Source organism: Streptomyces sp. NPDC017940 (genome assembly GCF_044328435.1).
Taxonomy (GTDB): Bacteria; Actinomycetota; Actinomycetes; order Streptomycetales; family Streptomycetaceae; genus Streptomyces.
The window spans coordinates 1-57,671 of sequence record NZ_JBIRHJ010000002.1; the positions used below are offsets into that span (position 1 = coordinate 1).

General features: G+C 74.3%; 45 protein-coding genes and 3 pseudogenes (1 of these 48 running past the window's edge). 23 read left to right on the top strand and 25 right to left on the bottom strand.

What is annotated here, in order from left to right; genetic code table 11:
- The 12 genes and pseudogenes from ACH4DX_RS06135 to ACH4DX_RS06190 form a co-directional block, all read left to right on the top strand.
- Positions 1 to 85, top strand: an 85-nt coding sequence (locus ACH4DX_RS06135) for a TerD family protein (RefSeq protein ID WP_398154735.1), incomplete at its 5' end; no start/stop codon positions are given.
- 162 nt (positions 86 to 247) lie between these two features.
- Complete coding sequence (locus ACH4DX_RS06140) at positions 248 to 697, top strand: phosphotransferase (RefSeq protein ID WP_398154195.1); 450 nt, start codon at positions 248 to 250, stop codon at positions 695 to 697.
- A complete protein-coding gene (locus ACH4DX_RS06145; RefSeq protein WP_398154196.1) occupies positions 694 to 843 on the top strand; it encodes a hypothetical protein in 150 nt (49 codons plus the stop codon). The genes ACH4DX_RS06140 and ACH4DX_RS06145 overlap by 4 nt, the downstream gene beginning before the upstream one ends.
- 416 nt (positions 844 to 1,259) lie before the next feature.
- Positions 1,260 to 2,681: a hemolysin family protein gene (locus ACH4DX_RS06150; protein WP_398154197.1), complete on the top strand. Its 1,422-nt coding sequence runs from the start codon at positions 1,260 to 1,262 to the stop codon at positions 2,679 to 2,681.
- Positions 2,678 to 3,694, top strand: a complete 1,017-nt coding sequence (locus ACH4DX_RS06155) for a hemolysin family protein (protein ID WP_398154198.1) — start codon at positions 2,678 to 2,680, stop codon at positions 3,692 to 3,694. The genes ACH4DX_RS06150 and ACH4DX_RS06155 overlap by 4 nt, the downstream gene beginning before the upstream one ends.
- A 120-nt stretch (positions 3,695 to 3,814) precedes the next feature.
- Positions 3,815 to 4,009 (top strand): annotated as a pseudogene (locus tag ACH4DX_RS06160) (ATP-binding cassette domain-containing protein); the annotation flags it as partial.
- Positions 4,010 to 4,145: 136 nt separating this feature from the next.
- Positions 4,146 to 4,493, top strand: a complete 348-nt coding sequence (locus tag ACH4DX_RS06165) for an ATP-binding cassette domain-containing protein (protein WP_398154736.1) — start codon at positions 4,146 to 4,148, stop codon at positions 4,491 to 4,493.
- The gene (gene mmuM / locus ACH4DX_RS06170) at positions 4,490 to 5,422 is read left to right on the top strand and encodes a homocysteine S-methyltransferase (RefSeq protein WP_398154199.1); all 933 of its coding nucleotides are present in this window, start codon (positions 4,490 to 4,492) and stop codon (positions 5,420 to 5,422) included. Before ACH4DX_RS06165 ends, mmuM begins: the two co-directional genes overlap by 4 nt.
- Positions 5,423 to 5,525: 103 nt before the next feature.
- The gene (locus tag ACH4DX_RS06175; protein ID WP_398123269.1) at positions 5,526 to 6,611 is read left to right on the top strand and encodes a WD40/YVTN/BNR-like repeat-containing protein; all 1,086 of its coding nucleotides are present in this window, start codon (positions 5,526 to 5,528) and stop codon (positions 6,609 to 6,611) included.
- 71 nt (positions 6,612 to 6,682) lie between these two features.
- Positions 6,683 to 7,360, top strand: coding sequence for a uracil-DNA glycosylase (locus ACH4DX_RS06180; protein ID WP_398154200.1), 678 nt, complete (start codon positions 6,683 to 6,685; stop codon positions 7,358 to 7,360).
- Positions 7,357 to 8,334: an N-acetylglucosamine kinase gene (locus ACH4DX_RS06185; protein ID WP_398154201.1), complete on the top strand. Its 978-nt coding sequence runs from the start codon at positions 7,357 to 7,359 to the stop codon at positions 8,332 to 8,334. Before ACH4DX_RS06180 ends, ACH4DX_RS06185 begins: the two co-directional genes overlap by 4 nt.
- Positions 8,335 to 8,764: 430 nt before the next feature.
- Complete coding sequence (locus tag ACH4DX_RS06190) at positions 8,765 to 9,709, top strand: sirohydrochlorin chelatase (RefSeq protein WP_398154202.1); 945 nt, start codon at positions 8,765 to 8,767, stop codon at positions 9,707 to 9,709.
- 120 nt (positions 9,710 to 9,829) lie between these two features.
- Here the strand turns inward: ACH4DX_RS06190 and ACH4DX_RS06195 are convergent, their stop codons facing one another.
- The 3 genes from ACH4DX_RS06195 to ACH4DX_RS06205 all read right to left on the bottom strand — a co-directional run bounded on the left by ACH4DX_RS06195 (position 9,830) and on the right by ACH4DX_RS06205 (position 13,496).
- Entirely contained in the window at positions 9,830 to 10,867 is a 1,038-nt protein-coding gene (locus tag ACH4DX_RS06195) for a lactonase family protein (RefSeq protein WP_398154203.1), read from the bottom strand.
- Positions 10,868 to 10,994: 127 nt separating this feature from the next.
- Positions 10,995 to 12,503, bottom strand: coding sequence for an FUSC family protein (locus ACH4DX_RS06200; RefSeq protein WP_398154204.1), 1,509 nt, complete (start codon positions 12,501 to 12,503; stop codon positions 10,995 to 10,997).
- Positions 12,504 to 12,800: 297 nt separating this feature from the next.
- The gene (locus tag ACH4DX_RS06205; RefSeq protein ID WP_398123263.1) at positions 12,801 to 13,496 is read right to left on the bottom strand and encodes a L,D-transpeptidase; all 696 of its coding nucleotides are present in this window, start codon (positions 13,494 to 13,496) and stop codon (positions 12,801 to 12,803) included.
- A gap of 245 nt (positions 13,497 to 13,741) precedes the next feature.
- On the opposite strand from ACH4DX_RS06205, the gene ACH4DX_RS06210 reads away from it, so the two are divergent.
- Entirely contained in the window at positions 13,742 to 14,221 is a 480-nt protein-coding gene (locus ACH4DX_RS06210; protein WP_398154737.1) for an Lrp/AsnC family transcriptional regulator, read from the top strand.
- Positions 14,222 to 14,309: 88 nt separating this feature from the next.
- Here the strand turns inward: ACH4DX_RS06210 and ACH4DX_RS06215 are convergent, their stop codons facing one another.
- Entirely contained in the window at positions 14,310 to 14,753 is a 444-nt protein-coding gene (locus tag ACH4DX_RS06215; RefSeq protein WP_398154205.1) for a spore germination protein GerW family protein, read from the bottom strand.
- Between the two features lie 37 nt (positions 14,754 to 14,790).
- Here ACH4DX_RS06215 and ACH4DX_RS06220 point away from each other — a divergent pair, with 37 nt between their 5' ends.
- From ACH4DX_RS06220 to ACH4DX_RS06240, 5 genes and pseudogenes are all read left to right on the top strand, one after another.
- Positions 14,791 to 15,477: an HAD family hydrolase gene (locus ACH4DX_RS06220; protein ID WP_398154206.1), complete on the top strand. Its 687-nt coding sequence runs from the start codon at positions 14,791 to 14,793 to the stop codon at positions 15,475 to 15,477.
- 192 nt (positions 15,478 to 15,669) lie between these two features.
- Complete coding sequence (locus ACH4DX_RS06225) at positions 15,670 to 15,918, top strand: hypothetical protein (protein WP_398123260.1); 249 nt, start codon at positions 15,670 to 15,672, stop codon at positions 15,916 to 15,918.
- A gap of 95 nt (positions 15,919 to 16,013) precedes the next feature.
- A pseudogene (locus ACH4DX_RS06230) lies at positions 16,014 to 16,569 on the top strand (formate dehydrogenase); the annotation flags it as partial.
- Positions 16,570 to 16,583: 14 nt separating this feature from the next.
- A pseudogene (locus ACH4DX_RS06235) lies at positions 16,584 to 16,997 on the top strand (hypothetical protein); the annotation flags it as partial.
- Positions 16,994 to 17,407, top strand: coding sequence for a hypothetical protein (locus tag ACH4DX_RS06240; protein WP_398123258.1), 414 nt, complete (start codon positions 16,994 to 16,996; stop codon positions 17,405 to 17,407). The pseudogene ACH4DX_RS06235 and the gene ACH4DX_RS06240, both read left to right, overlap by 4 nt.
- Before the next feature lie 21 nt (positions 17,408 to 17,428).
- Here the strand turns inward: ACH4DX_RS06240 and ACH4DX_RS06245 are convergent, their stop codons facing one another.
- Together ACH4DX_RS06245 and ACH4DX_RS06250 are read right to left on the bottom strand one after the other, a co-directional pair.
- Positions 17,429 to 17,647, bottom strand: coding sequence for a hypothetical protein (locus ACH4DX_RS06245; protein ID WP_398123257.1), 219 nt, complete (start codon positions 17,645 to 17,647; stop codon positions 17,429 to 17,431).
- A gap of 140 nt (positions 17,648 to 17,787) precedes the next feature.
- On the bottom strand, positions 17,788 to 20,571 hold the full coding sequence (locus tag ACH4DX_RS06250) for a discoidin domain-containing protein (RefSeq protein WP_398154207.1): 2,784 nt from the start codon (positions 20,569 to 20,571) through the stop codon (positions 17,788 to 17,790).
- Between the two features lie 262 nt (positions 20,572 to 20,833).
- Between ACH4DX_RS06250 and ACH4DX_RS06255 the strand changes: the two genes are divergently transcribed.
- Positions 20,834 to 23,812 (top strand): ABC transporter substrate-binding protein, encoded by a 2,979-nt coding sequence (locus ACH4DX_RS06255; protein ID WP_398154208.1) that lies wholly within the window; start codon positions 20,834 to 20,836, stop codon positions 23,810 to 23,812.
- A gap of 40 nt (positions 23,813 to 23,852) precedes the next feature.
- Here the strand turns inward: ACH4DX_RS06255 and ACH4DX_RS06260 are convergent, their stop codons facing one another.
- The 8 genes from ACH4DX_RS06260 to ACH4DX_RS06295 form a co-directional block, all read right to left on the bottom strand.
- The gene (locus tag ACH4DX_RS06260) at positions 23,853 to 24,473 is read right to left on the bottom strand and encodes a hypothetical protein (protein WP_398123254.1); all 621 of its coding nucleotides are present in this window, start codon (positions 24,471 to 24,473) and stop codon (positions 23,853 to 23,855) included.
- Between the two features lie 4 nt (positions 24,474 to 24,477).
- On the bottom strand, positions 24,478 to 25,113 hold the full coding sequence (locus ACH4DX_RS06265) for a sigma-70 family RNA polymerase sigma factor (protein WP_398123253.1): 636 nt from the start codon (positions 25,111 to 25,113) through the stop codon (positions 24,478 to 24,480).
- Complete coding sequence (locus tag ACH4DX_RS06270) at positions 25,113 to 25,301, bottom strand: hypothetical protein (RefSeq protein WP_398123252.1); 189 nt, start codon at positions 25,299 to 25,301, stop codon at positions 25,113 to 25,115. The genes ACH4DX_RS06265 and ACH4DX_RS06270 overlap by 1 nt, the downstream gene beginning before the upstream one ends.
- A gap of 333 nt (positions 25,302 to 25,634) precedes the next feature.
- Entirely contained in the window at positions 25,635 to 26,207 is a 573-nt protein-coding gene (locus ACH4DX_RS06275; protein ID WP_398154209.1) for a GNAT family N-acetyltransferase, read from the bottom strand.
- Positions 26,207 to 27,271 (bottom strand): tRNA (adenosine(37)-N6)-threonylcarbamoyltransferase complex transferase subunit TsaD, encoded by a 1,065-nt coding sequence (gene tsaD / locus ACH4DX_RS06280; RefSeq protein ID WP_398154210.1) that lies wholly within the window; start codon positions 27,269 to 27,271, stop codon positions 26,207 to 26,209. Before tsaD ends, ACH4DX_RS06275 begins: the two co-directional genes overlap by 1 nt.
- Positions 27,272 to 27,486: 215 nt before the next feature.
- A complete protein-coding gene (locus ACH4DX_RS06285) occupies positions 27,487 to 28,059 on the bottom strand; it encodes a TetR/AcrR family transcriptional regulator (protein ID WP_398123249.1) in 573 nt (190 codons plus the stop codon).
- 53 nt (positions 28,060 to 28,112) lie between these two features.
- Positions 28,113 to 29,549: an amidase gene (locus ACH4DX_RS06290; protein WP_398123248.1), complete on the bottom strand. Its 1,437-nt coding sequence runs from the start codon at positions 29,547 to 29,549 to the stop codon at positions 28,113 to 28,115.
- Positions 29,536 to 29,763, bottom strand: coding sequence for a hypothetical protein (locus tag ACH4DX_RS06295; RefSeq protein WP_398123247.1), 228 nt, complete (start codon positions 29,761 to 29,763; stop codon positions 29,536 to 29,538). The genes ACH4DX_RS06290 and ACH4DX_RS06295 overlap by 14 nt, the downstream gene beginning before the upstream one ends.
- Before the next feature lie 315 nt (positions 29,764 to 30,078).
- Between ACH4DX_RS06295 and ACH4DX_RS06300 the strand changes: the two genes are divergently transcribed.
- A complete protein-coding gene (locus ACH4DX_RS06300) occupies positions 30,079 to 30,966 on the top strand; it encodes an MBL fold metallo-hydrolase (RefSeq protein WP_398123246.1) in 888 nt (295 codons plus the stop codon).
- Between the two features lie 73 nt (positions 30,967 to 31,039).
- Entirely contained in the window at positions 31,040 to 32,140 is a 1,101-nt protein-coding gene (locus ACH4DX_RS06305; protein ID WP_398123245.1) for a chitinase, read from the top strand.
- Positions 32,141 to 32,149: 9 nt separating this feature from the next.
- Here ACH4DX_RS06305 and ACH4DX_RS06310 read toward each other — a convergent pair whose 3' ends face one another.
- Positions 32,150 to 35,368 carry a tetratricopeptide repeat protein gene (locus tag ACH4DX_RS06310; RefSeq protein WP_398154211.1) on the bottom strand — a complete coding sequence of 1,073 codons (3,219 nt, stop codon included), beginning with the start codon at positions 35,366 to 35,368 and terminating at the stop codon, positions 32,150 to 32,152.
- A 194-nt stretch (positions 35,369 to 35,562) separates the two neighbouring features.
- Entirely contained in the window at positions 35,563 to 38,643 is a 3,081-nt protein-coding gene (locus ACH4DX_RS06315) for an NACHT domain-containing protein (protein WP_398154212.1), read from the bottom strand.
- 195 nt (positions 38,644 to 38,838) lie between these two features.
- On the opposite strand from ACH4DX_RS06315, the gene ACH4DX_RS06320 reads away from it, so the two are divergent.
- Complete coding sequence (locus ACH4DX_RS06320) at positions 38,839 to 41,376, top strand: polysaccharide lyase family 8 super-sandwich domain-containing protein (protein WP_398154213.1); 2,538 nt, start codon at positions 38,839 to 38,841, stop codon at positions 41,374 to 41,376.
- A 72-nt stretch (positions 41,377 to 41,448) separates the two neighbouring features.
- Here the strand turns inward: ACH4DX_RS06320 and ACH4DX_RS06325 are convergent, their stop codons facing one another.
- Genes ACH4DX_RS06325 through ACH4DX_RS06340 form a run of 4 tightly spaced genes read right to left on the bottom strand, consistent with a single transcriptional unit; the run spans position 41,449 to position 46,322 of the window.
- The gene (locus ACH4DX_RS06325; protein WP_398154214.1) at positions 41,449 to 42,573 is read right to left on the bottom strand and encodes an XdhC family protein; all 1,125 of its coding nucleotides are present in this window, start codon (positions 42,571 to 42,573) and stop codon (positions 41,449 to 41,451) included.
- On the bottom strand, positions 42,566 to 44,716 hold the full coding sequence (locus ACH4DX_RS06330) for a xanthine dehydrogenase family protein molybdopterin-binding subunit (RefSeq protein ID WP_398154215.1): 2,151 nt from the start codon (positions 44,714 to 44,716) through the stop codon (positions 42,566 to 42,568). The genes ACH4DX_RS06325 and ACH4DX_RS06330 overlap by 8 nt, the downstream gene beginning before the upstream one ends.
- Complete coding sequence (locus ACH4DX_RS06335) at positions 44,713 to 45,741, bottom strand: FAD binding domain-containing protein (protein WP_398154216.1); 1,029 nt, start codon at positions 45,739 to 45,741, stop codon at positions 44,713 to 44,715. Before ACH4DX_RS06335 ends, ACH4DX_RS06330 begins: the two co-directional genes overlap by 4 nt.
- On the bottom strand, positions 45,738 to 46,322 hold the full coding sequence (locus ACH4DX_RS06340) for a (2Fe-2S)-binding protein (RefSeq protein ID WP_398154217.1): 585 nt from the start codon (positions 46,320 to 46,322) through the stop codon (positions 45,738 to 45,740). The genes ACH4DX_RS06335 and ACH4DX_RS06340 overlap by 4 nt, the downstream gene beginning before the upstream one ends.
- A gap of 337 nt (positions 46,323 to 46,659) precedes the next feature.
- Here ACH4DX_RS06340 and ACH4DX_RS06345 point away from each other — a divergent pair, with 337 nt between their 5' ends.
- A complete protein-coding gene (locus tag ACH4DX_RS06345) occupies positions 46,660 to 47,253 on the top strand; it encodes a TetR/AcrR family transcriptional regulator (protein ID WP_398123238.1) in 594 nt (197 codons plus the stop codon).
- A gap of 138 nt (positions 47,254 to 47,391) precedes the next feature.
- Here ACH4DX_RS06345 and ACH4DX_RS06350 read toward each other — a convergent pair whose 3' ends face one another.
- From ACH4DX_RS06350 to ACH4DX_RS06370, 5 genes are all read right to left on the bottom strand, one after another.
- Positions 47,392 to 53,946, bottom strand: a complete 6,555-nt coding sequence (locus tag ACH4DX_RS06350; RefSeq protein WP_398154218.1) for an amino acid adenylation domain-containing protein — start codon at positions 53,944 to 53,946, stop codon at positions 47,392 to 47,394.
- Between the two features lie 121 nt (positions 53,947 to 54,067).
- Positions 54,068 to 55,006 carry an amidohydrolase family protein gene (locus tag ACH4DX_RS06355; RefSeq protein ID WP_398154219.1) on the bottom strand — a complete coding sequence of 313 codons (939 nt, stop codon included), beginning with the start codon at positions 55,004 to 55,006 and terminating at the stop codon, positions 54,068 to 54,070.
- Positions 55,003 to 55,251 carry a hypothetical protein gene (locus tag ACH4DX_RS06360; protein WP_398123235.1) on the bottom strand — a complete coding sequence of 83 codons (249 nt, stop codon included), beginning with the start codon at positions 55,249 to 55,251 and terminating at the stop codon, positions 55,003 to 55,005. The genes ACH4DX_RS06355 and ACH4DX_RS06360 overlap by 4 nt, the downstream gene beginning before the upstream one ends.
- Positions 55,248 to 56,252 (bottom strand): amidohydrolase family protein, encoded by a 1,005-nt coding sequence (locus ACH4DX_RS06365; protein WP_398154220.1) that lies wholly within the window; start codon positions 56,250 to 56,252, stop codon positions 55,248 to 55,250. Before ACH4DX_RS06365 ends, ACH4DX_RS06360 begins: the two co-directional genes overlap by 4 nt.
- Positions 56,249 to 57,671 carry the 3' portion of an AMP-binding protein gene (locus tag ACH4DX_RS06370; protein ID WP_398154738.1) on the bottom strand. Its footprint extends 149 nt past the window's final position, so 1,423 of the gene's 1,572 nt are visible here — the last part of the coding sequence; its start codon lies off the right edge, out of view; its stop codon occupies positions 56,249 to 56,251. Before ACH4DX_RS06370 ends, ACH4DX_RS06365 begins: the two co-directional genes overlap by 4 nt.

Here is a 57,671-nt window from a genome sequence, read left to right on the forward strand (position 1 = left end):
CACCGAATGGAAGTTCCGCGCCGTCGGCCAGGGCTACGCCAGCGGCCTGCGCGGCATCGCCTCCGACTTCGGCGTCAACGTCTGACACCCGCCGCACACCGCCCCACCGGGGCACCAGGACCGGCTCAGCCACCATCGGCTGGGCCGGTCCTCGCCCGTCCGCGCCACCCCGCGCCACTCCTCCCCCGGAAGGGCGTCCCGTGTTCTCCCGCCCCACCTTCGTCGACGACGCGGCGGTCGCGCGGGCGTGGCCGCGCACTGGCTGCCCGGGGCCACCGGGGCCGTCCATCTGCCCTGGGGCTTCGGTGCGTACCACTGGCGGGTCTCCGACGGCGGCACGACCCTGTTCGTGACCCTTGACCGGCCGGGGCGCCGGCACACCGGGGACTCGCTCGAAGCCGCGTACGCGGGAGCCGCCGACTTGGCAGCCGCCGGAGTGGACGCGGTGTGCGCGCCGCTGCCCGCCCGGTCCGGGCGCTTCACCGTGCACCTGGGGGACGCGGGGGCCGTGGGAAGCGAGGAGACCGCGGGCGGCGCCGGGGCCGGGGCGCTCTCCGTGACGCCCTGGCTGGAGGGCCGGACACCGACCGGGGCGCAGGCGGGCGAGCGCGCTCACGTATGCGAAGTCGTGGGTGCCCTTGCCGCGCTGCACCGCGCCGAACCGCCCGCCGGGCCGCGCGCCTGGGCCCCGCGATGATCGAACTCTTCGCGCTCGACTGGCGGCTCTCCGAGATCGCCGAGTACGCGGACTGGTTCGCGGGACCGCACACCGGCACCGCCGACGACCACACCGCGCTCGCGGACCTGTACGAGGAACTGGGGGACGCTGCGGGCGGGGGGTGAGTGGCGCGGGCCCGGGCCAGCGGCGGTGGCGGGGGTGGGAGATCGGCGGCAACGGGGCGGAACGGGAAGCGGGGGCAGTGGCGAGGCGGAACGGAAAGCGGCGGCCGGGGGGCGGGAGCGGGAGAACCGGAAGCGGCGGCGGGCCGGCGGCAACCGCAAGCGGGGGCAGGGGCAGAGGCGGGAGAAGCGGGGGCGGGGGCGGGGGCAGGGAGAACCGGAAGCGGTGGCGGGGGAACTCGGGGCGGATCAGAATCGTTGCATCGGCACAGACGATGCAAGAGGAGCCACCCTTTGTCCGCCACCCCGACGGACCCGGACCCCCCGGGGCACTGTCCCCGACCACCCCGCCCTCGCACTGCCGGAGCCACGCGCCCGGCTGAGGCAGGCGGCCCCGGCACCCGGCGGGGTGGTGTTCGATGAGTGCCGTGCTCGGCCTGCTCGCCGTTCTCGTCCTGACCGCGGGCACCGGCTACTTCGTCGCCCAGGAATTCGCCTACGTCTCCGCGGACCGGCTCGCGCTCGCCCGTGCGGCGCAGGCGGGCGACCGGCGCGCCGCCCGTGCCCTTGAGGTCCTCGAACGGCTCTCCTTCATGCTGTCGGGGGCCCAGCTCGGCATCACGGTCACCGGTCTCGTCGTCGGCTTCCTCGCCGAGCCGTCCGTGTCCGCGCTGCTCGAACCGGTCCTGACCGGCATGGGTCTGCCCGGGGGCGCCGTCATCGGCGTCTCCGTGGCATTGGCCTTCGTGTTCGCCACCGTGCTCCAGATGGTCCTCGGCGAGCTGGCGCCGAAGAACCTCGCCATCGCCGTGCCCGAACGGCTCGCCAAGTCCCTCGCCGCCTCCACGCTCACCTATCTGAAGGTGGTGGGACCGGTGGTGCGGGTCTTCGACGGGGCCGCGAACCGCCTCCTTCGCCGAGTGGGCATCGAGCCCGTGGAGGAGCTGCACCACGGCGCGTCCCTGGAGGAGCTCGGCCACCTCATCGGCGAGTCCCACGAACGCGGTGAGCTGCCGAAGGACACCGCCGACCTCCTCGACCACGCCCTGGCGTTCTCCGACCGCACCCTGGACGAGGTGATGGTGCCGCGCGTCGACGCCGTCTTCGTACGCAAGGACGCGAGCGCCGGCGAGGCCGTCGAGCTCATCGCCCGGCACGGCCACTCCAACTACCCGGTCCTCGGCGACCACCCCGACGACGTCACCGGCGTCCTCGGCGTGCGCGAGCTGATGCGGACCGCGGGGCACCACCTCCCGGGCGCCACCGCCGCCGCCCTGGCCCGGCGGCCCCTGCTGCTCCCCGACACCCTCGAACTGCCACAGGCCGTACGGCAGATGCGGGCGCGCGACGACGAGTTCGCCGTCGTCCTCGACGAGCACGGCGGCGTCGCGGGCATCGTCACGTACGAGGACATCGCCGAGGAACTCGTCGGCGACATCGCCGACGAGAGCGACGAAGTGGTGCGGGTCGCCGTGCCCGACGGCGGCGGCTGGCTGGTGGACGCGGGCCGGCGCCTCGACGAGGTGGCCGGAGCCACCGGTGTCCAGCTGCCCGAGGACGACGACTACGACACCGTGGCGGGGCTGATCGTGGACCGGCTCGGCCGTTTCCCCGCCGTCGGCGACCGCCTCACACTGCGCCTGGCCGACGGCTCCGACGCGGTCGTCGACGTACGCGCCCTGGACCGGCACGTCCCCGCACGCGTACGCCTGGAGCGGCTGCCCGACGCGGGACGGCACCCGGACGCGCGGACCGACGGGCCGCACGCACGGGCCGACGGGCCGCACGCACGGGCCGACGGGCCGGACGCGCGGGGCGACGGCGGGGAGGCCCGCTCATGAGCTTCCCCCTGGCGGTGTTCGTCACCGTCCTGCTCCTGATCGGCAGCGGCTTCTTCGTCGCCGCCGAGTTCGCGCTCGTCGCCGCCCGCCGCCACCGCGTGGAGAAGGCGGTGGCCGAGGGCCGGCGCGGCGCCAAGGCGGTGCTCGCGGGCATGCGCGAGCTCTCCCTGATGCTGGCGGGCGCCCAACTCGGCATCACCGTGTGCACCCTCGGCCTCGGCTCCCTGTCCAAGCCCGCCATCTCCCACGAACTCGACCCGCTGCTGCACCGCCTGGGCCTGCCGAGCGGCCTGAGTTACGGCGTCTCCTTCGCCGTCGCGATGATCGTCGTGGTGTTCCTGCACATGGTGCTCGGCGAGATGGCCCCCAAGTCGTGGGCCATCGCCCGTCCCGAGCGGTCCGCGATGCTCCTGACCCCGGCGTTCCGTGCGACGGTGACCGCCGTGCGGCCGCTCATCCGGCTGCTCGACCGGGTGAGCAACAGCCTGGTGCGCCTGTGCCGGGTCGAGCCGCGCGCCGAGCTGACCTCGGTGCACAACCGCGAGCAGCTCACGCATCTCGTCGCCGAGTCCCGGCGGCTCGGCCTGATCAGCCAGGACGACTCCGAGCTGATCACCCGCTCCCTCACGGAACCGCTCACCCCGGTGGGCGATCTCCAGACCCCGGCCGCGGACGTCGTCGCCGTCGAGGCCGACGCCCGCCCCGAGGACGTCCTGCGCACGGCGGCCGAGCACGACCGCACCCGGCTGCTCGTCCGGGACGGAAGCACCGTGCTCGGGTCGGTGCACGCCCGGGACGCCCTGGTGGCGCGGGCCCGTGGCCGGGGCACCAGCGCCCGCGACCTGGCCCGCCCGCTGCCCGAACTCCCGGCGGACACCCCGCTCGCCCACGCGGTGGAGCGACTGCGCCACCACCGTGCCTCGCTCGCCCTGGTCTGCGACGACTCGGGCCGCCTCACGGGCATGGTCGCCCTGGACGACCTGCTCGCCCGCTACCTCAAGCCCACGGCCTGACGCACTCCTCCTCGACGCGGTACGGGCCGAGCGGCGGCAGGTGGACCGCCGTCAGCCCGGGGTCCGTGCCGTCTTCGTACGCGCGGCACGGTGAGCGCCGTCGGCGGGGTCCCGCTCACCGTGCGCAGGGGTGAGACGTACGGCTTGGTCGGCGAGTCCGGCTGCGGCAAGACGACGCTCGGCCGGATCGTGGCGGGCCAGGAGGTGCCGACGGCGGGCACGGCCCGCTTCGACGGGCGCGACCTGGCCGGTCTCACCCGCGCGGAGCGCCGCGCCCACCGGCGCCGCGTCCAGATGGTGTTCCAGGACTCGACAGCCGCGATGGACCCGCGCATGCGGGTCGGTGAGATCCTGCGCGAGCCGCTGGTCATCCAGCGCGTGGGCAGCCGCGCCGAACCGGGAGCGGCGCACCGCCGAACTCCTGGACGCCGTGGGCCTGCCGCGCGGCGCCGTGCGCCGCTACCCGCACGAGTTCTCCGGCGGCCGGCGCCAGCGCCTCGGCCTCACGCGGGCGTGGACGCTCTCGCCGGACCTGGTGGTCGCGGACGAGCCGGTGTCGGCGCTCGACGTGTCGGTGCAGTGGAGTCGGGTCCCGCCGGGCAGGTGTACGCGAGCCCGCTGCACCCCTGCACCCGTGGCCTGCTCACCGATGGCTCCGTCGTCGCGCACACCTCCCGCGCGAGCGGACAGCGGGTGCGGAAGCGGTAGCCCGAAGGGGCCCTCGCCGCCGGGCGCCGAGGACCACCGGGTCGCATGTCACTTCCCGCTCACCGCGTCTCGGCTACCGTCGGTCGTATGAACGACGTGGCGACCCCGCTCGGGGGTGACGGCGACGACCTCGCCGCCGCCCTCACCCGCGGGACCCTGGTCCTGGACGGCGGCCTGTCCAACCAACTGGAGGCCGCGGGCCACGACCTGTCCGACGCCCTCTGGTCGGCACGGCTGCTCGCCGAACGGCCCGACGCGGTACGGGCGGCGCACCGGGTGTACTACGAGGCGGGCGCCGACATCGTGACCACGGCGAGCTACCAGGCCACGTTCGAGGGCTTCGCGCGGAACGGCGTCGACGTGGTCAGCACGGCCGAACTGCTGCGGCTCGGCGTCACGTTGGCGCGCGAGGCCGCGGCGGCGACGCGCACGGACCGTCCCCTGTGGGTCGCGGCGTCGGCAGGTCCGTACGGCGCGATGCTCGCCGACGGCTCCGAGTACCGCGGCCGCTACGGCCTGTCCGTGGCCGAGCTGGAGCGCTTCCACCGCCCCCGCCTCGAGGTCCTGTCCGACGCGGCGCCCGACGTGCTCGCCCTGGAAACCGTGCCCGACATCGACGAGGCCCGTGCCCTGCTGCGCGCGGTGCGCGGCCTCGGCGTGCCCGTCTGGCTGTCGTACACCGTGGCGGGCACCCGCACCCGGGCTGGGCAGCCGCTCACCGAGGCGTTCGCGCTCGCAGCCGAGTCCGACGAGGTCGTCGCGGTGGGCGTCAACTGCTGCGACCCGCGCGACGCGGACACCGCCGTGCCCCTCGCCGCCCACATCACGGGCAGGCCCGTCGTGGTCTACCCCAACTCCGGTGAGACCTGGGACGCCACCACCCGCTCCTGGCGGGGCCCCGACCGCTTCGCCCCGCGGCGGGCGGACGGCTGGCGCGAGGCCGGCGCGCGGATCGTCGGCGGCTGCTGCCGCGTGGGCCCGGCGGCGATCGCCGCGGTGGCGCGCGAAATCCACGGCTGACCCGCACCCTGAGCTGGGCAGACGCGGTGTCGGGGCGTCGTTGTCAGTGGCTCGGTGCACACTGAGCCGTACTCGAGACAACGTCGTCCGGAAGGTGCCAGCCATGGTTGACGTCCTGCTCACCGTAGGCACGCGAAAGGGCCTGTTCGTCGCCCGCCGCACGCACGGCACGTGGCGGTTCGACGACGGGCCGTACTTCAACGCGCAGGCGGTCTACTCGGTCGCGATCGACACCCGCGGCCCGGCGCCGCGCCTCCTCGTCGGCGGCGACAGCGCGCACTGGGGCCCGTCGGTGTTCCACTCCGACGACCTGGGGCGCTCCTGGACGGAGCCGCAGAAGCCCGCGGTGAAGTTCCCGAAGGACACCGGCGCCTCCCTGGAGCGGGTGTGGCAGCTGCACCCGGCCGCCGCGGAGCCCGACGTGGTGTACGCCGGCACGGAGCCCGCCGCGCTGTTCCGCTCCGAGGACCGCGGCGAGAGCTTCACGCTCGTCCGGCCGCTGTGGGAGCACCCGTCGCGCTCGCAGTGGGAGCCGGGGGGCGGCGGCGAGGGGCTGCACACCGTCCTCACGGACACCCGCGACCCGGGCTCCGTGACGGTCGCCGTGTCCGCGGCGGGCGTGTTCCGCACCGAGGACGGCGGGGCGAGCTGGCGGCCGTCCAACTCCGGGGTCTCCGCGGTGTTCCTGCCGGATCCGGACCCGGAGTTCGGCCAGTGCGTGCACAAGGTGGCCCGAGATGCCGCGGACCCGGACCGCCTGTATTTGCAGAACCACTGGGGTGTGTATCGCAGCGACGACGCCGGCGCCCACTGGACGGACATCGGCGAGGGCCTCCCGTCGGACTTCGGCTTCGCGGTGGTCGCCCACCCGCACCGGGGCGACACGGCGTATGTGTTCCCCGTGAACGCCGACGCGGACCGTGTCCCCGCCGACCGGCGGTGTCGTGTCTACCGCACGGCCGACGCCGGAAAGAGCTGGGAGCCGCTGAGCGAAGGCCTGCCGCGGGGCGACCACTTCGGCGTGGTGCTCCGGGACGCCCTGTGCACGGACGGCGCGGACCCGGCGGGCCTCTACTTCGGCAACCGCAACGGCGAGGTGTACGCGTCGGCGGACGACGGCGACACCTGGCAGCAGCTGACCTCGCACCTGCCGGACGTCCTGTGCGTGCGCGCCGCGGTCCTGGAGTGAGCGGTGCGGGCGGTGGCGAGCTTCGGCACGGGGTGATCGGCGCGATGTGTACGGCAGTAGAGTGACGCTCCGTGGCACCACGACCCTTGCATGAAATCGTCGAAGCCGGCTGGGCCAAGGCCCTGGAGCCGGTGGCCGAACAGATCGCCTCCATGGGTGACTTCCTGCGCGCGGAGATCGCCGCGGGGCGCACCTATCTGCCGTCCGGAGCGAATGTGCTGCGCGCTTTCCAGCAGCCGTTCGACGAGGTGCGCGTACTGATCGTCGGCCAGGATCCCTACCCCACCCCCGGGCACGCGGTCGGTCTGTCCTTCTCGGTGGCGCCCGAGGTCAGACCGCTGCCCGGCAGCCTGATCAACATCTATCGCGAGCTGAGCGACGACCTCGGTCTGCCGCAACCCTCCAACGGCGACCTGACGCCATGGACCCGGCAGGGCGTGCTGCTGCTCAACAGGGCGCTCACGACGGCCCCGCGCAAGCCCGCGGCGCACCGCGGCAAGGGCTGGGAGCAGGTCACCGAGCAGGCGATCCGGGCGCTCGCCGCGCGCGGCAAACCGATGGTGTCCATCCTGTGGGGCCGTGACGCCCGCAATCTGCGGCCGCTGCTCGGCGAGCTGCCGTCGGTGGAGTCCTCGCACCCCTCGCCGATGTCGGCGGACCGCGGCTTCTTCGGGTCGCGGCCGTTCAGCCGCGTCAACGACCTCCTGGCGCGGCAGGGCGCGCAGCCGGTGGACTGGCGGCTGCCGTGACGGAGCGGACGGTCGTCCTCGGCGTGGACTCCGGCGGCTCGGGGCTGCGTGCCGTGCTCGGCGGCCTGACCGACGTCCCGCCGGCGGGCGGTCCCGTGCGGTCGCGGGAGCCGGTGCGGACCGGCCCCCGCGGCATCGACGCCGCCCATATGCTGGAGCAACTGACGCCCATGGTGCGGCAGTTGCTGGCGGCTGCGGGCGGAGGGCGGATCGCCGCGGTGGCCGTCGGTGCCGCCGGGGCGGCGACGCTCGGCGACGACCTGCGCGCCCGGCTGCCCGGTGCGCTCGCCGAGCTGTTCGGGGTGCGGCGGACGGCGCTCTCCGCCGATGCCGTGACGGGTTACGCGGGCGCGCTCGGCGGGCGGCCCGGCGTCGTCGTCGCCGCGGGCACCGGTCTGATCGCCCTCGGCACCGATCTGACCAGGTGGCGGCGGGTCGACGGCTGGGGCCATCTGCTCGGCGACTGCGGCAGCGGCGCCTGGATCGGGCGGGCCGGTCTGGAGGCGGCGATGCGGGACTTCGACGGGCGTCCCGGCGGTTCGGCCGCGTTGCGCGCCCGCGCCGAGGAGGTGTTCGGCGGACCGCTGTCGGGCCTGCCCGGTCAGCTGTATCCGCGGGCGGACAGGACCGCCGTGCTCGCCGCGTTCGCGCCCGAGGTGGGTCGGTGCGCGGCGGACGGCGACCCCGTGGCCGTCCGCGTCCTGCGGGAGGCCGCCGGGCACATCGCGGACGCGGCGGTCGCGGCCTGCCCGCCCGCCGGTTCCTGCGACGTCTCCCTGACCGGCGGTCTCCTTCAGCTCGGCGACCCGCTCATGGCGCCCCTGGAGGCGCGCCTGACGGAGCGTCTTCCCCACGCGCACCGCGTTCCGGCCGCGGGCGACCCGCTCGACGGCGCCGTCCACATCGCCACCGCCCTCGCGACGGACACCCTCGAACTCCCCCGTGACCCACATCTGCTGTACGTGACGGAGTGACGGGTCGCTGTGCGCTGTGCCGCTGTGCGTGACGGAGTGACGGGCCGTCGTGCCGCCGTGCGTGACGGAAGGGCGAGAGACGCGCCGCCGACGTGCCGTCCGTGCGTACCCGCGCACGATCCACGCGGCACCCGAGGCGTCGGCCAAGCACCGCCCTAGGACACCCACGTACACCGAAGTACGCCCACGTACGCCGAAGTACGCCGACGTACGCCCAAGTACGCGCGGACGCCACGCAGGCACCGCGCAAGCACCCCGCACGGAAGTGCCGTTTCCGCTCGCTCCACGCGTCCCGTACAACCCCAGGGGACGCATGGAACATCATGCGTCTCCTCCCCCTCTCCCCACCCATCCGACAAAGCGGACTTATACCGCTGACCTGCACCCTCCCCGAACGGCGGAGGCCCGCAAACCAGTAGCATGCGGCGCCATGAGCTCCCCCACTGGGCCCGCATCGGGCCTGCCCGTACGAATGCCGCGACCCCGACAGCCGGGCCGGCACCGCCGCCCGGAGCCCGTCGCGGCTCCCGAGGGCGCGCCCGCGCTGGTCCTCGCCGTGCCGGGCGTCCCCAGCACCAGCACGCGCGGCCTCGCCGAGGAAGCGGCCTCCATCGCGCGCTCCGAGCTGCCCGGCCTCGACGCCAGGATCGGCTACGTCGACGGGACGGACGCCGACGCCGGCCCGTCGGCCGAGTTCCCCACGCTCCAGGCCGTGCTCGCGCGCACCGCCGCCGAGCGCACCGCACGCTACGAGCAGGCGCTGGCCGCCGGCGTCGAGGACGCCCGCCGCCCCGAGGGTCCCGTCGCCGTGGTGGTGCCCCTGCTCGCGGGCCCCGACAACGCGCTGATGCGCCGCATCCGGCAGGCCGTGATGGACAGCCGTGCCGCGGCCGAGCTGGCCGACGTCCTCGGCCCGCACCCGCTGCTCGCCGAGGCGCTGCACGTGCGCCTGTCCGAGGCGGGCCTGGCCCGCGCCGACCGCGCGCGTCTCTTCACGGTCGCGACCGCGGCGGACGGCATCGTCCTCGCCACGGTCGGCGGCGACGAGGCCGTGCAGGCGGCGGGGATCACCGGCATGCTGCTCGCCGCCCGGCTCGCCGTACCGGTGATGGCCGCCGCGCTCGACGAGGACGGCTCCGTCGCGGCGATCGCCGAGCAGCTGCGCGGCTCGGGATCGGCCCAGCTGGCCCTCGCCCCTTACCTGATCGGCCCCGAGATCGACGCGAGCCTGCTGGAGGCGGCCGCGAAGGAGGCGGGCTGCGCCGTCGCCGAGCCGCTCGGCGCCTACCCCGCGATCGGCAAGCTGGCCCTGTCCAAGTACACGACGGCGCTCGGCATCACGCCGCCGCAGCCGTCCGGGGTACCGGCGCGCTGACGCACGGCAGCCGGAACGCGGGACATGTGGAGGGCCGCCCCGATCGCGGGGCGGCCCTCCACATGTCCCGGGGCGGTCGCCCCCGCCCCTCCCCCGCCACACGGAAGCGGGCGCGGCCGCTCAGGCGAAGACCACGCAGCTCGCCGCGGGAACGCCGATCGCCCCCGCGCTCCGGGGCAGTCCGCTGTCCGCGTCGAGGGCGAACCAGGTGACGTCCCCCGACCGCTCGTTGGCGGCGTACAGAAAGCGCCCTGAGGGGTCTATGGCCAGGTCACGGGGCCAGGCTCCGCCGCAGTCCACGGAAGCCGTCAGACGGGCAGCGGCGCCCCCGTCGTCGAGGGCGAACACGGAGACGACGTCGACGCCCCGGGTCGCCGTCCACAGGAAGCGGCCGTCGGGCGCGACGACGACCTCCGAGGGGTAGGCGTCGCCCTCGATCTCACCGGAGAGCACGGGTGTCTCGGCGAGCGGCCGGAGAGTGCCGTCGGCGGGGTCCCAGGAGCACACCGTGAGGGTGGGCGCGAGTTCGTTCAGGACGTACGCGAAACGGCCGCCGGGGTGGAAGGCGAGGTGCCGCGGCCCCGTACCCGGCCGCAGCGCGACCTCGTGCCGCACGGTGAGTCCGCCCGCACCGGGTGAGCAGACCCGTACGGAGTCGGTGCCGAGGTCGACGCCGAGCACCCAGCGGCCGCTGGGGTCGGACAGCACCTGGTGGGCGTGCGGGCCTTCCTGGCGCGACGCGTCGGGCCCCGAACCCGTGTGTTGCAGCACGCCCGCGGGGGCGGGGGCCAGGCCTCCGTCGCTGCCGATGGGCACGCTGGTGACGCTGCCGGAACCGTAGTTCGCTGTGTGGACCTGCCCGGCGTGCACGGCGAGGTGGGTGGGGCCCGAAGCCCGCACGGACACCGGCGCGCCGAGCGGCTGCACGGCGTCCCCGGCCGTGCGGAACGCGGCGACCGTCCCCTCGGGGCTCTCGCTCACCGCGTAGAGGGTGCCGCCGTCCGCCGACAGCGCCAGGTACGAGGGGTCGGCGATGGCGTCCGACGACCCCAGGGCGGTCAGCGCGCCGGACGCCGCGTCGAACGCCGCGGTGACGATGCCCGGCCCTCCCGCCTGCGTGAAGGACCCGATGTACGCCCGCCGCTCCTGCCCGACCACTGCGTTCCCCTCTCGGTTCGCCTCGGGCGCCGCGCCCCGGCGGCACCACGGAGGTGACGCTAGCAGCTGGTCTGGACCACTGGGAGCGGAAGGGGCACCCCGTACCCGAGCCGGTACGCCCGGTGCGTCAGGCGCCGACGAGCCGCCGCCTGCGCGGCGAACTGCGCACGGGCGCCGCGAGTTCGAGCAGCGCGTGCTCCAGGCGGTGCAGATGCGCGAGGGCGGGTTCGGTGACGCCGGCGTGCTTCACGGCGGCCGGCGCGGGACCGGCCAGCGCCTCCTCGGAGGCGATCAGCGCCTCGACGGCGGCCTCGACCCTGGCGCAGGCGGCGGCGAGGCGGTCGTCGTAGGAGGCCTCGGGGTCGGCGGCGATGGCGGTCAGGCTCCGCGCCCGCGCCGCGCACTCGTCGAGCAGCGCGATGACCTGGTGCGCCCGGGCCCGCCGCGCGCGCAGCGGGCTGAGCGGGTGCACGAGCGGCGCGAGCGAGAGCCGCACCCGGGCGAGCGTCAGCTCGAGATCGGCGATGTGCGGGGCGGGGTCGGCCGTGGCGGAGCCGGAGAGGCGGGCGGCGGCTTCCCGGGTGCAGGCGTGCACGGTGCGGACCGCCCGCTCGATCCAGGCGGTGGTCGTGTCGTGGGTGGTCACGGGCAGCACGAGGAGCACGGCGAGCACCGCGCCGAGCGCACCGGCCCCGGTCTCCAGGAGCCGCAGCGCGAGCAGCCCGGGGTCCAGGACGCCGAGCAGGCCGTAGAGGCCGCCCGCCATCACGGTCACCGACAGCATCATCCAGGTGTACGAGACGGCGGCGGTGTAGAAGATCCCGAAGACGCAGACGGCGACGAGGACGGCGGTCGGCACGAGGGCGCCGTGCAGCGGCAGGACCACGACGGCGCCCACCGCGATGCCGATCAGCGTGCCGAGGACCCGGCGGAAGCCGCGGACGAGGGTCTCGCCGCGCGACACGGTGTTCACGAAGATCCACCAGGTGGCGCCCACGGCCCAGTACCAGCGGTCTCCGGAGAGCTGGTGGCCGACGACGAGGGCGATGGCCCCGCCGAGTGTCGCCTGGACGGCCTGCCGCGTGGTGGCCCGCGCGAGCCCCCGGCGCGCGGCGAGCACCGGCACCGCTGGGGCCGACAGGCGCCGCTCGTAGCACCACAGGCCGAAGCGGACGGTCGACGACGCGAGCAGCGCCACGCCGATCGCTCCGTAGAGGTCGGGAAGTTGCGCGAGCTCGGTGTGCAGGAACTGCGCCGCGAAGAAGGTCATGAACGCGAACACGCCGAGGGAGTGGCCCCGTGGCCCCCACCTGCGCGCGTACACGCCGACGCCCATCACCGCGAGGAACGCCAGGTCGCGCGCGACCGGGTGGTCGTGCAGGAGCGCGGCGAGCGCGAGGACGGGGAAGCCCACGACGGGCAGCAGCGCGGTGGTGACCGCCTGCGCCCGGACCGTCGTGTCCAGGACGGTGAACAGCGCGAGCAGCGCGGCGAGCCCGGAGATGATCGCCGCGACCAGCGAGTGGCCGATCAGGGCGCAGGCCCCGACGGCCAGCGAGATGCCGAGGACGGCTCGGGTGGCGCTGCGCAACCGCAGCCGCCCCGGATCCGGAGCCACGAACATCGACTTCAGCACAGCTCTGCCACCCCTCTGCGGTCCCGGCGGTCATGGCCTGTCCGACTCCGGACAGGAGGACTCCGGACAGGAGGAGTCCGGACCTGACGCATGCGGACACGAATGCGGACATGAATATGGCGCCGCGGGATTCCGCAGCGCCATCGACAGAACCATCACATCATTTGGGGGCCCGGTGGCTCAACCGGGACTCAGGCGACAGGGCCATTGGCCCAGCGCGAAGCCCCGGAGCCGGTGCGTCGTCGGGCCAACGGCCACGTCGTCGCACCGGCTCCGGGGTTCGGGCGGGAACGGGGCTCAGGTCCCGGGCTTACGGCCGTAGGTGAAGACGTCGTCGCCCTTGCGGAGCATGTTCCAGTACTTGACGGCGTCCTTCTTCGTCATGTTCACGCAGCCGTGCGAGCCCGGCGGGGCCCAGACGCTGATGCCGACGGAGTGGAAGGCCTGACCGCCGTCGAAGAACTGGCTGTAGGGCATCGCCACGTGGTACAGGCTGGAGACGTGGTCGATGTCCCGCCAGTAGACCTTCTTCAGGCCGGTGCGGGTCTCGTGTCCGTTGCGGCCGGTGCGCACCGGCACCGGGCCGTACTTCAGGGTCTTGCCGTCCTGGATCCAGCTGAGCTGACGCGTCAGGTCGACACAGGCGATGCGGCCCTTGTTCACCGGGCACTTGCCCGCCTTGTTCGGGTTGGTGCCCGCGGCCTTCTGCTTGTTCATGAGATCCATGACGCCCCAGGTCACGGCTCCCGCGTAGCCCGCGTTCGGGCTGATGGAGTGCTTCGTCTGGAAGGCCTTGATGGCCTTGCAGTCGGCGGTCGACTGCCGGCCGTCCACCGGGCGGCCGAGGAACTTCTCGACCTTCTTCTGGTACGGGCCCGCCTGCGCCGAGCACGACGCGGCCTGCGCGGTGGTGCTCCCCAGGGCCACCGTGAGCGGGGCCACCAGCGCGGTGATCCCCAGAGCGACGACTCCTCGTCTGCGTATGTCCCCCACTGTGGTCCACTCCTCGTATCTCGTGACGCATCTCGTGACGCATGCCGTGACGCATGTCGTGTCATACGTCGTGCGTCGTATGTAGGTGTTCGCCGACGTGTGTCGGTGTTCGCCTGCTAGACCGCGGAAAGGGCCGATCCGTTGCAGTGCGGAGTGAAACAGGTACGTAACAGCGGTCGAGCGGGGGTGCCGGGCCGTTGGTACGGTCACCAGTGATCGACTCGCGCACCCGGGAGAACCGCACCATGGCCGTCGACGAACTCGACACCCGCATCCTGCGGCTCCTCCTCGAGCAGCCGCGCACCAGCGTGCGGGAGTACGCGCGCGTCCTGGGCATCGCCCGCGGCACGCTCCAGGCCCGTCTCGACCGCCTGGAACGCGAGGGCGTCGTCACGGGCACAGGACCGAAGCTCTCCCCGGCGGCGCTCGGCCACCCCGTGCTCGCCTTCGTGCACATCGAGGTCACCCAGGGGCACCTCGACGAGGTGGGCGACGCGCTCGCCGCCGTACCGGAGATCATCGAGGCGTTCTCCATGACCGGCGGCGGCGACCTCCTGACGCGGGTGGTCGCCCGGGACAACGGCCACCTGGAGGACGTCATCCAGCGCCTGATCCAGCTGCCTGGCGTGGTGCGCACGCGGACGGAGATGGCGCTGCGCGAGCGGGTGCCGCACCGGTTGCTGCCGCTGGTCGAGTCGGTGGGGCGGGCGGCGGCGCAGAAGTGAGCCGACCGCCCCCCGGGGCGGGCCCCGGAAGGCTCGGGGGCGGGAGGTCCGGGAGGGCGGGAGGCATCGGGCACCGGGACGGTGCCGCTCAGCCGCGGCGGCGGGCGATGCGGCGTACGAGGCCTGGGAGCGCGGCGCCCGCGGCGAGGGCGGCGAGGGACAGGGCGCCGTCCAGCCGGCGGCTCCGCAGCGGTCGGTAGGCGGCGGTCCCGTTCCTGATCTCGATGAAGCCGCGGGGCCGGGCCCTGACGCCGCCGCCCACGATGCCCGCGCCGTCCTCGGCCGCGCCCGCCGCGGGTCCCGCGCCGCCGCCGAAGCCGAAGCCCACCTCGGCGACCGGTACGACGGTCACGCCCCCGTCGGTGACGGGCTCGCCGTAGACGACCGCCGCCGACGGGCCCTTCAGTTCGGCGGCCAGGCGCTCCATCAGGGCGACGGCCGCCCGCGCGGCATAAGCCTCGCCCCCCGGGTCGTCCGGGCGCTGCGCCAACTGCCCTGTGCGGCCACGGTCCTTCACACGACGGGATCTCATGACGCACACGATAGGCACCGCCAGGCATGCTGGACACATGCGCACCCTGAACCACACCTCGGTCATCTTCGATCTCGACGGAACGCTCGTGGACAGCGAGCCGAACTATTTCGAAGCCGGTCGGCAGCTCCTCGCGGAGCACGGCATCTCCGACTTCACCTGGGCGGACCACGAGACGTACGTCGGCATCTCCACGCAGGAGACCCTCGCGCTGTGGAAGGAGCGGTACGGCCTGCGAGCGCCGCTCGCCGATCTGCTGGCGGAGAAGAACCGGCGCTATCTGGCACTCGCGGGCGCGTCCACCCGCGTCTTCCCGCAGATGGCGAAGTTCGTTCAGGCGCTGGGCGGGGCGGGGGTGCCGATGGCGGTGGCGTCCGGGTCCTCGCGCACGGCCATCGAGGCGATCCTGGCGGTCACCGGCCTCGACGCCCACCTCACCACGCTCGTCTCGGCGGACGAGGTCGCGCACGGCAAGCCCGCACCCGATGTGTTCCTCGCGGCCGCCGCGCTGCTCGGCGCCGAGCCCGCCGACTGCGTGGTCCTGGAGGACGCCGCGCCCGGCGCGCTCGCCGCGAGGGCCGCTGGCATGCGGTGCATCGCGGTTCCCTATGTCGCCGCGCAGGCGGACGACCCGGCCTTCACCTCGGCGGACCTGCTGTTCCGCGGCGGCCAGGAGGAGTTCACGGCGCAGGCGGCACTGGAGTGGCTGACGGCGGGGGCGTAGCCGGACCCGGCCACGGGCGGCCCCGCCCCGCGGTCGCCGACTGGCCGGATCACCGGAGGCGGTACACGGTGATCAGGACGGAGGTGTCACCGCCGACGGCGTGGGTACCTGCGCCACGCGGCCGGAGGCAACCGCCTCCACGAGAGCGCACAGCACGCCATCGAAGGCCACGCGAGGAACGGAGGCACCATCGTGAGCGAGCAGAACCCCCCGTCCGTCGGTACGGAGGGCACGCCCGTACCGCGGGACCTGCCCGACCAGCAGGCGAACGGCGGGGACGACCCCTGGGACCCGGACGACGACTCCGAGACGACCGGTAACGCCCCGGACGCCGACAACGACGTGCCCGACACGGACGAGGCGGGCACCGGAAGGCGCGGCGACCCGCACGCACACGGCCCGGGACCCGAGCGTCCCGTGCCGGACGAGCCCGCGGACTAGGCGCGGACGTGGACGCGCGCGCCCTGACCCGCCGCCGGCCGGTGTACCGCCGGCTCACCGGGACCGATCCGCTCGGCCGCGGGCGGGCCGCGCTGTCCGCGCGCACGGAGGAGCTGCTACCGATCAGGGCGGGCAGTGACATCGCGTTCCTCGGCGGCATCGTCAACCACGTCCTGACCGAGGAGAAGGACTTCCGGGAGTACGTCCTCGCGTACACCAACGCGGCGACGCTGACGGGCCCCGCGTCGCAGGCACGCATTGCATCGGCGGGCAGGCCCGAGACACACGGCCCCGGCGGCCCGAAGGCCACCGCCCGGCCCGCCAGGGACGCGACGCTGCGGCATCCCCGCTGCGTCTACCAGATCCTCAAGCGGCACTACGCCAGCTACACCCCCGAACTCGTGGAGTCGGTGTGCGGGGTACCGCGCGCGACGTTCCTCCGGACGGCCCGGCGGCGACATCCAGGCACTGCGCGGACACGCCTCCATCCAGGGCTCCAGCGACGTCCCGACGCTCTTCAACCTGCTGCCCGGCTATCTGCCGATGCCGCACGCCCACGAGGACCTCGGCTCGTTCGTCACGGCGACCCGTACCGACACGGGTTTCCGGGGCGAGACGCGGGCGTACTTCGTCAGTCTCCTCAAGACCTACTCGGTCCCGCCGTGGCCTCCTACACCGCCGCCGCGTCGGGCATGGCCCTTGTGCTCGGTCCGACGCGCGAGAACGCCCCGGTGCGCTGCGCGGCTCTCCTCGCGGCGGCTGCCGAGCAGGCCGCGACGCGGGCGGGCGGGCACCCTCATGCGCTGCGCCCGGGGGCTGCGGCGGCCGCCCTCCTCGGCGGGCGCAGCCGACCCGCCGCCGTCGCCGGTGGTCTGGCGCTCCTCGCCGGTCCCGCCTGCACCCGCTTCGGCGTCTTCGCCGCGGGCATCGCCTCGGCCGAGGACCCCGCGTACACGGTCGGCCCCCAACGAGCCCGTCGGCAGCGACGCGAACGCGCCGAGCCCGCACACCACGGGCACACGCACCAGGAACACACGCACCACGAACACACGCACGACGAAAGGGATGATGAGCAGTGAGCGACAAGGAACTGTCCTCGGCACCGGTCACGGTGGAGCTCAGCGACTGCTCCGCACAGGACGCGGCGGCGGTCTTCGACCTCCTGCGGGCGGCCTTCCCGCAGGCCGCTCCGGCGGACGCCCCGGCCGGGGCGAGCGGCACGGACGGCGCGTCCGGCTCACCCGCGGGCGACGCTGGCGGCGAGGCCACGGTGTGGACCGAGACCTTCGACATCGCCGCGGCGGGCGAGGCGGCACCACCCGGCACGGCGGGCTCCCTGTCCCGGCCGGTCTCCGCCGATGTGCAGGGCGGCTATGTGGGAGTGGACCGGATGCGGACGTTCCTGGCCTCCGCGTTCTCCGTGAGCGACGAGGGCTCGGCCTTCGGTGACCAGGAGAAGGACGTCCACCTCTGCCTGTCGAACCGCTGACACGTACCGCCCGGCAGGGCGTCAGCGGCCGAGAGGCAGCACCAGGTTGTTGAGGAGCGGGCCCTCGATGGTGATGCCCTCGGTGATCAGCGACTCGGGCAGCGGAGGCAGCGGGCTCTCCGCCGTGGGGGGCGCCGCCGCACCGGCCACGGCGGCGGCCGGTGCGGCGAGTGCGGTCACGGCGGCGAGCGAGGCGACCACGAGGACGGCGGAGCGGCACAGGGAACGCGTACGGGGCATGGGACCACCTTGTCCACTGGCGGAGTCGACCCCCGGGGTGTACCCGAGGATTTTCCGGGCGGCCAGATGGCTGCCCGCGACGCTCTCCGGGTATGCGGGATGTCCCTCGTACGAGACCGCGGAGCCCGTCCTCGGGGCGGCTACTCCACCGTGAGTTCCGCGATGCCCGGGTGCTTCTTCGCCCCGGCCTCACCGTGCACCGTCACCCGCACGTACCGCGCGAGCCGCGGTGCCTGCGCGTCTTTCACGGTGTGCCAGTGGTGTCCGTCGAGTGACACCTCCGTCTCGTACGCCGCCGGTTTCACCTCGGTCCACGCCGGGGTGACCTCCGCGACCCGCACCGGCTCGCCAAGGTCGGTGGTCAGGGTGCCGGTGGCGGCGTCCGGGACCCAGGAGGTGGCCGAGTTGCCGTCGACCGCGGCCCCCGCGTACATGCCGGGCTCCTCCGAGGACGCCTCGGCGGGCTTGCAGCGGGCCGTGTTGTCGGTGGGGGTCAGATCGGGGCGGCGGGTCTTCAGGACGGCCGGGGAGCCCTCGCTGACGGTCTGCTCGCCCTGGGGCGTGTCGAGGGTCATCGGCGCGCCGGAGGCGAGGCGCACCGTGGTGTGCTCGGCGCCGATCTCCACGTCGTACCTGCGGCCCTGCCAGGCCATGCCGCGCAGGGTGACGCCGTCGGCGAGCTGCGGCGGCAGTATCGGGTCGAGGCGCAGCCGGTCCGCCCGCATCCGCATGCCGGTGAGGCCGTGCGTGAAGGTCTGGAGGAAGCCGCCCTTGCCGGTGAGGAAGTCGTGCGCCGGGGAGCCCGACAGCGGGTCGTCCGCGCCCGCCTTGTCCCCGCGGGCCTCCGAGAACTGCGCGAAGGGGCCTCGGACGAACGGCCGGGCGGAGCGCTCCATATAGGTGTACGTGGAGCAGCCGGGCTCGCCGATGCCGGCGGCGGCGACCGCGTGCACGGAGTCCGTCATGGCGGGGCCGTCCGGGTCGGTGCGCGCCGCGTAGTAGTCCAGGGTCGCGGCTCCGGCCCCCTCCGGCATGGGCCACTCCAGGGGGTACATGAGGAGGACCGTGTCGGCCTGTTTTATCCTGCCGCCCTTGTAGCCGTCGTACTGCTCGTAGACCTTGCGTCCGGCGTCGTAGGGGATGCGGATCTTGTCGGCGATCGCGTTCCACTCGGCCGGTGCCCGCCGTCCGAGGAGGTGGGCGACGCGGGTGGCGTTGCGCAGGGACGTGACGGCGCCCGCGTTGGTGAACACGGCGTCGTCGACGCCGTTGCTGTACTCGTCGGGTCCCGCGGTGTCCTTGATCGAGTAGCTGCCGTCGGTGTTGCGGCTGACGCGGCCCGCCCAGAACTCGGCGATGCCCCTCAGCACGGGCCAGCCGCGCTCGCGCAGCCACGCGGTGTCCTCGGTGGCCAGGTAGTACTGCCAGGTGGCCAGGGAGATGTCGGACTGGAGGTGGATCTGGGTGCGGCAGTGCGGGGGGTCCACGCTGTGGCACTCCTTGGCGAGATCGCCCGAACTGCCGCTGTTCCAGGGGTAGAAGAGCCCCTTGTACCCGAGGTCGCGGGCGTTCTCACGGGCCGCCGCGCGCGTGCGGTAGCGGTAGTCGACCACGGACCTGGCGAGGGCGGGCCGGGTCGCGAGGAGCCCGGGGTACATCCATGTCTCCGCGTCCCAGAAGACGAGGCCCGCGTAGTTGTCGCTGGTGAGGCCCGCGGGCGCGATGCTGTTCCTCGCGCCTTCGCGGGTGCCGGTGAGCAGTCCGTACTGCGCGGAGCGCACCCAGGTCTGGAGCTCGTGGCGGCCGGGGACCTCGATGTCGCTGCGCCACAGCCGGGCCCAGGCGGCGGTGTGGGACCGCAGGACGGCGTTCCAGCCACGGGCCGCGGCGCGCTGCGACGCGCGGGTGGCGTCCTTGCGCGGGGCCCGTGAGGTCAGGCCGGTGTCGACGCCGACGTACTTGGTGAACTCGTACGACCGCCCGCTGCGCACGGGCAGCGTGAGCGACTGCCGGTTCGTGAGCTTCGCGGCCCTGCCCGCCCTGCGCTCGCGGGCGCCCGACACGCCGTGTCCTGCGCGCAGGGTGGAGGCGACGGCGCCCGCGACCTCGGTGCCGTCGGTGCGGAACGCGACGTCCATGGCCGGTCCGCGGCGGCCGTGCCGGTCACCGCCGCCGGTCTGTTGCACGCGCCTCGCGCCGCGCCCGTCGATGACGTCGGTGACGGTCGCGTCGCCGTTCCAGTGCGGCCGCATCGTCATGCGGACGGCACCCACGTGCGGGTCGGCGCGGTCGGCGAGGACCTCGTGGACGAGGTCGGTGCGGCGGCCGTCGGACGCCGTCCAGGTGAGACTGGTGCGGACGATGCCGCAGTGCATCAGGAGGCTCTGGCGGTAGGCGGAGATACGGCCTGACGGCGTCGAAGAGTTGAAGGTCTCGGCGCGCGCGCCGCCGGTGGTGACGGTGAGCGGCGTCCAGGTGGGCAGTGCGGCGACGGCCTGCCGGTTCTCGGCGGTCTGGTTGTTGTGCGCGTACAGGCCGGACACGAAGGAGCCGTCGTAGCGCGGGGTGAACAGCGGCCAGCCGGTCTTGGCGCCGCTCGCGGCGTAGCCGCTGCCGTTGGGCGGCACGCGCTGCCCCAGGTAGCCGTTGCCGACGTAGGCGTGGTGACTGTCCTCGGGGTCGATGCGGGTGCTCTCGAGCGTCCAGCCTCCGCCCTGACGGCAGTCCGTGGGGGTGGGGGGCGTGGCGGCGGCCCCGCCGCCCGCCGCGGCCGTCGGCGGGAGGGCGGCCACGAGCACTCCGGCGAGCAGCGCCGCGGAGAGCCGGGCGGCGCGCGGCCGCGTGACCGAGGGATACGGGGAGTACGGCAGGTCCGGGGCATCCGGGGCATCCGAGGAATCCGCGGCATCCGGGGAGTACGTCATTGTTCTCCGTCGTGGTGAGTGGGGGTCCACGGACCATAAATTTTGTGAACGAGTCACGTCAATGACTCGCGTGAGACTTTCATTTCTCGAATCCAAAGGGTGCATATTGCGCCACTCGGACCTGTCGGAGGGCTCCTCGCGGTGCCGCACGGGTCCCGGTTGCCGTGACTGGGTCACAAGACCTCTCCAAGTCGCTCGCCGCGCAGGTAAATTGACCTGGCAGCCCGAGGGGGCGTGCGCGGTGGGGGTCGGTGGGGTGGGGATGCGGGGCACAGTCCTGGACGGTCGGTACACGCTCACGGAGCGGATCGGCGCGGGGGGCATGGGGGCGGTCTGGCGGGCCAGGGACGCGCGCCTCGGCCGTGAGGTGGCCGTCAAGCTGCTCGGCCTGCCGCCGGAGACGTCCGCGGCCGAGCGTGCCCGCATGCTGGCGCTGTTCGCCCGCGAGGGGCGTGCCGCGGCGGCGCTCGACAGCTCGTACATCGTGCCGGTCTTCGACCACGGCACGGACGGTGACATCCCGTACCTCGTGATGCCGCTGCTCTCGGGCCGTACGGTGACCGAGCTGCTCGCGGGCGGGCGGGGACTGCCGCCCCGGCGCGTGGCGCACATCGCGGCGCAGGTGTGCCGCGCGCTCTCCGTGGCCCACCGGGCGGGCATCGTGCACCGGGACATCAAGCCGGCCAACGTGATGGTCACCGACGAGGGGACAGCCAAGGTCCTCGACTTCGGCATCGCCAAGTTCCTCGACGCGGCGAGCGGGGCCGGCGGCTATCTCACCCGCACCGCCGACTCCCCCATCGGCACGCTGCACTACATGGCCCCGGAGCGGTTCACGCGCGCTCCCGGTGACGGGCGCACCGATGTGTACGCGCTGGGCTGCATGGTCCACGAGATGCTCACCGGCAGGCCGCCGTTCGACGCGCCGTCGGCCGCCGCGCTCATGCACTGCCACGTCTACGAGACACCGGACAGGCCCTCCGTGCGGCGGCCCGGGCTCGCGCCCGCGTGGGACGACCTCGTGGGGCGGATGCTGGCGAAGCCGCCCGCGGGTCGGCCGGACGCCGAGCAGGCACGGCGGGCCCTGGAAGCCCTCGACGCGGATCCGACGCCCGGGGAGCCGCCCGGGCGCGCCGCCGCCGAGCGCAAGCCCGCGGCGGCGCCCGGCCCTTCGGTGTCCGTGCCGGGCGGCGCCCCTGCCGCGCGGACGCACGCGGCGCCCGCGCCCACCCCGTCGACGCCCGCCGCCTCGGCGCCCGCCGCCTCGACGCCCGCCGTGTCGACGCCCGCGGGCACGCCGGACGCCGCTCCCGGCAGTGGCCCTGTCGACAGAGCCCGGACCCCGCCCCGGCACCCCACCTCGTACCCGCTCGCCCCGCCGAGACCGGCGGCCCCGCCCACGCCGGGGCCCGCACCGGAGCCCGCGTGGCACCCGAGGCCCCGTCGGCCGTGGTGGCGCACCTGGTGGGCGCCCGGCGGTGCGGCCGTCACCGCCGCCGCGCTCGTCGCCGCGCTCACCTTCACCGACCCGTTCGGCGGCGGGGACGGGAGCGGCTCCGGCAAGGGGACGGGCGAGGGCGGTTCGGGCGGCGCCGAGCCCGTCGGGCAGACCGGCACGGTGGCCGCGCGGGCGAAGACCGAGACGCTGGACACGGGCACCGCGAGCGATTCGCGGGGGCCCGCTCCCGCCGTCGGCGGTGCCCGCAGGGGCGGCGAGGTCACCGTCCTCGAACCCGTCGAACTCTCCGACATCGACCCGGGCAAGATGTGGTCGAGCGCCGACCGGATCCTCGCCCGCCTGGTGCACCGCAGCCTGACGGGCCTCAAGACGCTGCCCGACGGCAGGGTCGAGCTCGTGGGGGATCTGGCCACCGACCCGGGACGGCCCTCCGCGGGCGGCAGGACCTGGACGTTCACGCTCAAGGAAGGGCTGACGTACAACGACGGGAGCCCGGTCCGCGCCAGGGACTTCGCCCACGCGATCGAGCGCACGCTCGACGCCGACTTCGCCCTCGGCGACAGGACCGTACACAGCTGGATCATGGGCCCCAAGGACGCCGCCGACCTCGGGGGCAAGCCGAGCACCCTCGCCCCGGGCGCCATCGAGACGCCCGACGACCGCACGGTCGTCTTCCATCTGCACCGCGCCCGCCCCGACTTCAACGTCGTCCTCGCGGGCCCCGGCGGCGTGCCCGTGCCCGAGCGGGCGAAGTCCGCGTCCGCCGCCGGTTCCACGGGGTTGCCGACCACCGGCCCGTACCAGGTCCGCACGCGCCGGGCGGGGAAGGACATCGTCCTCGGCCGCAACCCCGCGTGGAAGGCGGACACCGATCCGCTGCGCACCGCCTACCCGGACGCGTACCGCATCGAGTCCGGTGTCTCCGTGCAGGACATCGTGTCCCGTACGGCGGCCGCGGGCCGCTCGCAGGCCGTCATGTCGTTCACCGGCAGCCTCGGCAGGAGCGAGCTCGACAACGTCCCGGCGGGCACGGGCCGGCTGTCGGCGCCCTCGGCGTTCGTGCAGTCGTACCTGATCAATACCCGCAGGGTGCGGGACATCAAGGTGCGCAGGGCCATCGCCACCGCGCTGCCCGCCGCCGACGTCCTCGCGGCGGGCGGCCGTGAGACCGGCACCGTGCGCCACAACCTGCTGCCGCCCGGCGTCCGCGGCGCACGCTCCTTCGACCTGTACCGGGCCGGTGCGCACGGGGACCCGGCCAAGGCGCGGGCGCTCCTGAAGGAGGCGGGCAAGGAGGGCTTCCGGCTCACCCTCGGCCACGCGACGGACGCGGACGCCGAGCGGGCCGAGGTGGTCCGCGCCGCCCTCGAGCGGGCCGGGTTCCGGGTCGAGACCGAGCAGGCCGAGATCGCGAAGTTCTACGGCAACGCGGGCGCCGGCAAGTACGACCTGTTCCGTGTCGCCGTGGGCGGCGGCCTGCCCGTCGCCTCCTCGTTCCTGCCCGACTACTTCGACAGCGAGTTCACCTACCCCGTCACGTCGAACTACTCCCGGCTCGAAAGCCCCGACGTGGACGCCGCCATGGACGCCGCGGGTGCCGCCCCGTCCCTGAGCGCCGCGGGACGGCTGTGGGCCACGGTCGACCGCCGCGTGATGGAGCAGGCGGCGGCCGTGCCCATGTACGTACCGACGCGGACGCTGCTGCACTCGGCGGCGCTGCGCGGGCTCCAGATCGACCTGGACGGCGTCTCACCGCTCAACGCGTACGTGAGCGGGCGGTAGCCCACCGGCAGTGGCGGACGGGGCACGGCCGCGACACCTCTCAGCAGGCGTCGGCCAGTTCCTCGATGCGGGCGGCGAGCCGCTGGTCGGGGTGGTGGTACTGGGCGCCGTCGACCTCGTCGACCTTCAGCCGGTCGACCGCCTTGCACAGCTCCTCGGTGTGGCCCGCCAGGCCCCGGACGAACGGTGTCGGTGCCAGCTGGACGTCGGCGTCGAGGTCGAGGGCCTGGTGGGCCCAGTGGTCGGCGTCGCGCAGCTCGCCGCGGCGCAGATGGAGCAGGTGCAGGCAGTAGGCGGCGGTGGCGTTGCCCGCGCCCGCGGCGAACTGCCACCACCACAGGGCGCCGTCCGGGTGCCGGGCGAGGTTGAGGAGGCAGCCGAAACGCAGCGCGCCGTCGGCGTCGTCGGGCACGACCGCGATCCTGGCCAGGTGCTCGGCGGCGTCGTCGCTGTGGAGGAACGCGGTGGACAGGGCCCACAGGTCCGCGTCGGCGCGGGCCAGGGCGGTGGGGAGCTGTCCCTCGGGGGTGGGGCCGATGCCGAACATCAGCACGGCGGTGACATCGCGGACGACCTCCTGTCTCAGGTCGTCCAGGTCCTCGTCGGCGAAGCTGTCCGAGACGGCCGCCCGGCGGAGGATCTCGTCGATGGTGCGCGGCACGGTCTTACTCCTTCTCCTCGTCGTCACCCAGGTCGAGGCCGAGTTTCGTGGCGATGCGCTTGCGCGCCTGGCGGCGGTGGGCCCGCACGGTACTGGCGTGGATGCCCATGATGCTGGCGACCCGCTGCGAGGGGTAGCCGAGGACGTACTGGAGGATGATGACGTCGAACTGGCGCTCCGGCAGGGCGGCGATGGCGGTGTAGAGCCCGAGCGGGGACTCCAGGGCCCGCAGCTGCTCGCGCATGGCGTTGAGCGTGGCCCGCACCGCCTCGTGGACCGCGGTCGTGCGCGCGTTCGCCGGGGCGGTGCTGCGTCCGTCGGCGGTGGGGCCGGGGTTCATGCGCAGGTGGCTCTCCACCCGCAGCTTCAGCGCCCGCCATACGTACGCTTCCGGGCCGCCCTCCTGGAGCAGGATCGCGGACCAGTTCAGGGCGAGGTGGGTGTAGAGACGGCGCACGACGGTCCTGGCCGCCTTCTCGTCGCCCAGCAGGGTGGCTGCGTACCGCAGTTGCGGCCGGGCGTACATGCGGAAGAAGGCGTCCAGGGACGTCGGCATCTCGTAGTGGATGCCGTGCAAGGCGTTCAGGTCCTCAACGGAGGTGGAAAGGGTGTGTGCGTCGCTGTTCTCGGGGGCCGTCATCACCGGCCCTCCTCGTCCCGGGTCACGGCCTGGGCGGTGGCCGTGGGTCCGCCCTCGGGGGGCCGGAGCAGTTCGGCTACGCCGACGCGTGCTCCGGCGCGCAGCAGCCGGCGCGCGCCCCAGGCGATGTCGGGGAAGAAAACGCGCAGTGCGGTGGCGACCGCAAGGAACATCAAGAGATCGTTCACGGTTCCGAGGACCTGTCCTCTCCTGCTTGCACAGCGTCAAGTCGCCCTGCCCGGAGGGCGGCTGGCGCTCAAGGGCGCCTCTCTGGGCCCTCGACGGCAGGATTTCGGATCGCAGGGGTCAAACGTGCACGCCGATCCCGATCAGTTTTTGACTCAAGGTGACCGCATCACCACGCAGAGGCGTAGACCAACCCCCTAAGTTACCGCTTAGGCACCGTGCGTGAACAGCCGTAACGCCCGCCCGACACGGCACCGCAAGGTCCACTTCACCCCAACGGGAACATCGAACACGTGACGCAGCTCACATGAACGCGCCGGGCGGTCGCCTGTCGGTCACAGGGGCAGGTCGGCTGTGTCGCGGGCGGGGTGGTGGGGGCCGAGGAAGACGACCGTGCCGTAGCCGTCCGGCGCGGGGTGCGTGGCCCGTCGCCAGCCGAGGCGTTCGTAGAAGCGCACGGTGGCGTCGGCCCGTACGGAGGTCAGCAGCCAGGAGCGGCCGTCGGGCGCGTCGCGGGTGACCGCTTCGAGGAGCGTGCGGCCGAGACCGAGGCCGTGCGCGGCGGGAAGGACGGCGAGTTCGTCGACCTCGACGCCGCCGCACAGCCACGCGCCGGTGCGCACGGCGCCGAGGGCGGCGGTGACGCGCGGGTAGGCGCGGTTGCCGGGCAGCGGCGTCGCGGAGGTCCAGGCGGTGGCGAAGCCGAGCACCCGGTCGCCGTCGAGCGCCACCGCGCCCGCGAACCCGGGCCGGTGCACGTCCGCGGCGAGGCGGTCCTGGTAGGCGTCCGCGTCGGCGGGCCCCGAGTGCCAGGGCGGCCCGGCAAACGCGGCGGCGAACACCGCCCGTATGCCGTCGCGGTGGGCGTACAGCGCGGGCCCCGCGAGGCGGTGGACGACGGCGGGCATCAGGCGGCCCTCGCGAAGGTGGTGGCGGGGTGCAACGCCGCGTACTCCAGGGGCGCCGACGGGTCGATGGACACGTCCAGGGGCGCGGGTTCGGCGCCCGCGCGCACCAGCAGGTCGCCCACGGCGGCGATCATGGCGCCGTTGTCGGTGCACAGGCCGGGCGGCGGCACGCGCAGCGTGATCCCGGCGGCCCGGCAGCGCTCGTCGGCCAGGGCGCGCACACGCGAGTTGGCGGCGACCCCGCCCACCACGACGAGGGTGCCCACGCCGTGCGCGGCGCAGGCGGCGACGGCCTTGCGGGTCAGGACGTCGGCGACGGCCTCCTGGAGCGCGGCGGCGCCGTCGGCCACGGGCAGGGTGCCTTCGGCGTGGCCCTCGGCCCAGCGGGCGGCGGCGGTCTTCAGACCGGAGAAGGAGAAGGCGTACGGGTCGTCGCGGGGCCCCGTCAGCGGGCGCGGGAAGGACACGGCGCCCGGGGAGCCGGTGCGGGCGGCCCGGTCGACGGCGGGACCGCCGGGGTAGGGCAGCCCGAAGACGCGGGCCACCTTGTCGAAGCACTCGCCGGCCGCGTCGTCCAGGGTGTCGCCGAGGTGGGTGATCGGGTCGCGGGCCAGATCGCGCACGAGGAGCAGCGAGGTGTGCCCGCCGGAGACGATCAGGACCACACAGGGGTCGGGCAGCGGGCCGTGTTCGAGGGTGTCGGCGGCGACGTGCCCGGCGAGATGGTGCACTCCGTACAGCGGTACGTCCAGTGCGTACGCGAGTCCCTTCGCGCCCGCGAGGCCGACCTGGAGGGCGCCGGAGAGGCCGGGGCCAGTGGTGACGGCGACCGCGCCGATGTCACCGGGGCCGAGGCCCGCCCGGTCCAGGGCGGTGCGGACGACCGGGCCGAGGGCGTGGACGTGCGCGCGGGCCGCGATCTCGGGGACGACGCCGCCGAAGCGGGCGTGCTCGTCCATGCTGGACGCCACGGCGTGCCCGAGCAGGCGCCCGTCGCGGACGAGGCCCGCGCCCGTCTCGTCACAGGACGACTCGATCCCGAGCACGATCCGATGGACGGTCATGACTGTTCTCCCGACGCCGTTCGACTTTCCGGACTCGCTGCGGACTACTGCCCATGCAGTGTAGTTGCCAAGCGTGTGCAATAAGGCTCGGCCGTGCGTTGTCGCCGGGCTGCCGGTGCGCGGCCGGGTCGCGGCCACGCCACAGGCGCGGGAACGGCGCGGTGCGCCGCGAAGGGGCTTGCTCCAGCGAGCGGTCGACCGGTCGCCGACCTGCTTCAGCGAGCGGTCGACCGGTCGAGGGCCGCCTCGACCAACTGCCGCGCGTACGCCGCCGACAGGCCTTCCGGGCGGAACAGGATCCGGTACACCACCGGCGCGACGACATGGTCCATGACGTCCTCGCGCTCCGGGAGCCCGCTCTCGCCGCGCGCGCGGGCGCGGTCGAGGACCACGCCGACCTGGACGGCGGCATAGCCGGAGCACTGCCCCGCGTTGCCGCCGTCCGGGTCTCCGAGGAGCGCGTCACGGATGTAGGCGCGCCCCGCCGCGGACGACATCTCGTCGAGGAACTGCTCGGCCCAGGCCGTCAGGTCGGCGCGGAGCCCGCCGAGGTCGGCGGGGTCCGTGTCGGGCCGCAGCCGCTCCACGGCGACGTCGGACAGGAGCTCCTGGAGGTCACCCCAGCGCCGGTAGATCGTCGAGGGAGTGACGCCGGCCCGCGCGGCGACCAGGGGAACCGTCAGCGCCTCGCGGCCCCGCTCGGCCTCCAGCTCCCGCACGGCGGCGTGCACGGACACCTGTACACGGGCACTGCGCCCACCGGGACGGGCCATGGGCTTCGGGCTCATTCGATCACCTTAACGCTGCTTCCTGGCGGCAGGCCGACGCTGCCGGTGGCCGCCTACCGGCCGCCTGCTTCGAGAGCGGTGGGGTCGGGGGCGGCGGGGTCCTGGGCGGCGGCTTCGGGGACGGCGGGGCCGGGGGCGGCGGCTTCGGGGGCGAGCCTGCCCGCGTCCGTGCGGGTCGCCTCGTACGCACGGCCCGCCCGCAGCACGGTCCGCTCCTCCAGGGGACGCCCGATCAGCTGCATGCCGATGGGCAGCCCCGCCCGGTCCTGTCCGACGGGCACGGTCAGGGCGGGCGCGCCGGTGATGTTCGCGGGAGCGGAAAGGCGTACGTAGCTGTCGGCCACGCTCTCCTCCGAGCCGTCGGCCCACCGCACGGACTCCTGGTCCACCGGTACGGCCGTGAGCGGCACGGCGGGTGCGGCGACGATGTCGACCTGCTCCATCATCCGGGCCCAGGCGCGCCGCATGAGGGTGCGGGCGCGCTGTGCGCGCAGATAGTCCCCGGCGAGGAGGAGTTCGCCCGCCTCCAGGAGCGCGCGCACGTCGGGTGCGTACAGTTCCGGCGTCGTACGGAGCGTGCGTTCGTGGTACGCGGTGGCCTCGGGGACCATCAGACCCCACTGCACCGCCTTGACGTAGCGGGTCAGGGGGATCTCCACGTCGACGAGTTCGGCGCCGAGGTCACGGAGCCGCTCGATGGCGTCCCGTACGGCGGTCTCGACGTCGGGGGCGACCCGGTCGAAGTAGTAGGTGCGCGGGACGCCGACGCGCAGGCCCGTCAGGTCGCCCTCGGCGTCCCGCGCCTCGCGGCCGGTCAGCGCGGCGAGGACGAGGTCCGCGTCCCGGACCGTGCGGGTGAGGGGGCCGACGTGGTCGAGGGACCACGACAGCGAGGTCACCCCGTCCCTGGGGATGAGGTCGTAGGTCGGCTTGATCCCGACGACGCCGTTCAGGGAGGCGGGGACGCGGATCGAGCCGCCGGTGTCGGTGCCGAGCGCGAAGGTGGCCGCACCGGCCGCGACGGCGACCGCGGAGCCGCCGCTGGATCCGCCCGCGACCCGTCGCGCGTCCCAGGCGTTGCGTGACTGCGGGGTCGTCAGACCGTAGGCGAACTCGTGGGTGTGGGTCTTGCCGATGAGCACCGCGCCCGCGTCCGCGAGCCGGACGGCGACGGCGCTGTCCGCGTCGGCCACGTGGTCGGCGCGGACGGCTGAACTCGCCGTCGTGGGCAGCCCCTTGACGTCCATGAGGTCCTTCAGGCCCAGCGGGATGCCGTGCAGCGGTCCGCGCGGGCGGCCCGCCGCGATCTCCTGGGCGGCCCGCGCGGCGTCGGCGCGCGCCCGCTCGGCCAGGATGCCGACGAAGGCGTTCAGCCGCCCCTCGACCGCTTCGGCACGCGCCAGTACGGAGTCGGTGAGCTCGACGGGGGACAGGTCCTTCGCGCGGATCGCCGCAGCCGCGTCGGCGAGGGTCAGCTCATAGGGCCGCACGACGTGCCTCCGGGGCCTCGGGGGCGAACGGGACGTCGAACGAGGGCGGGACGTCACCGAAGTCCAGCTCGCGCAGGGTGGCGACGACGGCGTGGATGTGGTTCGCGGTGGCGGTCACGAGTTCCGTGCGGCCGGGCTCCAGCGGGAGTCCTGCGCGGCGCGCCCACTGGGCGGCTTCGCCGGGTGCGAGGTCTTCGGGGGGCATGGCGGGCATGGCGGGTCCTTCACTGCGGAGGCGTGGGTGACCACGCGGGGCGTAGGTGACCACGCGGGGGGCGGGTGCCCGGCGCGGGGCATGCGTGCCCATACGGGGCTGCGGCCCATGCGAGGCAGGGGGCAGGGGGCAGGTCTTCCGGCTTTCCGGCGGATGCCGCAAACGCTAACTGTTTGCGTTAGGTGACAGTAGCGCCTAGGGTCGCTTAATGCAAAGCCGTAGCTTTTATTCGGCCCTTCTCGTCCTTTGCCGCCCTTTCCCACTCCCTCGCGCCCCCTTCCCCGCGCCGCGCCGACTCCCCGAAAGGCCCCCGTCATGCCCCCTGCCACCTGGACCCTCGGCGGCATCACCGCACACCGCGTCGACGAAGTGGCCCTGCCGCCCGGAACCGGACCCTGGCTGCTGCCCGACGCCACCCCGGAGGTCGTCGACGACACCCCCTGGCTGCAACCCGACTTCGCCGACCCCGCGGGCACCCTGCGCCTGAGCAGCCACAGCTTCGCGGTCGAGGCCGGCGGGCTCCGCGTTCTCGTCGACACCGGCATCGGCAACGGCAAGCAGCGCGCCAACCCGGCCTGGCACGACCTGGACACCGACTACCTCACCCGCCTCGCCGACGCCGGATTCCCGCCGGAGTCGGTCGACCTGGTCGTCCTGACCCATCTGCACGCCGACCACGTCGGCTGGAACACCCGCGCGCAGGACGGCGACTGGGTGCCGACGTTCCCGAACGCCCGGTATCTCACCGCCCGTACGGAGTGGGACCACTGGGCCGCCGCCGACATGGAGGAGCCGCGGCGCCAGATGTTCCGCGACTCCGTCCACCCGGTCGGGGAGGCGGGCCTTCTCGACCTGGTGGACACCTCGTCGGGCCCGGTCGAGGTCGCCCCTGGCCTGCACCTGCTGCCCGCACCCGGCCACACCCCCGGCCAGGTGGCCGTGGAGCTGCGCGGCGACGACCGCACCGCCCTGATCACCGGCGACGCCGTCCACCACCCCGTCCAGCTGGCACGGCCCGGCATCGGCTCCTGCGTGGACATCGACCCCGGCCTCGCGGAGAGGACCCGGCGTGCCCTGCTCGCATCGGTGGCGGGCACCGAAACCCTGCTCCTCGGCAGCCACTTCGCCGCGCCGACCGCGGGCCGGGTCACCGCACGGGGAGACGGCTACCGCCTCACCTCGGCATTGGCCCAGACCTATTGACGAAAGGTCTATACCTACTTACCGTCTGGCGCAGCACTTCCCATCCGTGGCACGGCCCCCGAGGGAGTACGCGATGATCGGTCGGACGGTACGTCTGTTGGGAGCGGCCCTCGCGCTGGCCTTCGCGGCACAGCTGCCCGCCGCCGCGCTCCCGGACACGGCGGGTGCGCCCGCCGCGGCCCCGGACGCGGCGGGTTCGCCCGCCGCTCCGCGGGCGGACACCTGCGAGGTGAAGTCGAAGCCCGCGGGCAAGGTGCTCCAGGGCTACTGGGAGAACTGGGACGGCGCGGCCAACGGTGTGCACCCGCCGTTCGGCTGGACCCCCATCAACGACCCCCGCATCAAGCAGCACGGCTACAACGTCATCAACGCGGCCTTCCCGGTGATCCGCTCCGACGGCACCGTCCTGTGGGAGGACGGCATGGACTCGACCGTGAAGGTCTCCACGCCCGCCCAGATGTGCGAGGCCAAGGCCGCAGGTGCCACGATCCTGATGTCCATCGGCGGCGCGGCCGCCGGCATCGACCTGAACTCGGCCTCGGTCGCGGACCGCTTCGTCGAGACGATCGTGCCGATCCTGAAGAAGTACAACTTCGACGGCATCGACATCGACATCGAGACCGGCCTCGTCGGCAACGGCAACATCAACCAGCTGTCGCCGTCCCAGTCCAACCTCATCCGCATCATCGACGGCGTCCTCGCCAAGATGCCGCCCAACTTCGGTCTGACGATGGCCCCGGAGACGGCGTACGTCACCGGCGGCAGCGTGGTGTACGGCTCCATCTGGGGGGCGTACCTGCCCATCGTCAAGAAGTACGCCGACAACGGCCGCCTGTGGTGGCTGAACATGCAGTACTACAACGGGAGCATGTACGGCTGCTCCGGCGACTCCTACTCCGCGGGCACCGTCCAGGGCTTCACCGCCCAGACGGACTGCCTCAACAAGGGCCTGGTCATCCAGGGCACGACCATCAAGGTGCCCTACGACAAGCAGGTGCCGGGACTGCCCGCGCAGCCCGGTGCGGGCGGCGGCCACATGTCGCCGGGTCTCGTGAGCCAGGCCTGGCGGCACTACAACGGCGCCCTGAAGGGCCTGATGACCTGGTCCCTCAACTGGGACGGTTCGCGGAACTGGACGTTCGGCGACAACGTCAAGGCGCTCCAGGGACGGTGACGCCGCTCCTCATCGGGGTGGCGGGTGCGCCACCCCGATGAACACCGCCCCCGCGCCGCCGGACGTGGGACCGCCGGGCCACGGGCCGCCGGGCCCCAGGTCGCCGGAACGGAAGCTTTGCAGTCGGCGGCGGGCCTCGACGGCCTCGTCCGTGCGGCCCACGGCGGTGAGCAGCAGGGCGTGGGTGTCGACTCCCTGGGCCAGTTGGTCCGCGTGCTCGTGGGACGTCGGCGCGAGCCACCACAGCAGGCCGACGGCCTCCTCGATCGCCGCCAGGGCGCGCGGCAGCTCGTAGCGCTCGACGAGGTGCATCCAGGCGATGGTGCGAAGGAGCCCGGCGAGGTCCGAGCGTTCGCGGTCCCCGCCCGCCGCCGCGAACCGGCGCCGCAGTTCCACGGCCTCGTCCCACGCGGCCCCCGCCCGGCCCCGGCTCCCCGTACGGAAGGACTCGAGGGCCAGGCTCTGCAACGCCACGGCAAGGGCGGGCTCGAACTGCCGCGGGTTGCCGGTCGCGAGGCGCCGCCGGACGGCTACGGCCTCTTGCAGGACCTTGCACACCTCCGTGGTGGCACCGAGCGGCGCGAGACAGGCGCCGAGATTCATGAGGGCGGCGGCGAGGTCCTCGTCGAACGTCGCGGACCCTCCCTCGGCCAGGCCGCGCAGCACCGTCACCGCCTCGGCGGCGGCCCGGTGCGCCTCGGCGTGCCGCGCCACCCGGGTCAGCCTGCGGCTCAGGTTGACCAGCGCGGTCGCGAGGGCGGGTTCGTGGGTGTGGGGGTTGGCACGGGCCAGGCCGCGCCGGATCATCACGGCCTCCTGGGCGGCGGCACAGGCCTCCTCCCTGCGCCCTGCCTCCGACAGACAGATCGCGAGGTTCGCCAAGGCCGCGGCGAGGGGCGCCTGTTGGGCGTCGCCGCCCGCTGCGGGGGGCGCGGGAACGGAGGGGTGCGCCGCGGGGGCGGGAGGGTGCTCCCCCGGGCCGGGAAGGTACTCCGCGGCGGGACCGGCAAAGTACTCCGCGGGAGCGGGAAGGTAATCCGCCGCAGCGGGAAGGTACTCCGCAGGACCGGTAAGGCACTCCGCCGGACCGGAAAAGTACTCCGCTGGGCCCGAAAAGTACTCCCCCGGACCGGCCAAGTACTCCGCGGAAGCGGAAGCGGGAAGGCACTCCGCCGGACCGGAAGAGTACCCCGTGGGAGCCGTAAGGCTCTCCGCCGGACCGGGAAGCTGCCACGCAGGGCCGGGTAGCTGCCACGGAGGGCCAGGAAGCTGCCACGCGGGCGGCGCGTACACCGTCCGTCGCTCCTCCGCGCGGCCCGCGAGACGGCGTCGGATCTGCACGGCCTCCTGGACGGTGTGCAGGGCCTCCTCCCACCGGCCCGCCGTGGCCAGGTCCGCGGCGTGGTTGGACAGGGCGAGGGCCAGCGCGTCACCGTGCCGCCCCGGCTGTTCGTCGACCAGGCGGCGCAGCAGCCGCACGGCCTGGCCGCTCGCCGTGAGCGCGTCCGCGAACTGGCCGTCCTTGGCCAGGTAGACGCCCACGTCGCCGAGCACGGCGGCGAACGACGGCTCCGGCGCGTCGGTGCGGGCCGCGTGCATGCCGCGCCGGATGGCCATCGCCCGCTGCCCCGACTTCAGGGCCTGGTCGTGCAGGCCCGCGTGGGACTGGCGCTGGGCGAGGGCGTTCAGGATCCGCGCCTGCTCCTCCGGGTCGTGGGTGCGGCCGAGCCGCCGGTCGGCGAGGCGCTGGGCGAGGGCCGCGGCACCGGAGTTGAGGTCGGTGTGGGCGCCTTCGGGCAGATGGGTCTCGATCGCCTCCAGGACGTCCGGGTCCAGGTCCTCGATGTCGCTGAGGGCGGCGAGCGTCGCACCGCCCGCCGCGACGCCGAGTTCCGGCTGCTCCCTGAGCAGCGGCTCCAGTTGGGCGGCGCGTACGTGGGGCCAGCGCGCCGCCGTGGCGACGAGTGTGGCGAGCACCCGGCGCAGGCAGGGCAGCGGGTCGCCGTCCAGGAGCCGGCGCGGAGCGTCCAGGGCCCAGGGGTCGGGCGGGAAGCCGTCTATGCCGTGGCCGGTGACGCTCAGCGCGAGGAAGTCCTCGGCGAGCCGGTCGGGGTAGAGGGGTTCGAGCACGGTGCCGCCGGCGCTGCCGTCGGTCGCCGGGTACGACAGGGCGTGGTCCTTCAGGATCTGGTCGGCGTGCTCGCCGGAGCCGACGGCGATGCGGGCGAGCACGCCGAGGGCCTCGCGGTGGCTGAGCGCGCTGGTCATCGCGGCGGTGTAGACCGTCTGCCCGAAGGCGTCCGGAGTGATGCGGACGCGCGCGTTGCCGTGCAGCGACTCCCAGTGGGCGCGCTCGCGGGCCAGCAGATAGGCGGAGACCGCCGCCGCGCCGTCGGGCGCCTCCCGGTGGCGCCGGTGGGCGTCGACGGCGGCGAGCGCGGCCATGTGGACGGCGAGGACCTGGTGGTACTCGGGGTCGCTCGCGAGGCCCTCCGGCGGTTCGACGGCTTCGACGTCGGGTACGTCCAGGGCGCGGGCGAAGCAGTCGCGTGCCGTGCGGAACAGTGTCTGCGGCACCACGTCGGCGTCGTCGGACAGGCCGGGCAGCCCCAGGTCGGCCACCGGGATGTCGAAGTCGCCGAGGCGGTGGACGAGGTGCTGCCACCAGGTGCCGCGGGGCCGGGCGACGAGCAGGACCCGGACGCGGCCGCCCTGGCGCACGGCGTCGAGGAGCAGTTCGATGAGGTCCGCCGTGGGCCAGCGCTCGGCGTAGTCCACCACCATCAGGACCGGCGCGTCGCCCTCCGTCCGCCCCGAGAACGGCAGGGCGGGTGTCAGGAGCCCCGCTGTCGCGTGCCGCGCCTGGAGCACGCGCCAGCCCCGCGCGTGGCTGCTCCGCGCGAACTGGGCGGCCATGCGTGACTTGCCCTGGCCGCCGGGCCCGTGCACCAGGAGCGCCGAGACCTGGTCGTGGCCTTCGCGCCACGCCGCGAGCCGGGCCAGTTCGTCGTGGCGGCCGGTGAAGTCGACCAGGGCGTAGCGGGCGTCGAGCAGCCGGGCGGGCTGCTGCCGCACCCAGGCGGGCGGCAGCGCGGGCCTGGTCAGCGGGAAGGCGTCCACGGCGTAGAGCGGGCGTTCCGCGCCCAGGTGGACGGCGCGGATCTCCTGCGCCTGGATCACGGACCCGTGGACCGTCCCGCCCTCGATCCATTGACGGTGCATCGTCACGTCGGCCCCTGTCGTCCCACCCGGTCCCGCATTCCTCTCGCTCCGCGTTCCGCGCGCGCCCGTCGCCGATCGGTCCGCGTCCCTCGCTCCCGCGCCCCGCCCGGTCCCGCGTCGCACGCCCCCACGCGCCGCGAGGTACCACTGTCCCACGGCGGGGCCCCGCCCCGGACGCCGGAGCCGGGGGGCCGGGGGCCTCAGGAGTCGTCGACGCTGTCGACGATCTCGCTGTGGAGACGGGGGTGATGGGTCCTGAGGTGCTCGAGGATCCGGTCGACGAACTCCGTGGGGGCGTCCTCCGTCAGCCGCCCGAGGAGGACCAGGGACTGCGCTGGGCCGAGCCGGGCCAGGTCCCGGTCGAGGAGGGCGGTCAGGAGGGGCACGAGTCGCCGGACGACCTCCGCGGACGGGGTGCGGACCTGGAAGGCCGTGCCGATCCTGCCGTACAGGTCCTGGATCTCCGTGGCGCTCAGTTCGGATCCGCCCCGGAGCCACAGCCGCAGCAGGTCGTGGACGGTCGAGGTGCCGAGCCGGGTGCCCTGTCCGGTGAACGTGGTCACCAGAGGCCCCAGTGACTCGAACAGCGGCCGCAGCGCCTGGAGCGCCACTCCGTCGTTGGTCCCCGCGGACACGTCCATCTTGTGCCAGATCTCGTTCCAGTACGTGCGGTGCCAGACGGTGTGCCCTTCTTCCCGGGGAGCCCGGAAGAGCCAGTGCGCGTCCACCGGCTCCGGGGGCCCGAGATCGCCCTGCCGGACGGCGACTTCGAGGTCGCGTTCCTCCCCCAGCTTGACGCGCCGCACGCGCAGCGAGAGGGCGAGGTCGGTCCACTGCACCTCGTCGAGGGAGGACCGCCACAGCAGCACGTGCCGGTGCCAGGCGCTGCCCGCGTCGCCCGCCGAGGGGAACAGCGTGCCCGCCGTCGTGCCGCCGGTCAGGAGCAGGACGAGCACCACCAGGTTCGCCCCGTAGATCCCGTGCCGGGAAGCCGCCCGGACGCGTCGCGGCTGGTACGCCGGGTACGGCTGCTCGGCACGCAGCTCCCGCTCCCCCATGGCCCGCACGACGAGCCGCGCCAGCGCGTCGCGCTCGGCCCGCGGCAGCCGTTCGACGCGGGCGCGGGCGAAGCGGAGCATCTGCCGGGAGGAGAGCGGGGCGAAGGAGAGCAGGGCGAACATCAGGTCGTCGTTGAGGGGCTGGCTGTCCGTCGACAGGACGGGGCGGTGGGCGAGGAGCCCCGACAGGAGCCGTACCGCGAGGCGGACCGCCAGATACTCCCCGAAGGTCGCGTGCAGGAATTCGTAGGTGGACAGCGTGCGGCCGTCCCTGATCGACTGGGCGCGCTGCACGAAGAAGAAGCGCCCGAGGGCGACTTCGGCCTGCCCCAGGGGCGAGCGGAGCCCAAAGGCGCGGGCCGATGTCCGGCCGATGAGGGCCGCCAGGTCCTCGTCGAGCTCCGCCGTGGACACCCATTGGCGCCGCCGGTTCACCATGGCGAAGGCCACGAGGGAGAGCCGTTCCAGCTCCTCCTCGACCCGCTGATCCACTTCGTGCGCGGGGACCCGGGTGTCCTTGCACACCTCCCGCCGGGCGAAGGAGCCGAGCAGCGCCTCGTAGAGATCGGCCTCGTCCAGGGGCCGCCGGTCCTCGCCGCGCAGGTCGTTCCCCGCGGCCTGGTAGAGCGCGAGCATGGTGAGGAGCAGCGGCTGGCCCGCGAGGGCGCGGTGCGGTGCGACGGCGTCCCAGGTGAGTGGTGGCAGGCCCATGGCCCGGAAGTTGAGCGCGTTGGTGAGGTTCCAGCGCTCGATCCAGAGCTTGACCTGCTCCTTGCGGAACGGTTCGAGGCGCAGTGCGACGGTGCCCTCCGGGTAGCGTGCCCGGTCGGCGACCGCGGTACGGCTGGTGACCACGGCCAGGACCGGACGCCCTTGCTCCGCTTCTCGCTCCTGGAAGCGGGCGACCCGTACCAGGAAGTCGTTCTGGTGCACCCCGGTGGTCTGGAGCAGTTCGTCGAAGCCGTCGAGCAGGACGACGGGCACCGCCGCCCCCGCCGCGCGCACCAGGTCGGTCCAGGTGGCCCGCTCCCCGGTGGCCTCGCGGATCGCCTGCTCGATCTGGTCCTGGATCTCGTCGTCCGCGCGGACGTCGCGCAGCGCCACCCGCACCGGCAGGAAGCCCGCCGACGGCAGCCGGGCCGCGAGGATGCGGATCAGGACGGACTTGCCCGCGCCCGGCTGGCCGAGCACGAGCAGCGGGGCGGCCGTCAGGCCCTCCGAAGTCAGCGCGCCCGTCAGATACTCGGTCAGGTCCTGCCGCACCGGCACGCGCACCCACCACCCCTCGTCCGCCGGGCTGCCCTGCCCGTCCACCGCCCGCACCCGGAAGTCGGGGTCGAGATAGGCCTCGGCCAGGGCGGGCACCTGGATCCCCGCGGGGGTCTCCTGGGCGTCGAGGATGCGGTGGGCGAGTGCGGAGCGGTGCGCGCGGGAGAGGGCGGACGCGACGTCCACCGGCGGCTGGTGCCCGGCCGCGCTCGTGGCGAGGAGCGTCTCCAGGCCGGCGAGGGCCCGGCGCAGCTCGGCGCGGGTGGCCCGGTGCTCCAACCGGCCCGACCAGTAGCGGAACTCCGGTGCTTCGAGGACGAGCCGGGCGTGCAGCGCCTCGTACTCCGTGACGGCGAGGTCCGGCACCGTCGTCGTCATGGTGGCCGTCGCCTCCTGGCGCGCCGCCCTGTCGAGGCGCGCCCACTCGTCGAGGTCCCGCAGGAAGCCGTGCGTCCGCGCCGCCAGGTGCCGGTACCAGTCGCGGAGCCGGACGAGGTGGTCCTCGTACGGAAGGTGGGGCGCGGGGTGCGGGGCGTCCACCTGCGCCAGGGTGTCCGTGAAGCTCGCGTCCGCGGGGGGCCGTCCGCCCGCCACGGCGAGCTGCTCCTCGCGGGTGCGGACCACCTCGTCCAGGGAGAAGGGCAGTTCGGCCCGCTCCAGGGAGTCGAAGAACGCGACCACGACGATCACGGTGTGGGCCGCCTCCAGGACCCGGGTGCGCTCCACCCGGCCGTCGGTGCGGCGCAGCCGCTCGCCGAGGCCGCGCGCCGCGTCGCGCCCGAGGCCGAGGATGCGGCCCCGCGCGTCGAACATCCCGAGCACACTGCTGCTGAGGCCGCCGGTCGCCAGGTTGAGCGCCCCGCCGAGCGCGCGGTCGAGCGCCGCCGTCGCGGGCGGGTCCTCGCCGAGCAGCACCAGGGCGTCCCCGAACGACAGCGGCTTGCGTCGGCCCACAGTCCCCCCATGGCGTGCGTCGCGACGTCTGCGCTGCCAGCTTGCCACGGACGGAGCAGCGGGGAGACCGTTTCGCGGCGCATCCGTGGGGTCCGCCGCGGCAGCGCGGAGCGGCCGTGCGAGCCCTCTTGTTGCGGGTGCGGGCATCTGCTTGACTCCGCCGCCGTGACGCCACCTCACGGGCGGAGGAACCCGATGGACATCACCCGCAGACGTCTGCTCACCGCGCTGGCGGCGACGGGCCTGCTGTCCGTCGTCCCGGCAGGGCCGGTGGGCGCGGCCCGGGCCGCGGGGGGCCTCGCGCGGCTGCGGGCCAACACCGTGGCGGTGTTCGCCGGGACGCCGGAGTCCAACGCGCGCCCGGAGACCGCCGAGAGGATCGCCGCCGTGGAGCGGCTCGCGCGGACGCATCTCGCGGCCATGGACGCGGCGGGCGACGGCGAGCTGTTCGCCGGTCTGCCGCTCGGCAGCGACGACGCGAACCTGAACACCGCCTACCGCCGCCTGTACGAGATCGCCCTCGCCACCCGGACCCCCGGCGGCGGCCTGCACGGCGACACCGTCACCGCCCGCCGCGTCCTCGACGGCCTGGTCCTGCTCCACCAGCGGTACTACGGGGATCAGTCCAAGGGCTACTACGGCAACTGGTTCCACTGGGAGATCGGGATCTCCCAGCACGTCAGCAAGACCCTCGTGCTCCTGTACGACGAGGTGCGCGCGCACCGTCCGGGCCTCGTCGGCACCTATGTGACGTCCATGGACGCCTATCTGCGCAACGGCACCGACGGCGACGTGGATCTGGACTCGCGGTTCCACACCGGTGCGAACCTGGCGGACATCACGACGAACCGCGTCCTCCAGGGCGCGCTCCTCGGCGACGAGGCGCGCGTCCGCAAGGCCCTCACGGACCAGCTGACGGTCTTCGTCACCATCGACCCCTACCGCCTCGTCCACGGGGTCACGGACGGCCACTACGCCGACGGCTCCTTCATCCAGCACGCGTCCGTCGCGTACACCGGCTCCTACGGCAAGGGGCTCCTGACGCGGGTCGTGCAGACCCTGAAGATCCTGGAGGGCACCGGGTTCGCGCACGGCGAGAAGCTGGTGCCCGTCGTCCACGGGTGGGTGCGCGACGGATTCGCGCCGGTGATCTTCGAGGGCTGGATGATGGAGATCGTCAAGGGGCGGGCGGTGTCGCGGACCGACTCCGGCTACGCGGACACCGCGGTCGTGGCGGAGGCCGTCGTCGACCTCTCCTCGCTCGCCGACGGGCCCGCGGCCACCGCCCTGAAGGGGTACGTCAAGCATCTGCGGGACACCTCGCGCACGCCGCTCGACCCGGCCCGCTTCGTCTCACCCGTCAGCGCCGTCCGTTACGCCGACATCCTCGCCGACGCCTCCGTGCCCGCCGCCGACCTCAACCCCGCCGCGCGCAGCGTCGCCTTCAACGCCATGGAGCGGACCGTGCACCGCAGGCCGGGACACGCGTTCGCGCTCGCCCGCAACTCGGTGCGGATCAGCAAGTACGAGTACATGAACGGCGAGAACCTCATGCCGTGGTTCCAGGGCGAGGGCGCGCACTATCTGTATCTGGCGGGGCAGGACCAGACGGGCGCCCACGGCGTGGACTACTTCACCGCGGTGTCGCCGTACGCCCTGGCCGGGGTGACGGCGCCGGTCGAACGGCGCCGCACCGTCCCCGAGCTGTACGGCAAGCCGTACTACGGCAACCCCGGCCATCCGCTGCGCTTCACGTCGTCGTCGGAGTCCCAGAACCGCTACGTGTACTTCCCGCGCGGCACCCACGCGCACTCCGGCGGTGTGGTGCTCGGGGCGTACGGCACGGCCGCGATGGTGCAGTCCGACGACGCCGCCTACGCCGACCGGGAGTTGCTGCCCGACGACTTCGTGGTGCACCGGGGGGCGTCGGCCACCAAGTCGTGGTTCCTGTTCGACGACGAGGTCGTCGTGCTCGCCGCGGGGGTCGGTGACCGGGCGGGCCGCGCGGTGACGACGGCGGTGGACACACGGATCGCGGCGCCGGACGACGAGATCCTCCTGACCGGTGTGCGCCGTGACGGCGGCGCCTGGTCCGGCACGGGCAGCGCGGAACTGCGCTGGCTGCGCTACGCCAACCGCACCCGGGGAGACTCCGTGGGCTATCTCTTCCTCGACACGCCCCCGGTGCGGGTCGCCCTGGACCGGGTCACGCGCAGCCGCCGCGTGGTGCGCACCGCCAACCCGGACACCGCCGTGACCCGCCAGGTCCTCGGTGTGGGCGTCGACCGGGCGGCCGGGGCCGGGTTCGGCAGGCTGGCGTACGCGCTGGTGCCGCACGCGACCGCGGCACGCCTTCGCGGCTACGCGAGCGGGCCGCTCAGGGTGCTCGCCAACTCGCCGCGCGCCCAGGCCGTCGCCCACGGGGGCCTCGGCCTCACCGGCGTCAACACCTTCACCGAGGGGCCGCACGACGTGGGGGTCCTGCGGGTCACCGGTGCGGCCTGCGTCCTGGTGCACGAGGCGCGGCGCGCCGGGACCCTGCGGGTCGCCGTGTCCGACCCGACCATGGGCCGGGACCGGGTGGGCGTCCTGGTGCGGGGGCGGCGGCTGCGGGTGGTGGACGCGGATCCGGGGGTGCGGGTGCGCGCGGTGGGCGGGGGCACGTGGATCGACGTGGACACCCACCACGCGTACGGGCGGAGCTTCGCGGTCACGCTGCGCGGGAGGCGGTGAGGCACGGCACGCCCGCTCCCGTCGGGTCGGGCGCACCCGCTCCCGTGGGGCACGGGTAGCCCGCCCCCGGCCTCAGGCCGCCACGGTGTCGTGGTGGATGGGCGTGTGCGCGCCCCGCAGCGGCACCCCCGTGCCGCCGCGGCGGGTGGCGACGATCTCCGCGGCGATGGACAGGGCCGTCTCCTCGGGGGTGCGGGCCCCCAGGTCGAGGCCGATGGGCGAGTGCAGCCGGGCCAGCTCGGCGTCGGTGACGCCCGCGTCGCGCAGCCTGCGGTCGCGGTCCTCGTGGGTGCGGCGCGAGCCCATCGCGCCGACGAAGGCGAGCGGCATCCGCAACGCCCGCACCAGGACCGGCACGTCGAACTTGGCGTCGTGGGTGAGCACGCACAGGACGGTCCTGGCGTCGGTCCCGGCACGCTCCAGATAGCGGTGCGGCCAGTCCACGACGACCTCGTCGGCCTCGGGGAAGCGCTGCGGGGTCGCGAACACCGACCGGGCGTCGCACAGCGTCACGTGGTAGCCGAGGAACTTGCCCGCGCGCACGAGCGCCGCCGCGAAGTCGACGGCGCCGAACACGATCATGCGGGGCGGCGGCACGCTCGACTCGACCAGGAGGGTGAGGCCGCCGGGGCAGTGCGCGCCGTCCTCCGACACCTCGACGGTGCCGGTGCGGCCCGCGTCGAGCAGCGCCCGCGCCTCGGCCGCCGCGGTGCGGTCGAGGATTGGCGCGCCGCCGAGCCCGCCCTCGTACGCGCCGTCGGGCCGTACGAGCAGTGTCCTGCCGAGCAGCTCGTCCGGGCCGCGGGCCACCCGTACGAGGGCCGCGGTCTCCCCCGCGGCGGCCGCGGCGAGCGCGGCCACGTGCACCGGGCGGTCCGGCGTGCCGACGCCCACCGGGGTGACCAGGATGTCGATGACGCCGCCGCAGGTGAGACCCACGGCGAAGGCGTCGTCGTCGCTGTACCCGAAGCGCTCGACGACGCTCACGCCGTCCTGGAGCGCCTGGGCGCACAGCTCGTACACCGCGCCCTCCACGCACCCGCCGGAGACCGAGCCGATGACCGTGCCCGCACGGTCGACGGCGAGGGCCGCGCCGGGCGGGCGCGGGGCGCTGCCGCCGACCGCCACGACGGTGGCGACGGCGAACTCGCGGCCCTCGTCGGCCCACCGGCGCAGCTCGTCGGCGATGTCAAGCACGGGTGCTTCCCTCCGGTACGGCGCCCGCCGCCGCGAGCACCCGGTCCGGGCGGATCGGCAGGGCGCGGTGGCGTACGCCGGTGGCGTGCCGGACGGCGTTGGCGATCGCCGCGGCGGCGCCCACGATGCCGATCTCGCCGATGCCCTTGATGCCGACGGGGTCGTCCGGGTCCGGGTCGTGCACCCAGTCGGCCTCGATGACGGGCACGTCGGCGTTGGCGGCGAAGTGGTAGCCCGCGAGGTCCCCGTTGGCGAGGCCGCCCGAGACCCGGTCCCTGATCGCCTCCTCGTGCAGGGCCATGGACAGTCCCCAGATCATGCCACCGACGAACTGGCTGCGCGCGGTGAGCGGGTTGACGATCCGCCCCGCGGCGAAGATGCCGAGCATCCGGCGCACCCGCACCTCACCGGTGCCGACGTCGACGGCGACCTCGGCGAACTGGGCGCCGTAGGAGTGCCGTTCGCGTTCGGCGAGCGCGCCGACGGCCTCCGTGGTGTCGGAGCGCACGGTGATCCCCTCCGGCGGCAGGTCGGCGGACAGGGCGAGGCGTTCGCGCAGCTCGGCCGCGGCGGCCATGACCGCCCAGGACCACGAACGCGTGCCCATCGAGCCGCCGGAGAGCCAGGCCTGGCCGAGGTCGCTGTCGCCGATGCGCACCCGGACCCGGCCCGGGTCCGCTCCGAGGGCGTCGGCGGCCACCTGGACCAGCGCGGTGCGGGCCCCGGTGCCGACGTCGGCCGCGTTGATGCGGACCGTGAACGTGCCGTCGGCCTCGGCGGTGACGGCCGCGGTCGAGGGGGCGACGCCCGCGGGGAAGGTGGCCGCGGCCGTGCCCGTGCCGAGCAGCCAGCGGCCCTCGCGGCGCACGCCCGGGCGCGGGTCACGGCCCTCCCAGCCGAAGCGGCGGGCGCCCTCGCGGAAGCAGGTGAGCAGTTCGCGGTCCGCGAAGGGCAGTCCCGTGACGGGCCCGACGGCGGGTTCGTTGCGGGCCCGCAGCTCGATGGGGTCGATGCCGCACTTCTCGGCGAGCTCGTCGATCGCGGACTCCAGGGCGAACGAGCCGGGCGCCTCCCCCGGCGCCCGCATGAACGTGGGCGTGGGCACGTCGAGGCGCACCACGTGGTTGGCGGTGCGCAGCGCCTCGGCCTCGTACATGGCGCGGCCGTAGCCGCCGGTCGCCTCGACGAACTCGGTGAGGGTGGAGGTGAGCGAGACCCCGTCGTGGTCGAGGGCGCGCAGCCGTCCGTCGGCGTCGGCGCCGAGCCGGACGCGCTGCGCCGTGGGGCTGCGGTAGCCGGTGAGCGAGAACACCTGGCGGCGGGTGAGGACCACCCGCACCGGGCGCCCGACGACGGTGGCCGCCATCACGGCGAGCACGTTGTGCGCGCGGACCCAGCCCTTGGAGCCGAAGCCGCCGCCGATGTGCTCGGAGCGCACGCGCACGGACGCGGGGTCGAGCTGGAACAGCGCGGCGAGGTCGGTGGCCGTCATCATGGTGCCCTGGCTGGTGTCGACCACTTCGAGGCGGCCGCCGTCCCAGCGCGCCGTCGCCGCGTGCGGCTCCATGGCGTTGTGGTGCTGCTCCGGGGTGGTGTACACCTCGTCCACGACCACGGTCGCGGCGGCCAGCTCGGCCTCCAGGTCGCCCTTCTCCGTGACGGCGGGGCCCTGGACGGTCGTTTCCGGCGTGTAGCGGTCGGGGTGCTGGGGGTCGAAGGCGACGTCGTGCGGCTCGGTGTCGTACTCGACGACCAGCGCTTCGGCGGCCTCCCTGGCCTGTTCGGAGGTCTCGGCGACGACGAGCGCCACCGGCCAGCCGACGTGCGGCACCCGGTCCCGCTGGAGGATCTCCGCGACCGGGTCGGGCCCCATCATGCCGACGAAGCCCTCCTGGAGGCGGGGCGCGTTGCCGTGGTGCAGCACCGCGAGCACACCGGGCATCTCCCGTACGGGCGCGTCGTCGAGGGAGCGGACGCGGCCGCGGGCGACGGTGGACACCACGATCCAGCCGTGCGCGAGTTCGGTGAACGGCACCTCCGCGGCGTAGCGGGCCGCGCCGGTGACCTTGTCGAGGCCCTCGATGCGGGTGCGTGCGGTACCGACGGCACCCGTGGCCCTGGTCGTTCCGGTCGCTGTCGTCATCGCTTCGCCCCTTCGGTCGGCTCGGTCTGCTCGGCGGGCCCGGCGATCCCGGCGAGTTCGGTCAGCAGTGCCACGGTCACATTGCGCAGCAGGGGCACCTTGTACCCGTTGTCGGGCAGGGGCTCGGCCGCGGCCAGTTCGGCGTCCGCGGCGGCGGCGAAGGCGGCGGCCGTGGCGGGGCCGCCGGTCAGCGCGCGCTCGGCCGCACGGGCGCGCCAGGGCCGGGACGCGACCGCGCCGAACGCGAGGCGCACCTCGTGCACGACGCCGTCCCTGACGTCGAGCGCCGCGGCGGCCGACCCGATGGCGAAGGCGTACGAGGCGCGCTCGCGGATCTTGCGGTAGCGGGAGTGGGCGGCGACGGGGGCGGGCGGCAGGGTGATGCCGGTGATCAGTGCGCCGGGCGGCAGCGCGGTCTCGCGGTGCGGGGTGTCGCCGACGGGGAGGTAGAAGTCCTCCCACGCCGACTCGCCGGGGCCCGAGGCCGTTTCGTAGGAGACGACGGCGTCGAAGGCGGCGAGCGCCACCGCCATGTCGGAGGGGTGCGTGGCCACGCAGTGCGCGGACGCGCCGAGGATCGCGTGGTTGTGGTGGACGCCGTCGAGGGCGGAGCAGCCGCTGCCGGGCGTGCGCTTGTTGCAGGGCCTCGCCGTGTCGGCGAAGTAGCCGCAGCGGGTGCGCTGGAGCAGGTTCCCGCCGACGGTCGCCATGTTGCGCAGCTGGCCGGAGGCGCCCGCGAGGACCGCCTGCGCCAGGGCGGGGTAGCGGCGCCTGACCTCGGGGTGCGCGGCGAGGTCGCTGTTGGTGACGGTCGCGCCGATGCTGAGGGCGCCGTCGGCCGTCACCTCGATGCCGTCCAGGGGCAGTTCGCTCACGTCCACGAGCAGCGCGGGGCGCTCGACGCCGGACTTCATCAGGTCGACGAGGTTGGTGCCGCCGCCGAGGAAGCGCGCCTCGGGGGCGGCGTCGAGCAGGGCGAGGGCCCCGGCGACGTCGTGCGCCCGCTGGTATCCGAACTCCCTCATGCCAAGGCCTCCTCGGTCTGCGCGCCGCCGTCACGTACCTCGTCGGCGGCGCGTGCGACCGCCTCCACGATGGCCACGTAGGCGCCGCAGCGGCACAGGTTGCCGCTCATGCGCTCGCGGATCTCGGCCGCGTCGAGCGGTGCCGGCTTCGCGTCGGGTCGTACGTCGGCGGTCGCGGCGCTCGGCCAGCCCGCCGCGTGTTCCTCGATCACCGCTATGGCCGAACAGATCTGTCCGGGCGTGCAGTAGCCGCACTGGTAGCCGTCGAGGTCGAGGAAGGCCTGCTGCACCGGGTGCAACCGGTCGCCGTCGGCGACGCCCTCGATGGTGGTGATCTCCCGGCCCTCGGCGGCGACCGCGAGCTTCAGGCAGGACAGCGTGCGACGGCCGTCGACGAGGACCGTGCAGGCGCCGCACTGGCCCTGGTCGCAGCCCTTCTTCGTGCCCGTCAGATCGAGGCGCTCGCGCAGTGCGTCGAGCAGGGTGGTGCGGTGGTCGACGGGCAGCGTGTGCTTCTCGCCGTTGACGTTCAGGGTGATGCCGCTGGACGTCTCGGTGGCGCTGGACGTCGGTGGAACCATGATCGGCCTTCTTTCGCGGTGTACGGCGGGCGCCGGGGTGCGCGGGGCACCGTGGTGCGGGTGACGCGGAAGGAGAGCAAGGAGAGCGGGTGTCCGGGTGACGCGGAACGCAAGCGGGGGGTGCGGGTGACGCGGAACGTGAGCCGGGGGGCGCGGGTGCAGCGCAGCAGGTCGCGGGCGTCGTCGACCGAATGCATTCGGCCACGTCTCCCGCTATGGTGGAGTGGACTCAAACGGACATCTGTCCGTTTATTGTTCGAGAACCTAGCGGACAACTGTCCGCTTAGCAACCCCGGCCCCTGTCGGCCGGCCCCCTGCCGACCTTCGGAGGCGACGAGTGCGGGAGAAGAGAGAGACCCCCCTGCGCTCGGACGCGCAGCGCAACCGCGAGCGCATCCTCGCCGTGGCCCTGGAGGAGCTGACCCGCTCCGGCGACGCCCCGCTGAGCACGATCGCCAAGAAGGCGGGGGTCGGCCAGGGCACGTTCTACCGCCACTTCCCGAGCCGGGAGGCCCTGGTCCTCGAGGTCTACAAACACGAGGTGCGGCAGGTCGCCGAGGCCGCGCCCCGGCTCCTCGAGACCCATCGGCCCGAGCGTGCCCTGCGGGAGTGGATGGACCGCCTCGCCCGGTACGCCATGACCAAGGTCGGCCTCGCCGACGCGATGCGCGCGGCGACCACCTGCCACGGCACGCTGAAGAGCGTGGCGCAGGGCCCGCTCACGACCGCCGTCACCCTGCTCCTCGACGCCAACGAGCGGGCGGGCACCATCCGCCCCGGCCTCACCCCCGACGACTTCATGCTGGCCATCGCCGGGCTGTGGCAGATCGACCCGCGGCAGGAGTGGCAGCAGCGCGCCGACCGCCTCCTCGACCTGGTCATGGACGGGATGCGGGCCGGCGCGCCGGGCACACGCGCACAGGCCGAGTGACGGCGCGGGACTGTCCCCGGGCCCGCGCCCGTGTCCGAGCCGCCCGGCAGGGAGTGACTCGCCCCCGGCAGGGAGTGACTCGCCCCCCGGCGGCGGAGTCACTCGTTCCGGCGGGCAGTCACTCGCCCTGGCGCAGAGTCACTCGCCCCCGCTCAGCCGCCGGGCAAGGGCGGCGACGGTGGGGGCCTCGAAGACCGCCCGGATGCCGAGGGGCACGCCCAGCGCGGCGCGGACGCGTGACACCAGCTTGACGGCGAGCAGGGAGTGCCCGCCGAGGTCGAAGAAGCCGTCGTCGACTCCGACGTTCGGTACCCCGAGGGCGTCCGCGAACAGCTCGCACAGGGCGGCCTCGGTCGGGTTGCGCGGCTCGCGCCCCGGCTGCCGCCCGCCCGCCTCGTCCGGTGCGGGCAGGGCGCGCCGGTCGAGCTTGCCGTTGGGGCTCAGCGGCAGCCGGGCGAGGGGGACGAAGGCCGCGGGCACCATGTACGCGGGCAGACGGCGCGCCAGGTGGGCCCGCAGCTCGTCCTCGCCCGGTGCCGGTCCCGCGCCCGCGGCCGGTACGCAGTACGCGACGAGCCTGCGATCCCCCGGCCGGTCCTCGCGGACGACGACCGCGGCCTGCGCGAGACCGGGGTGGGCCACGAGGGCGGACTCCACCTCGCCCGGCTCGACCCGGAAGCCACGGATCTTCACCTGGTCGTCCGCGCGCCCCAGGTACTCCAGGTTGCCGTCCGGACGCAGCCGGGTCACGTCACCGGTGCGGTACATCCGCTCGCCGGGGGCCCCGAACGGGTCGGGGACGAACCGTTCGGCCGTGAGCCCGGGCCTGCGCACATAGCCGCGGGCGAGCCCGGCACCGGCGATGTACAACTCGCCCGGCACACCCACCGGAACGGGCTGGAGGCAGGAGTCGAGGACATAGGTGCGGGTGTTGCGGACGGGGCGGCCGATGGGCGGGGCGTCGCCCGCGGCGCCGGGTTCGCCCCGCTCGTCGAGGTCGTCGGAGAACCACGCCGTGGTGTAGACGGTCGCCTCCGTCGGCCCGTACACATTGACGATCCTGGCGCCGGGCACCGCCGTCCGGATCCCCGCCAGGGTGTGCGCGGGCAGGGCCTCGCCGCCCAGCGCGACGACCGACGCCCCCAGGCTGACGTCGTGATGGCTCACCAGCTCCGCTAGGGCGGAGGGCACGGCGCAGAGGAGGCTGCCCCGCCACTGCCCGGCCGCGGGCTCACCGAGGGCGAGGACGTCGGGGACGACCTCGACGACACCGCCGGAGAGAAGCGGCCCGAAGATCTCGAAGACGGAGACGTCGAAGGTGAGCGGGGTGGCGGCCAGGGCGTGCGAGAGGTGCGGGCGGCCCAGGGCCTCGCGGCCCCACAGGACCAGGTCCACGACGTTGGCGTGCGGGACGAGGACGCCCTTGGGCCGGCCGGTGGACCCGGAGGTGTAGAGGACGTAGGCGCCGTTGGCCGGGGTCAGGGGCGCGGTGCGGTCGCTGTCGCGCGGGCTCCCCACGGGCTCGTCGAACCCGGCCGGGTCCACCGGGCGGGGGGCGGTGGCGTCCGGCGCCTCGTCCACGTACAGGCGCGGCACGTCGTCGGGCAGCGCGCAGCCGACGTCGTGGGCCGTCACGACGCAGCCGGGCGCGGCGTCGCGGAGCATGAAGGCGATGCGGTCGGCGGGGTGGCGCGGGTCCACCGGCAGATAGGCGGCGCCGCTCTTGAGGACGGCGAGAAGGGCGACGACGAGGTCCGCGGAGCGGTGCAGGGCCAGGGCCACGACCTGCTCGGGCCCGGCGCCCGCGGCGATGAGGCGGCGGGCGAGCCGGTCGGCCCGTGCGTTCACCTCCGCGTAGGTGAGCCGCACGTCACCGCAGCGGACGGCCGGGGCGTCCGGGGTGTGCGACACCTGCCGTTCGAAGAGGTCGGGCACCGTGAGGGGCGGCACGGGCCGCCCGGTGTCGTTCCACTCCTCGATGAGCAGCCGCCGCTCCTTGGCGCTCAGGACGTCGAGCCGTCCGATGGGCAGCGCCGGGTCGTCGGCGGCGGCGCGCAGGAGCCGGGCGAGGCGGCTCGCGACGGTGTCCACGCCCTCGGGGTCGAACAGGTCGGTGCTGTACTCGAAGAACCCCGTCAGGCCGGCGGGCCCGCCGTCGTCGGTGAAGCGCTCCTCGATGTTCAGGAGCAGGTCGAAGCGGGCCGAGCCCGGGTGCAGGAGATCGGTGGTGATCTCCAGGCCCTCGGTGTCGAGGCGCGGCGCCGGTGCGTTCTGCACGACGAGGGACACCTGGAAGAGCGGGTGCCTGCCGATGACCCGGGGCGGGTTGAGGTCGTCGACGAGGTACTCGAAGGGCACGTCCTGGTGTTCGTAGGCACTCAGGGACACCTCGCGGACCCGGTCGAGCAGCTCCCGGAAGGTGGGGTTCCCCGAGGTGTCGTTGCGGATGACCAGGGTGTTGACGAAGAAGCCGACGGACCGGTCGAGGCCCTGGTCGGTGCGGCCCGCGATGGGGGAGCCGATGGGGATGTCGGTACCGGCGCCGAGCCGGGTGAGGAGCGCGGCGAGCCCCGCCTGGAGCACCATGAACAGGCTGGTGCCGGTGTCCTTGGCAAGAGCGGCCAGGCGTCGGTGCAGCTCCGCGTCCCAGGCGAGGGAGAGCGTCTCGCCGCCGTGGCCGGGCGTGGCGGGGCGGGGCCGGGCGGCGAAGGGCAGGTCCACCTGGTCGGGCAGGTCCGCGAGGTGGCGCCGCCAGTAGGCGAGCTGGTGGGCGAGGGGGCTCGCCGGGTCGTCGGGGTCGCCGAGGAGCTCGCGCTGCCACAGGCCGTAGTCGGCGTACTGGACGGCGGGGGCGAGCGCGGGCGCCGCGGCGGTCCCCGGTGCCGTCGCCGCGCGTGCCTCGTACGCCGTCACGAGGTCCTCCGCGAGGGGCGCGAACGACCAGCCGTCGCAGGCGATGTGGTGGACGAGCAGGAGCAGCACGTGCTCGGTGGCGCCGACGCGGAACAGACGCGTGCGTACGGGGATGTCGTGGGCCAGGTCGAAGGGGTGGCCCGCGGCGGCGGCGAGCGCCTCGGGCAGCCGGGCCTCGGTCGTGGGGACGACATCGAGCGGCGGCCTGGCCCGTTCCGGCGCCAGGATGTGCTGCCGGGGTTCGCCGTCGTGCTCGGGGAAGACGGTGCGCAGGGACTCGTGGCGGGCGACGAGGTCGGCGACGGCCGCGCGCAGGGCGGGGACGTCGAGGTCGCCGGTGAGGCGCAGCGTCCAGGGCACGTTGTAGGCGCGGCTCATGCCTTCGAAGCGGTGCAGGAACCACAGGCGGCGCTGGGCGAAGGACAGCGGCAGCGGGTCGGGGCGCGCGCCGGGCCGCAGCGCGGGACGGGTGCGGGGGGCCGCCGGCGCGTCGGCTGCTCCCCGGGCTCGCAGGTGTTCGGCGAGCGCGGCGACGGTGGGGTGCTCGAAGAGGACGCGGATGGTGAGTTCCGCGCCGAGGCGGGCGCGGACGCGGGCTGCCAGGCGGGTGGCGAGGAGCGAATGCCCGCCGAGCGCGAAGAAGTCGTCGTCGATGCCGATGCCCTCGACGCCGAGCACCTCGGCGAACAGGGCGCACAGCGCCTCCTCGCGCTCGGTGCGCGCGGCGCGTGCCGACTGCGCCTCGACGACCGGCGCGGGCAGCGCGGCCCGGTCCAGCTTGCCGTTCACGGTCAGCGGCAGCCGCTCCAGGAGCACGACGGCCGACGGCATCATGTAGTCGGGCAGGCGCTCGCGCAGGTGCTCGCGCAGGGCGGCCGTGAGCTGCCCGCCGCGGCGGGCGGTCATCGGGCTCGTCGCGTACGTCAGCGGGTCGCCGGGGGCGCCGTCGGGTTCGTACGCCTCGAGGACGGCGCCCTCGTCACCGGCGCCGCGGCCTTCGGCGCTCCGTACGAAGAGGGCGTCCACCGCGTCCAGGGCCGTGGCTGCCGGGGCGACGGCGACGCGGTAGCCGCAGCGCTCCCCGAGGCGGTACAGGTCCTCGGGTTCGACGCCGTGGGGTTCCGGTGCCAGGAGGCGGTGCGCGTCGGCGACGGCGGCGCCGTTGTCGAAGGCGCGGGCGGCGGCGGTCTCCTGGGCGGTGCGGCGGTTGGGGATGCCGAGCACCCGGAGGCGGGCGGGGGCGTGGCGCTCCAGGTGCGCGGCGAGGGCGTCGGTGTCGGGCACGTCGTCACCGAACCGCAGCCGCGTCGCGGGCGCCGGGTCCCTCGTGACGGGGGTCTTGTGCAGGACGGCGTCGTAGCGGTACCGCGTCATCTCGTTGTGCCGGGTGCCGCGCCGCACCTGGATGTCCACCGCGCCGACCGTGTCCTCACGGGCCGCGAAGGCGTGGAAGAAGTCGGGCGCGAGCAGCAGTTCCTCCTCGCGTACGAGGGCTCGCTCGACGGCGTGCCGCACGGTGGCGCGCTCGGCGTCCGGGGCCGCCCGGCGCAGTTGGACGGCGGTGCCGAACGTGCGCAGGGTACGCAGGTCGCGTACGTCGCCGACGAGGACGGCGCCGCCGGGCGCGGTGCGCTCCAGTGCCTGCCCGAGGACGTCGAGGAGGTAGTCGGCGCTGGGGAAGTACTGGAGCACGGAGTTGATGACCACGACGTCGAAGTGGCCTGCGGGCAGCCCTGTGGTGTCGTGCGCGGCCTGGTGCCGCAGGTGCACCCGGTCGCCGAATCCGGGCCTGGCGGCGACCTCGCGGCGCAGATCGTCCAGGGCGCGGCGGGAGATGTCGGTGCCGACGTACTCCTCGCAGTCCGGGGCGAGGTGGGCGAGCAGCAGTCCGGCGCCGACGCCGATCTCCAGGACGCGGCGGGGGCGCAGGTCGCGGACGCGGCGCACGGTGGCGTCGCGCCACTCCCGCATGTGGTCCTGCGCGAGGGGCCTGCGGTCGGCGTAACTGTCGTACCAGCTGGCGAAGTTCTCCCCGAACCCGGGCCGCGAGACCGCCACACCGGTGCCCCGCGCGGCGACGGCCGCCGTCCCTCCCGCGGCCCCGGCCGGCCCGGCGGCGCCCGCGCCCGCTGCGGCGGCGCCCCCGTCAGGCCCGTCGGCGGCGCCCCCGTCAGGCCCGTCGGCGGCGGCCGCGTACTGCGCGTCGAACACCTTCTCCCACTCGTCCACCTGGCGCGCCGCCGCGCCGTCGGCCGCGGTGCCGCCACCCGGCTCCCGGCGGAACTCCGGCACCACGTAGGCGACCAGGCGCCGGTCGCCGGGGCGGTCCTCGCGGGCGACGACGGCGGCCTGGCGGGCGGCGGGGTGCGCGGTGAGGGCGGCCTCGATCTCGCCCGGTTCGACGCGGAAGCCTCTGATCTTGATCTGCTGGTCGGCGCGGCCGATGAACTCCAGGTCGCCGCGGTCGGTGCGGCGCACGACGTCGCCGCTGCGGTACATGCGGGCGCCGGGCGTACCGAACGGGTCGGCGAGGAAGCGCCGCGCGGTCAGGCCGGGGCGGCCGAGGTAGCCGCGCGTGACGCCGTCCCCCGCGACGTACAGCTCCCCCGCCACGCCGGGCGGCACGGGCCGCAGCGCTTCGTCGAGCACGTACAGGGCGAGATCGCGGATGCCGGAGCCGACCCGGCTCGGGGCGCCCGGGACCGCGTCCGCCGCGGTGAGCCGGGTCAGGGTGGTGTGGACGGTCGTCTCGGTGATGCCGTACATGTTCACGAGCACCGGGGCGTCGTCGCGGTGGCGCCCGTACCAGGGGGCGAGCTTGCCGAAGTCGAGCGCTTCGCCCGCGAACACCACCAGGCGCAGGGCGAGTTCGCCGTCCTGCGGGTCGCGCGCCCGGTCGGCCTCCATCAGCGGGAGGAACGCGGACGGCGTCTGGCTGAGGACGGTGACCCCTTCGGAGGCGAGCAGCGCCCGAAAGCGCTCGGGCGTCCGGCTCGTCTCGTACGGCACGACGACGAGCCGCCCGCCGTGCAGCAGGGCGCCCCAGATCTCCCACACGGACACGTCGAAGGCGTAGGAGTGGAACAGGCTCCACACGTCGTGCTCGTCGAAGCGGAACTCGTCGGCCGTCTCCGTGAACAGGCGGACGACGTTGTGGTGCGAGACGACCACGCCCTTGGGGCGGCCCGTGGACCCGGAGGTGTAGATGACGTACGCGGCGGCCCCGGGGGTGAGGGGTGCGAGGCGGTCGGCGTCGGTGGGGTCGGTGTCGGGGCGGGCGGCCAGTTCCTCGACGGTGCCCCGGGCCCCGAGCACGAGGCGGGGGACGCCGGTGCCGGTGGCGGGCGGGTCCTGGCTCACCAGCAGCACCGGGCGGGCGTCGGCGAGCGTCCGGTCGACGCGCTCCGGCGGGTGGTCCAGGTCGAGCGGCAGGTACCCGGCGCCCGTCTTCAGGACGGCGAGGATCGCGACGACGGCGTCCACCGAGCGCGGCAGGGCGAGCGCGATCAGGCGTTCGGGGCCCGCGCCGCGGGCGAGCAGGGCGTGCGCCAGGCGGTTGGCGCGGGTGTTGAGCGTGGCGTAGTCGAGGTGTTCGCCGCCGAGGCTCAGCGCCGTGCGGTCCGGGTGCCGGGCCACCTGGGCCTCGAACAGGTCCGTGAGCACGGCGCCCCCACGGCGGGCGGTGCCCTCGCGGGGGTCCTGGGTGTGTCGCTGCCGCCGGTGGTCCGCGAGTGCGCCCTGCACTGCGGTGACGGCACGGTCCGATCCGGTGATAGCCATTGCCCAGCCCCTTGCTCGCTCGCCGACGCCGTTGCGTTGTGTCGTTCGTGACGCGCTCGTGCCGTGTGTGCCGTGGGTGTGCCGCCGTTCGCCTTCCGGACCCGCGAGGGCGGGGGTTGCGTCACCCGGGCGGGCGGCTGCCCGGCGCGAGGACGCGCAGGAGGTTCTCGCGGAGCAGCAGCTCCCGGTCCTTCCTCGACACCCCGGCGAAGACCGTCGGGCCCTCGACGACCTCGGCGACCAGACCCTTCAGGCCGCCGTTCAACCGGCCGAGCGGCCAGTCCGTACCAAAGATGATCTTGTGGTTGATGCCCATCCTGAACAGCTGGTTCAGATGCTCGGGCCAGGAGGACAGGCTCGGTGCGCTCGCGAACCCGCCGGTGTCCACGTACACATTGGTCCTGTACGCCGCCAGATAGGCGCTGACCTCGACGTGGGTGAGCCCGCCGTGGCCGAGGACGAACGGGACGGCGGGGAAGTCCCGTGCCACCCGGTCGATCCGCATCGGGTGGGCGGGGCCGTAGTCGAGGCTGCGGGCCGTGGGACCGGTGTGCACGAACACCGGCAGGGCGCGGGCGGCGCAGATCTCGTAGTACGGGTAGAGGCCCGGGTCGGACGGCGAGTAGCCGCACGGCGGGTACAGCTTGACGCCGTCGAGGCCGTACGCGTCGACCATCTGCTCGAAGTCCCGCACGCCCTCGGGTCCGCGCCGCGGGTCCACGCCGATGTAGACCCAGAACCGGCCGGGGTGCCGCTGCCTGATCTCGTGGTGCAGCCGCGCCGCCTCCGCCGGTTCGGCGGTGCCCGCCATCCGCAGCCCGAAGTCGGGCACGAGCAGCACGGCGCGCTCCACCCCGGCCGCGTCCATCTCCGCCACGAGGCCGTCGGCGAGGTGGTCCTCGTGCTGTGCGGCCAGCCCGTCGGCGATCCGCCCCGGCTTCGGGGCGGCCCCCATCGAACCGAGCCTGCACAGCACGTTGCTCGCCACGTCCTCGACGAAGGCCCGCGGGATGAAGCGGCTCGACGCCACGTGGCAGTGGCCGTCGTACACCGCCGTCATCCGACGCAGTGCTTGATCAGGCCCTGGATGCTCACGCCGTGCAGGGGGTCGTAGGTGGCGAAGTCGAAATCGGCGTCCGCCTGTTCCTCCAGGTACGAGATGAGGCCGACGACGGCCATGGAGTCGAGCAGACCGGTGTGGCTCAGATTGGTCCGCGGCCCGATGACCATGTCCGACTCGCCCTCGATCCACCGCTCGACCCATTCGACGAGCAGCTTCTCCAGCTCCGCCACATCCGCGCTCATGCCCGGCCTCCCCGGTTCGTCGTGTCCTTCGTGGTGTCGACGGTGTCGACGCGTGCGCCCCCGACCAGGCGGAGGCTGTTGCCGCCCATGATCATCCTGCGGTCGGCCTCCTTGACCCCGGCCACCGCGGGCTGCCCCTTGGCGAACGCGGCGACCAGGCCCGGCAGCGACTCGGAGAGCCGGTAGGACGGCCAGCAGGTGCCGAAGAGGATCTTGTGGCCGATGCCGAGCCGGAACAGCCGGTTCAGGTGGGCCTGCCAGCCGTCCGCCGCGAGGACGGAGTGGAACTGGCTGATGTCCAGGTGCACATTGGGCCGGTGCGCGCACAGGTACGTGGCCTCGTCGACGTGGGTGACCCCGCCGTGCCCGAGGATGAAGTTCACGTCGGGGAAGTCCCTGGCCGCCTCGTCGAGCAGCAGCGGCATGCCGTACGCGAAGTCGAGCGGCCCCCAGCCGGGGCCCGTGTGGCTCAGCACCGGCAGGCCGTGCGCGCGGGCCACCTCGAAGTACGGGTACAGACGGCGGTCGCTCGGCGAGTAGCCGCACAGCGGGTACAGCTTCAGGCCCGCGAAGCCGTACTCGGTGACGCACCGCTCGAACAGGTCGACGCCGTCCTGTCCCGCGCGCGGGTCCACGCCCCAGAACACCCGGAAGCGGCCGGGGTGCCGGCGGTTCACCTTGTCCAGGTGCCCGGCGAGTTCGGGGGGCGTCAGCGCGCAGCGTGCCACGTGCGAGTAGTCGGGGACCACGAGGAACGCCTCGTCGACCCCGGCCTCGTCCAGCTCCGCGACGAGCCGGTCCGCGTCGTCGTCCTGGTGCACCGCGAGCACCCGGTCCAGCATCCGCTCGGGCCGCACGGCGTGTCCGTACGCGGTCAGGCGGTGGTGCGCGTTGGCCGCCTGGTGCTCCAGGAACTCGCGCGGGATGGCGAGTTGGCTGCCGAGCTGGACCTGCGCGTCCACGATGGGGTGCCCGGGGAGCACGGACCCGGCTGCGCTCATCGGGAGCCCGCCCCCGGGTCGGCGGCACCGGGAGCGCCGGACGTGCCGGACGTGCCGGAGTCCGTGGTTCCGGTGGTGCCCGGGCCCGTGTCCGCCGCGATCCGCTCCGCGAAGTGCTCGGCCGCGCGGGCCCGGCTCAGCTTCATGTTGGCCGTCATGAAGGCGGGGTCGGACCGCAACGGGGTGGCGGAGAAGACGAGGGACATCACCCGCTCATGGGCGTCGAGCGCCGCGTTGACCTCGTCGATCTGCTTCTCCACGCGGGCGCGCAGCGGGGCGTCGCCGGGGTCGGACGTGGTGACGATCGCACCGAGCCGGTTCGACTGGGGCGTGGGTACGACGACGATCTCCGAGACTCCGTCGACACCGGCGAACGCCGCCTCGATCTCGGCCGGGTGCACCTTGCGTCCGCTGCCGAGCGCGATGACGTCCTTCTTGCGCCCGATCAGGGTGAGGAACCCCTCCTCGTCCAGGCGGCCGTAGTCGCCGGTGAGGATGGAGCCGTCGGGACGGAAGATGTCGGCGGCGGACGGGTCGCCGTCGGTGTCGAAGTAGCCGCGGCCGAGCGGCGCGTCCCGGGTGATGATGACTTCGCCGTCGTCGAGGAAGGTCACCGACTCGGGGTCCATCAGCTGCCCGACGGTGCCGACCCGGTGCCGGTCCGGGGTGTTCCAGGCGACCATGCCGGTCTCGGTCAGGCCGTAGGCCTCCAGGAGGGGCACCTCGCGCTGCCAGTAGCCGTCCAGGGTCTCGCGCCGGATCGGCGCCATTCCTGTGATCATGAAGCGGATGCGTCCGCCCAGGAAGTCGGCCAGCGAGGCGTCGCCGCCGGACTTCACGTACAGCTGGAGGGCGGTGTCGTAGAAGACGGGCGGGCCGATGAGGAAGGTCGGGCTCTCCTTGCGCACGGCCTGGAACACCCGCTGGTAGGGCGCGAGCACCAAGTCGGCGCCGAGCCAGAGGCAGAGGTAGACCGAGAGCCGCTGCTGGTAGTTGGGGAGCGGCAGGAAGATCAGATGCCGGTCGCTCCCGGTGATGCCGAAGGACTCGATGAAGCGGTTGATGACGTACTCGGTCCCCTTGGCGCTGATCTCCAGGCCCTTGAGCTGCCCGGAGGTGCCCGAGGAGTAGACCAGGCTGTGGACGTCGTCGACTTCGAGCACCACGGCGCCGGCCGCGACCGAGCCCGGCGCGGGGGCGCCGTCCGGGCGGACCACGGCGGGTGTGCCCGCGGGCACGGACGCGTCCGCGATCAGCAGGGCCAGGCGGTGCCGGGCGATGAACTCCCCCGGGTCGGGGATCTCCACGGTGTCGGCGAAGGCCTTGAGCCGGGCGCCGGTGGCGAGCACCGCCAGGTCCCAGGCGAGCCAGTCGACGCTGTTGCCCGCGCGGATGCCGATGACGTGGCCGGGGCGCACG

What these genes read in the sequence shown, in the direction of transcription:
- ACH4DX_RS06255 (WP_398154208.1), top strand. Translation starts at nt 20,834, where the DNA reads ATGCGGGGCACAGTCCTGGACGGTCGGTACACGCTCACGGAGCGGATC.
- ACH4DX_RS06305 (WP_398123245.1), top strand. Translation starts at nt 31,040, where the DNA reads ATGATCGGTCGGACGGTACGTCTGTTGGGAGCGGCCCTCGCGCTGGCC.
- ACH4DX_RS06340 (WP_398154217.1), bottom strand. Translation starts at nt 46,322, where the DNA reads ATGGTTCCACCGACGTCCAGCGCCACCGAGACGTCCAGCGGCATCACC.
- ACH4DX_RS06150 (WP_398154197.1), top strand. Translation starts at nt 1,260, where the DNA reads ATGAGTGCCGTGCTCGGCCTGCTCGCCGTTCTCGTCCTGACCGCGGGC.
- ACH4DX_RS06335 (WP_398154216.1), bottom strand. Translation starts at nt 45,741, where the DNA reads ATGAGGGAGTTCGGATACCAGCGGGCGCACGACGTCGCCGGGGCCCTC.
- ACH4DX_RS06145 (WP_398154196.1), top strand. Translation starts at nt 694, where the DNA reads ATGATCGAACTCTTCGCGCTCGACTGGCGGCTCTCCGAGATCGCCGAG.
- tsaD (WP_398154210.1), bottom strand. Translation starts at nt 27,271, where the DNA reads ATGACCGTCCATCGGATCGTGCTCGGGATCGAGTCGTCCTGTGACGAG.
- ACH4DX_RS06295 (WP_398123247.1), bottom strand. Translation starts at nt 29,763, where the DNA reads ATGCCCGCCATGCCCCCCGAAGACCTCGCACCCGGCGAAGCCGCCCAG.
- ACH4DX_RS06350 (WP_398154218.1), bottom strand. Translation starts at nt 53,946, where the DNA reads ATGGCTATCACCGGATCGGACCGTGCCGTCACCGCAGTGCAGGGCGCA.
- mmuM (WP_398154199.1), top strand. Translation starts at nt 4,490, where the DNA reads ATGAACGACGTGGCGACCCCGCTCGGGGGTGACGGCGACGACCTCGCC.
- ACH4DX_RS06330 (WP_398154215.1), bottom strand. Translation starts at nt 44,716, where the DNA reads ATGACGACAGCGACCGGAACGACCAGGGCCACGGGTGCCGTCGGTACC.
- ACH4DX_RS06285 (WP_398123249.1), bottom strand. Translation starts at nt 28,059, where the DNA reads ATGAGCCCGAAGCCCATGGCCCGTCCCGGTGGGCGCAGTGCCCGTGTA.
- ACH4DX_RS06175 (WP_398123269.1), top strand. Translation starts at nt 5,526, where the DNA reads ATGGTTGACGTCCTGCTCACCGTAGGCACGCGAAAGGGCCTGTTCGTC.
- ACH4DX_RS06250 (WP_398154207.1), bottom strand. Translation starts at nt 20,571, where the DNA reads ATGACGTACTCCCCGGATGCCGCGGATTCCTCGGATGCCCCGGATGCC.
- ACH4DX_RS06355 (WP_398154219.1), bottom strand. Translation starts at nt 55,006, where the DNA reads ATGACGGCGGTGTACGACGGCCACTGCCACGTGGCGTCGAGCCGCTTC.
- ACH4DX_RS06245 (WP_398123257.1), bottom strand. Translation starts at nt 17,647, where the DNA reads ATGCCCCGTACGCGTTCCCTGTGCCGCTCCGCCGTCCTCGTGGTCGCC.
- ACH4DX_RS06190 (WP_398154202.1), top strand. Translation starts at nt 8,765, where the DNA reads ATGAGCTCCCCCACTGGGCCCGCATCGGGCCTGCCCGTACGAATGCCG.
- ACH4DX_RS06275 (WP_398154209.1), bottom strand. Translation starts at nt 26,207, where the DNA reads ATGCCCGCCGTCGTCCACCGCCTCGCGGGGCCCGCGCTGTACGCCCAC.
- ACH4DX_RS06155 (WP_398154198.1), top strand. Translation starts at nt 2,678, where the DNA reads ATGAGCTTCCCCCTGGCGGTGTTCGTCACCGTCCTGCTCCTGATCGGC.
- ACH4DX_RS06220 (WP_398154206.1), top strand. Translation starts at nt 14,791, where the DNA reads ATGCGCACCCTGAACCACACCTCGGTCATCTTCGATCTCGACGGAACG.
- ACH4DX_RS06215 (WP_398154205.1), bottom strand. Translation starts at nt 14,753, where the DNA reads ATGAGATCCCGTCGTGTGAAGGACCGTGGCCGCACAGGGCAGTTGGCG.
- ACH4DX_RS06265 (WP_398123253.1), bottom strand. Translation starts at nt 25,113, where the DNA reads ATGACGGCCCCCGAGAACAGCGACGCACACACCCTTTCCACCTCCGTT.
- ACH4DX_RS06320 (WP_398154213.1), top strand. Translation starts at nt 38,839, where the DNA reads ATGGACATCACCCGCAGACGTCTGCTCACCGCGCTGGCGGCGACGGGC.
- ACH4DX_RS06210 (WP_398154737.1), top strand. Translation starts at nt 13,742, where the DNA reads ATGGCCGTCGACGAACTCGACACCCGCATCCTGCGGCTCCTCCTCGAG.
- ACH4DX_RS06300 (WP_398123246.1), top strand. Translation starts at nt 30,079, where the DNA reads ATGCCCCCTGCCACCTGGACCCTCGGCGGCATCACCGCACACCGCGTC.
- ACH4DX_RS06365 (WP_398154220.1), bottom strand. Translation starts at nt 56,252, where the DNA reads ATGAGCGCAGCCGGGTCCGTGCTCCCCGGGCACCCCATCGTGGACGCG.
- ACH4DX_RS06360 (WP_398123235.1), bottom strand. Translation starts at nt 55,251, where the DNA reads ATGAGCGCGGATGTGGCGGAGCTGGAGAAGCTGCTCGTCGAATGGGTC.